This window comes from Streptomyces sp. NPDC101234 (assembly GCF_044767525.1).
GTDB classification, from domain to species: Bacteria; Actinomycetota; Actinomycetes; order Streptomycetales; family Streptomycetaceae; genus Streptomyces; species Streptomyces sasae.
This window is the reverse complement of the sequence record NZ_JBIWOA010000002.1, coordinates 217,595-273,109: the sequence shown is the minus strand read 5'-3', so window position 1 is coordinate 273,109 and position 55,515 is coordinate 217,595. Positions and strand designations below refer to the sequence as shown.

General features: G+C 71.9%; 53 protein-coding genes and 2 pseudogenes. 29 read left to right on the top strand and 26 right to left on the bottom strand.

Annotated elements, in window-relative coordinates:
- Positions 1-411 precede the first annotated feature (411 nt).
- Positions 412-858, top strand: a complete 447-nt coding sequence (locus ACIRR9_RS04540) for a hypothetical protein (protein WP_403747459.1) — start codon at positions 412-414, stop codon at positions 856-858.
- A gap of 198 nt (positions 859-1,056) precedes the next feature.
- Positions 1,057-1,482: an HIT family protein gene (locus ACIRR9_RS04535; RefSeq protein ID WP_403747456.1), complete on the top strand. Its 426-nt coding sequence runs from the start codon at positions 1,057-1,059 to the stop codon at positions 1,480-1,482.
- Here ACIRR9_RS04535 and ACIRR9_RS04530 read toward each other — a convergent pair.
- Together ACIRR9_RS04530 and ACIRR9_RS04525 are read right to left on the bottom strand one after the other, a co-directional pair.
- Positions 1,479-2,252, bottom strand: a complete 774-nt coding sequence (locus tag ACIRR9_RS04530) for an SDR family NAD(P)-dependent oxidoreductase (RefSeq protein ID WP_403747454.1) — start codon at positions 2,250-2,252, stop codon at positions 1,479-1,481. The two genes, ACIRR9_RS04535 and ACIRR9_RS04530, sit on opposite strands and share 4 nt — an antisense overlap.
- 100 nt (positions 2,253-2,352) lie before the next feature.
- Positions 2,353-3,732: a pyridoxal phosphate-dependent decarboxylase family protein gene (locus tag ACIRR9_RS04525; protein ID WP_403747452.1), complete on the bottom strand. Its 1,380-nt coding sequence runs from the start codon at positions 3,730-3,732 to the stop codon at positions 2,353-2,355.
- 161 nt (positions 3,733-3,893) lie between these two features.
- Between ACIRR9_RS04525 and ACIRR9_RS04520 the strand changes: the two genes are divergently transcribed.
- From ACIRR9_RS04520 to ACIRR9_RS04490, 7 genes are all read left to right on the top strand, one after another.
- Positions 3,894-4,382, top strand: a complete 489-nt coding sequence (locus ACIRR9_RS04520; RefSeq protein ID WP_365337688.1) for a MarR family transcriptional regulator — start codon at positions 3,894-3,896, stop codon at positions 4,380-4,382.
- 68 nt (positions 4,383-4,450) lie between these two features.
- Positions 4,451-5,566 carry a sugar ABC transporter substrate-binding protein gene (locus tag ACIRR9_RS04515; RefSeq protein WP_403747450.1) on the top strand — a complete coding sequence of 372 codons (1,116 nt, stop codon included), beginning with the start codon at positions 4,451-4,453 and terminating at the stop codon, positions 5,564-5,566.
- Positions 5,567-5,597: 31 nt separating this feature from the next.
- On the top strand, positions 5,598-6,374 hold the full coding sequence (locus ACIRR9_RS04510; protein WP_365337684.1) for an ATP-binding cassette domain-containing protein: 777 nt from the start codon (positions 5,598-5,600) through the stop codon (positions 6,372-6,374).
- Positions 6,365-7,576, top strand: a complete 1,212-nt coding sequence (locus ACIRR9_RS04505) for a sugar ABC transporter permease (RefSeq protein ID WP_403747448.1) — start codon at positions 6,365-6,367, stop codon at positions 7,574-7,576. Before ACIRR9_RS04510 ends, ACIRR9_RS04505 begins: the two co-directional genes overlap by 10 nt.
- A gap of 155 nt (positions 7,577-7,731) precedes the next feature.
- Positions 7,732-8,379, top strand: coding sequence for an RNA polymerase sigma factor (locus tag ACIRR9_RS04500; protein ID WP_403748161.1), 648 nt, complete (start codon positions 7,732-7,734; stop codon positions 8,377-8,379).
- Complete coding sequence (locus tag ACIRR9_RS04495; protein WP_403747446.1) at positions 8,376-9,476, top strand: CU044_5270 family protein; 1,101 nt, start codon at positions 8,376-8,378, stop codon at positions 9,474-9,476. Before ACIRR9_RS04500 ends, ACIRR9_RS04495 begins: the two co-directional genes overlap by 4 nt.
- A 102-nt stretch (positions 9,477-9,578) precedes the next feature.
- A complete protein-coding gene (locus tag ACIRR9_RS04490; RefSeq protein WP_403747444.1) occupies positions 9,579-11,975 on the top strand; it encodes a SpoIIE family protein phosphatase in 2,397 nt (798 codons plus the stop codon).
- Between the two features lies 1 nt (position 11,976).
- Here ACIRR9_RS04490 and ACIRR9_RS04485 read toward each other — a convergent pair whose 3' ends face one another.
- Both ACIRR9_RS04485 and ACIRR9_RS04480 read right to left on the bottom strand, forming a co-directional pair.
- A complete protein-coding gene (locus ACIRR9_RS04485) occupies positions 11,977-12,375 on the bottom strand; it encodes a hypothetical protein (protein WP_403747441.1) in 399 nt (132 codons plus the stop codon).
- Between the two features lie 4 nt (positions 12,376-12,379).
- Positions 12,380-12,814, bottom strand: a complete 435-nt coding sequence (locus ACIRR9_RS04480) for a hypothetical protein (RefSeq protein WP_403747439.1) — start codon at positions 12,812-12,814, stop codon at positions 12,380-12,382.
- Positions 12,815-13,100: 286 nt separating this feature from the next.
- On the opposite strand from ACIRR9_RS04480, the gene ACIRR9_RS04475 reads away from it, so the two are divergent.
- The 3 genes from ACIRR9_RS04475 to ACIRR9_RS04465 are packed head-to-tail and all read left to right on the top strand — an operon-like array spanning position 13,101 to position 13,860.
- Complete coding sequence (locus ACIRR9_RS04475; protein ID WP_403747437.1) at positions 13,101-13,412, top strand: hypothetical protein; 312 nt, start codon at positions 13,101-13,103, stop codon at positions 13,410-13,412.
- A 31-nt stretch (positions 13,413-13,443) separates the two neighbouring features.
- Positions 13,444-13,623, top strand: a complete 180-nt coding sequence (locus tag ACIRR9_RS04470) for a hypothetical protein (RefSeq protein WP_403747435.1) — start codon at positions 13,444-13,446, stop codon at positions 13,621-13,623.
- 9 nt (positions 13,624-13,632) lie between these two features.
- Positions 13,633-13,860, top strand: coding sequence for a hypothetical protein (locus tag ACIRR9_RS04465; protein WP_403747433.1), 228 nt, complete (start codon positions 13,633-13,635; stop codon positions 13,858-13,860).
- Here the strand turns inward: ACIRR9_RS04465 and ACIRR9_RS04460 are convergent.
- Genes ACIRR9_RS04460 through ACIRR9_RS04450 form a run of 3 tightly spaced genes read right to left on the bottom strand, consistent with a single transcriptional unit; the run spans position 13,845 to position 16,094 of the window.
- Complete coding sequence (locus tag ACIRR9_RS04460) at positions 13,845-15,011, bottom strand: MFS transporter (RefSeq protein WP_403748160.1); 1,167 nt, start codon at positions 15,009-15,011, stop codon at positions 13,845-13,847. The genes ACIRR9_RS04465 and ACIRR9_RS04460 overlap by 16 nt on opposite strands.
- Before the next feature lie 56 nt (positions 15,012-15,067).
- Positions 15,068-15,217: a hypothetical protein gene (locus ACIRR9_RS04455; protein WP_403747430.1), complete on the bottom strand. Its 150-nt coding sequence runs from the start codon at positions 15,215-15,217 to the stop codon at positions 15,068-15,070.
- 40 nt (positions 15,218-15,257) lie between these two features.
- On the bottom strand, positions 15,258-16,094 hold the full coding sequence (locus tag ACIRR9_RS04450) for an undecaprenyl-diphosphate phosphatase (protein ID WP_365337666.1): 837 nt from the start codon (positions 16,092-16,094) through the stop codon (positions 15,258-15,260).
- Between the two features lie 98 nt (positions 16,095-16,192).
- On the opposite strand from ACIRR9_RS04450, the gene ACIRR9_RS04445 reads away from it, so the two are divergent.
- The 6 genes from ACIRR9_RS04445 (at position 16,193) to pip (ending at position 21,679) form a co-directional block, all read left to right on the top strand.
- A complete protein-coding gene (locus tag ACIRR9_RS04445; protein WP_403747428.1) occupies positions 16,193-16,570 on the top strand; it encodes a BlaI/MecI/CopY family transcriptional regulator in 378 nt (125 codons plus the stop codon).
- 22 nt (positions 16,571-16,592) lie between these two features.
- A complete protein-coding gene (locus ACIRR9_RS04440) occupies positions 16,593-17,543 on the top strand; it encodes a M56 family metallopeptidase (RefSeq protein WP_403747426.1) in 951 nt (316 codons plus the stop codon).
- Positions 17,544-17,645: 102 nt separating this feature from the next.
- Positions 17,646-18,899: a permease gene (locus tag ACIRR9_RS04435; RefSeq protein WP_403747424.1), complete on the top strand. Its 1,254-nt coding sequence runs from the start codon at positions 17,646-17,648 to the stop codon at positions 18,897-18,899.
- 167 nt (positions 18,900-19,066) lie between these two features.
- A complete protein-coding gene (locus tag ACIRR9_RS04430; protein WP_403747422.1) occupies positions 19,067-19,507 on the top strand; it encodes a hypothetical protein in 441 nt (146 codons plus the stop codon).
- Between the two features lie 106 nt (positions 19,508-19,613).
- Positions 19,614-20,543, top strand: coding sequence for a hypothetical protein (locus ACIRR9_RS04425; protein ID WP_403747419.1), 930 nt, complete (start codon positions 19,614-19,616; stop codon positions 20,541-20,543).
- Positions 20,544-20,716: 173 nt separating this feature from the next.
- Positions 20,717-21,679 (top strand): prolyl aminopeptidase, encoded by a 963-nt coding sequence (gene pip / locus ACIRR9_RS04420; protein WP_403747417.1) that lies wholly within the window; start codon positions 20,717-20,719, stop codon positions 21,677-21,679.
- 6 nt (positions 21,680-21,685) lie between these two features.
- Here pip and ACIRR9_RS04415 read toward each other — a convergent pair whose 3' ends face one another.
- Positions 21,686-22,570 carry an LLM class flavin-dependent oxidoreductase gene (locus ACIRR9_RS04415; protein WP_403747414.1) on the bottom strand — a complete coding sequence of 295 codons (885 nt, stop codon included), beginning with the start codon at positions 22,568-22,570 and terminating at the stop codon, positions 21,686-21,688.
- A gap of 18 nt (positions 22,571-22,588) precedes the next feature.
- Positions 22,589-22,759 (bottom strand): annotated as a pseudogene (locus tag ACIRR9_RS04410) (aldo/keto reductase); the annotation flags it as partial.
- A gap of 311 nt (positions 22,760-23,070) precedes the next feature.
- Between ACIRR9_RS04410 and ACIRR9_RS04405 the strand changes: the two are divergent.
- Positions 23,071-23,703, top strand: a complete 633-nt coding sequence (locus ACIRR9_RS04405; protein WP_403747413.1) for a TetR/AcrR family transcriptional regulator — start codon at positions 23,071-23,073, stop codon at positions 23,701-23,703.
- A gap of 267 nt (positions 23,704-23,970) precedes the next feature.
- Here ACIRR9_RS04405 and ACIRR9_RS04400 read toward each other — a convergent pair whose 3' ends face one another.
- Complete coding sequence (locus tag ACIRR9_RS04400) at positions 23,971-24,609, bottom strand: TetR/AcrR family transcriptional regulator (protein ID WP_403747411.1); 639 nt, start codon at positions 24,607-24,609, stop codon at positions 23,971-23,973.
- A gap of 63 nt (positions 24,610-24,672) precedes the next feature.
- Here ACIRR9_RS04400 and ACIRR9_RS04395 point away from each other — a divergent pair, with 63 nt between their 5' ends.
- The 3 genes from ACIRR9_RS04395 (at position 24,673) to ACIRR9_RS04385 (ending at position 26,881) form a co-directional block, all read left to right on the top strand.
- The gene (locus ACIRR9_RS04395) at positions 24,673-25,107 is read left to right on the top strand and encodes a 4-oxalocrotonate tautomerase family protein (protein WP_403747410.1); all 435 of its coding nucleotides are present in this window, start codon (positions 24,673-24,675) and stop codon (positions 25,105-25,107) included.
- Positions 25,100-26,140 carry a zinc-binding dehydrogenase gene (locus tag ACIRR9_RS04390; protein ID WP_403747407.1) on the top strand — a complete coding sequence of 347 codons (1,041 nt, stop codon included), beginning with the start codon at positions 25,100-25,102 and terminating at the stop codon, positions 26,138-26,140. Before ACIRR9_RS04395 ends, ACIRR9_RS04390 begins: the two co-directional genes overlap by 8 nt.
- A 123-nt stretch (positions 26,141-26,263) precedes the next feature.
- Entirely contained in the window at positions 26,264-26,881 is a 618-nt protein-coding gene (locus tag ACIRR9_RS04385; RefSeq protein ID WP_403747405.1) for a TOPRIM nucleotidyl transferase/hydrolase domain-containing protein, read from the top strand.
- A 78-nt stretch (positions 26,882-26,959) separates the two neighbouring features.
- On the opposite strand, the gene ACIRR9_RS04380 is transcribed toward ACIRR9_RS04385, so the two are convergent.
- On the bottom strand, positions 26,960-27,817 hold the full coding sequence (locus ACIRR9_RS04380) for an LLM class F420-dependent oxidoreductase (RefSeq protein ID WP_403747402.1): 858 nt from the start codon (positions 27,815-27,817) through the stop codon (positions 26,960-26,962).
- A gap of 229 nt (positions 27,818-28,046) precedes the next feature.
- Between ACIRR9_RS04380 and ACIRR9_RS04375 the strand changes: the two genes are divergently transcribed.
- Positions 28,047-29,219 carry a right-handed parallel beta-helix repeat-containing protein gene (locus ACIRR9_RS04375; protein WP_403747399.1) on the top strand — a complete coding sequence of 391 codons (1,173 nt, stop codon included), beginning with the start codon at positions 28,047-28,049 and terminating at the stop codon, positions 29,217-29,219.
- 78 nt (positions 29,220-29,297) lie between these two features.
- Here ACIRR9_RS04375 and ACIRR9_RS04370 read toward each other — a convergent pair whose 3' ends face one another.
- Together ACIRR9_RS04370 and ACIRR9_RS04365 are read right to left on the bottom strand one after the other, a co-directional pair.
- Positions 29,298-29,519, bottom strand: a complete 222-nt coding sequence (locus ACIRR9_RS04370; RefSeq protein WP_403747396.1) for a hypothetical protein — start codon at positions 29,517-29,519, stop codon at positions 29,298-29,300.
- Positions 29,520-30,076: 557 nt separating this feature from the next.
- The gene (locus ACIRR9_RS04365) at positions 30,077-31,135 is read right to left on the bottom strand and encodes a glycosyl hydrolase family 18 protein (protein WP_403747394.1); all 1,059 of its coding nucleotides are present in this window, start codon (positions 31,133-31,135) and stop codon (positions 30,077-30,079) included.
- Positions 31,136-31,357: 222 nt separating this feature from the next.
- On the opposite strand from ACIRR9_RS04365, the gene ACIRR9_RS04360 reads away from it, so the two are divergent.
- Positions 31,358-32,398 (top strand): NlpC/P60 family protein, encoded by a 1,041-nt coding sequence (locus tag ACIRR9_RS04360; RefSeq protein ID WP_403747391.1) that lies wholly within the window; start codon positions 31,358-31,360, stop codon positions 32,396-32,398.
- Between the two features lie 274 nt (positions 32,399-32,672).
- Here the strand turns inward: ACIRR9_RS04360 and gndA are convergent, their stop codons facing one another.
- A complete protein-coding gene (gene gndA, locus ACIRR9_RS04355; RefSeq protein ID WP_403747389.1) occupies positions 32,673-34,112 on the bottom strand; it encodes an NADP-dependent phosphogluconate dehydrogenase in 1,440 nt (479 codons plus the stop codon).
- 165 nt (positions 34,113-34,277) lie between these two features.
- Between gndA and ACIRR9_RS04350 the strand changes: the two genes are divergently transcribed.
- Both ACIRR9_RS04350 and ACIRR9_RS04345 read left to right on the top strand, forming a co-directional pair.
- Entirely contained in the window at positions 34,278-35,030 is a 753-nt protein-coding gene (locus tag ACIRR9_RS04350) for a M23 family metallopeptidase (RefSeq protein ID WP_403747387.1), read from the top strand.
- Complete coding sequence (locus tag ACIRR9_RS04345; RefSeq protein WP_403747385.1) at positions 34,960-35,910, top strand: glycoside hydrolase family 26 protein; 951 nt, start codon at positions 34,960-34,962, stop codon at positions 35,908-35,910. Before ACIRR9_RS04350 ends, ACIRR9_RS04345 begins: the two co-directional genes overlap by 71 nt.
- A gap of 49 nt (positions 35,911-35,959) precedes the next feature.
- Here the strand turns inward: ACIRR9_RS04345 and ACIRR9_RS04340 are convergent, their stop codons facing one another.
- The 12 genes from ACIRR9_RS04340 to ACIRR9_RS04285 all read right to left on the bottom strand — a co-directional run bounded on the left by ACIRR9_RS04340 (position 35,960) and on the right by ACIRR9_RS04285 (position 49,729).
- Positions 35,960-37,399, bottom strand: a complete 1,440-nt coding sequence (locus ACIRR9_RS04340; RefSeq protein WP_403747384.1) for an NADase-type glycan-binding domain-containing protein — start codon at positions 37,397-37,399, stop codon at positions 35,960-35,962.
- Entirely contained in the window at positions 37,396-37,965 is a 570-nt protein-coding gene (locus ACIRR9_RS04335; RefSeq protein WP_365337626.1) for a phage tail protein, read from the bottom strand. The genes ACIRR9_RS04340 and ACIRR9_RS04335 overlap by 4 nt, the downstream gene beginning before the upstream one ends.
- Positions 37,966-37,993: 28 nt before the next feature.
- Positions 37,994-39,955 (bottom strand): putative baseplate assembly protein, encoded by a 1,962-nt coding sequence (locus ACIRR9_RS04330; RefSeq protein WP_403747382.1) that lies wholly within the window; start codon positions 39,953-39,955, stop codon positions 37,994-37,996.
- A 6-nt stretch (positions 39,956-39,961) separates the two neighbouring features.
- Positions 39,962-40,405 carry a GPW/gp25 family protein gene (locus ACIRR9_RS04325; protein ID WP_365337622.1) on the bottom strand — a complete coding sequence of 148 codons (444 nt, stop codon included), beginning with the start codon at positions 40,403-40,405 and terminating at the stop codon, positions 39,962-39,964.
- A gap of 40 nt (positions 40,406-40,445) precedes the next feature.
- On the bottom strand, positions 40,446-42,359 hold the full coding sequence (locus tag ACIRR9_RS04320; RefSeq protein WP_403747380.1) for a VgrG-related protein: 1,914 nt from the start codon (positions 42,357-42,359) through the stop codon (positions 40,446-40,448).
- Positions 42,359-43,081 (bottom strand): LysM peptidoglycan-binding domain-containing protein, encoded by a 723-nt coding sequence (locus ACIRR9_RS04315; protein WP_123975596.1) that lies wholly within the window; start codon positions 43,079-43,081, stop codon positions 42,359-42,361. The genes ACIRR9_RS04320 and ACIRR9_RS04315 overlap by 1 nt, the downstream gene beginning before the upstream one ends.
- A 54-nt stretch (positions 43,082-43,135) precedes the next feature.
- Positions 43,136-43,558 (bottom strand): phage tail protein, encoded by a 423-nt coding sequence (locus ACIRR9_RS04310; protein ID WP_123975597.1) that lies wholly within the window; start codon positions 43,556-43,558, stop codon positions 43,136-43,138.
- 59 nt (positions 43,559-43,617) lie between these two features.
- The gene (locus tag ACIRR9_RS04305) at positions 43,618-44,373 is read right to left on the bottom strand and encodes a hypothetical protein (protein WP_403747377.1); all 756 of its coding nucleotides are present in this window, start codon (positions 44,371-44,373) and stop codon (positions 43,618-43,620) included.
- 2,643 nt (positions 44,374-47,016) lie between these two features.
- A complete protein-coding gene (locus ACIRR9_RS04300; RefSeq protein WP_185149237.1) occupies positions 47,017-47,172 on the bottom strand; it encodes a DUF6760 family protein in 156 nt (51 codons plus the stop codon).
- Positions 47,169-47,642, bottom strand: coding sequence for a hypothetical protein (locus ACIRR9_RS04295; RefSeq protein WP_403747375.1), 474 nt, complete (start codon positions 47,640-47,642; stop codon positions 47,169-47,171). Before ACIRR9_RS04295 ends, ACIRR9_RS04300 begins: the two co-directional genes overlap by 4 nt.
- A complete protein-coding gene (locus ACIRR9_RS04290; protein WP_365337613.1) occupies positions 47,642-48,085 on the bottom strand; it encodes a phage tail protein in 444 nt (147 codons plus the stop codon). The genes ACIRR9_RS04295 and ACIRR9_RS04290 overlap by 1 nt, the downstream gene beginning before the upstream one ends.
- 63 nt (positions 48,086-48,148) lie before the next feature.
- Positions 48,149-49,729, bottom strand: a complete 1,581-nt coding sequence (locus tag ACIRR9_RS04285) for a phage tail sheath subtilisin-like domain-containing protein (RefSeq protein WP_403747373.1) — start codon at positions 49,727-49,729, stop codon at positions 48,149-48,151.
- A gap of 242 nt (positions 49,730-49,971) precedes the next feature.
- Between ACIRR9_RS04285 and ACIRR9_RS04280 the strand changes: the two genes are divergently transcribed.
- The 3 genes and pseudogenes from ACIRR9_RS04280 to ACIRR9_RS04270 all read left to right on the top strand — a co-directional run.
- Positions 49,972-52,050 (top strand): DUF4157 domain-containing protein, encoded by a 2,079-nt coding sequence (locus ACIRR9_RS04280; RefSeq protein WP_403747371.1) that lies wholly within the window; start codon positions 49,972-49,974, stop codon positions 52,048-52,050.
- A 120-nt stretch (positions 52,051-52,170) separates the two neighbouring features.
- Positions 52,171-55,038, top strand: a complete 2,868-nt coding sequence (locus ACIRR9_RS04275; protein WP_403747370.1) for a DUF4157 domain-containing protein — start codon at positions 52,171-52,173, stop codon at positions 55,036-55,038.
- Between the two features lie 143 nt (positions 55,039-55,181).
- Positions 55,182-55,515: pseudogene (locus ACIRR9_RS04270) on the top strand (peptidoglycan-binding protein); the annotation flags it as partial.

The following is a 55,515-nucleotide window of genomic DNA, read 5'->3' as shown; positions in this document are numbered from 1 at the left end:
TGCGTCCCACCACGGCACACCCATGCGATCCCCCCGCCGCCCGTACACCGGTGCGCATCGAGCCACCGGCTTCGGGCATCCAAACGGGAGGGACCACTTGACCACGCCCTTCGGGCACACTCACTCGCACCCGCACCCGCACTCGCACACACCCGCGCGCGTGCCGTCCTCGCCGTCCTCGGCACCCTGGGGCTGGCGCTGGCCGCCGCCGCGGCACCCGCGAGCGCGGCCGCCCCGACGCCCGTCACGCCCACTCAGCTGTTCAACGGCTACCAGACCTGCTCGACCGACGCGGACCAGCCGGACACCCGGAACCCGGACAACCCGTCCCCCGAGTTCGGCGACACGGTCACGTTCACGCTCCGGCCCGATCCGGGCGTCCAGGCGGTCAGCCCGGTCGTCGGCTACTCGGTGAAGACGCTCGACGACAGCACCGTCGACGTCCCGGCCGGGTCGGACGGCACCGCCCGAGCCGACCTCACGCTGGACGGCATCGCCGGCGACAGCGTCGACGTGACCAGCAAAAGCGCGAACGGCTGGGTGAGCGACGCGGGGTCCTGGAACATCGGCTACGACACCACTCCCACAATCACCTCGGACGTCTACCCGGAGAACGGCTCGGGCGGCGGCGCGGGTGTCCCCGGCACCTTCACGTTCGCGCCGAAGGTGAAGGGCGTGGCGAGCTACACGTACTCCTTCGACGGCGACCCGGAGGTCACGGTCGACGCGGGAGCCGACCACACGGCGAGCGTCGACTGGACCCCGCCCGCCGCCGGCGACTACTGCGCCACGGTCTACGCGACGAGCGCCTCCGGCATCCGACTGCAGCCGTACCACTACTGCTTCACGGTGAACTGACACCACGGACAGTCACGCCCGAGCCCGCCCGGGCCCGTCGGAACCGCCGGCGGGCCCAGGCGCCGGTGCGCTTCTTCCTCGCCGCGGCGTCCGTCGTCCCCGGCGACGGCTGCGCTCGACGACGGCAGCATTCGACGACGGCAGGATTCGACGGAACTCACCTGGTGACCCTCACCCGTTGAAGGGATACTCGCCCTCATGCCCACGCTCTTTTCCCGGATCCTCGCCGGTGAACTGCCCGCCCGGTTCGTCTGGCAGGACCCCGAGGTCGCCGCGTTCCTCAGCATCGCCCCGCTGACCCCCGGCCACACGCTGGTGGTGCCCCGGCGGGAGGTGGACCAGTGGACCGACACGGACGGCGAGTTGCTGGCCCGCTGTGTCACCGTGGCGCAGGCGATCGGCCGCGGGGTGCGGCGAGCCTGGGACGCGCCCCGGGCCGGACTGGTCATCGCCGGTTTCGAGGTGCCTCATATGCACATCCATGTCGCGCCCGCCTGGGGCATGGCCGACTTCGACTTCTCCAGGGCCGAGGTCGAGAAGGACGAGGCCGCGCTGGACGAGGCGGCGACCCGGCTGCGCACCGCACTGCGCGAACTCGGGTTCGCGGAGAACGTGGCGGGCTAGCCGGCCGACGCCAGTCGGCGCAGTACGGCGGCGGAGACCGGCGTGGGCAGGGCCCGCAGCGTGCGCACCAGTGCCGCCGTGGGCCACGGGAAGTACGCCTGCGCCGGCTCCTTCTCCAGGGCGCGTACGACATACCGGGCGGCCCGCTCCTGGCTGATCTGGAAGGGTTTGGGCAGGCCGTCGCCCTCGATGCGCTCGGTGGCGACGAAGCCCGGGTGGATCGAGGTGAACCGGACGTCGTGCGGCGCGAGTTCGATGCGCGCGGTGTCGACGAGGGTGCGCACGGCCGCCTTCGCCGCCGAGTACGGCCCCTGCCGGGGGATGCCCATCAGCCCGGCCAGGGAGTTGGTGTGGGCGATCAGGCCGCCGCCGGGCTGCCCGCGCAGCTGCCCGATCAGCGGGACCAGGTAGTTGACCACCACGTCGTAGTTCAGCGCCATGATCCGCGAGACGTCCGCGACGCTCACCCGGTCCATGGCCATGTCCGGCCCCTGCCCGGCGTTGAGGAGCGCGACGTCGACGGAGCCGTACTCCGCGACGGCGGCCGCCACCACCCCGGCGGCGGCCGCCGGGTCCAGAGCGTCCGCGGGCAGGTCCAGGCAGGCGCTGCCCGCGGCCCGTATCTCCGCGGCCACGGTGGCGAGTTCGGCGGTGCGCCGGGCCGTGATGACGAACCGGTTGCCGCCGTGGCCGAGTTGGCGGGCCACCTCGGCGCCGATGCCCGACGAGGCGCCGACGATCAGAACGGTCCGGTCGGTGATGCGTCCCATGGTGCCCCTCGGTGTCCCCCGGTGTCCCTTCGTCCGGCGCCAGCGTAGGCCGGGCGAGCGGGCCGCCGGGCGAAGAGCGCCCGACGTGTGCCCGGGGCGGTCAGGGACCGGGCGTCCGCCCGGCGACGACCAGTTGCTCCACCCTGCCGTGCAGGTGCTCGACGTGGTCCTCCGACTCCGGCTTCATGAGGACGCTGCGCAGGATCCGGGCGCCGTCCGCGTCCGCCGTGATCTTGGGGTGGCGGGCGGCGAAGGCCTCGCGGTCGGCCCTGAGGGTGCTGAGGAAGACCGGGTCGGGGCCGGTCATGCCGTCCGTCAGGATCCGGGCGGAGGCCGCGTCGATCGCGGAGAGGGCCGCCGGGTCGGTGACCGGGAAGTAGCTGACGATGTCGAGCTGGGGCCGCTGGTAGAGCCCCAGGTACTCGGACGCCTCGATCAGGTCCGCCCAGCGCAGCGCCGCCCGCCGCCCGGCCGCCAGGACCTGGCCGAGGCCCTCGGGGGCGGGCGGGAGAAGCCGGAAGGTGAGCCACAGTGCGGCCGCGGCGGCGCCGGCCCGGGAGCACTCCAGGCTGATCTCGCCGAGGTGGAGCTCGGTGGAGGTGAAGTAGGTGTAGGGCGAGTCGTGCAGGTAGAAGCGGCCCACCTCGGGGTCGCGGAAGAGGACGGCTCCGCAGCCGTACGGCTGGAGTCCGTGCTTGTGCGGGTCGACGACGATCGAGTCGGCCCGGGCGAGGGCCCGCCAGGGCTCGGGCGGCAGCCCCTCGGGGCCGTCGGCGCCGGCGAGGAGCGTGAAGAAGCCGCCGTAGGCCGCGTCGACGTGGACGCGGACGCCGTACCGCTCGGCGAGCGGCAGGATCTCGTGGACGGGGTCGACGGCGCCCAGGCCTGTGGTGCCGGTGGTGAGGACGACGGTGCCCACGTCACCGGTCTCCAGCACCTCCGCCAGCGCGTCGGGATCCATCCGGCCCTGGCCGTCGGTGCGGACGGGGTGGCTCGTCATGCCCAGGACGTGGCACATCCGGCCGTGGGTGTAGTGGGCGTCGGCGCTGTGCGCGATGCCCCGGCCGGGGTGCAGTTCGCGGGCGACGAAGAGGGCTTCGAGGTTGGCGATCGTGCCGCTGGTGGTGAGGTGGCCGAGGTGCTCGTCGTAGCCGAACATGGCGGCGAGCTGCGCGACCGCCTCGCGTTCCATCGCGGCCGTGGCGGGGCCGCCGTCCAGGGCGTGGTTGTTGGGGTTGATCAGCATCGCGGTGAGGTGGCCGACCACCGCGGCGGGGTGCGGGGGCTTGAGCATCTGGCCCGCGTAGTGCGGATGGAAGAAGGGGTAGTTGTCCTTCAGCCGGTCCGTGAGCTCCTCGAAGACCGGTGCGAAGCGGTCGTCGGTCACGTCGAGGGACGGGTGCGGCCGGTAGGGGCCGAAGGTGTCGGCCCACTCCTGTATCGCGTCGGTGGCTCGACCGAGCCAGTGCTGCAGATCCACTGGTCTTCCTCTCGCTCGCGGGTCCGTGGTCCGGGGTCGGTGCTTCCACCGTACGATTTCATTGACTACTCAGCAATTGACTAGTCAGCAATTGAGACAGAGGCAGGTGAGGTGACAGTGAGTGACACAGCAGTAAGTGAGCCGGCAGTAAAGTCGCCCGGATGAACGCCTCACCCCCGCACGACGACGAAGCCGCGCGCGCCGCCAACAGCCCGCTCGTCCGCGACTTCGGGCTGCTGATCAAGTCCGCCACCCGTCTGGAGCAGCGGATCGACAGCGCGCTGCGCCGGGAGTGCGGGATCAGCCACACCATGCTGGAGGTGCTGATACGACTCTGCCGCCGACCCGGCGAGGAGGTCTCCCAGCGGCAGCTGGCCGACGACCTCACGCTCACCAGCAGCGGCACCACCCGGCTGATCGACCGTATGGAGGAGGCCGGGCTGGTCCGCCGCGCCCCGTCGCCCGGGGACCGGCGGGTGGCCCTGGTGGAACCGACCGCCGAGGGGCGTACGGCGTTCCTGGGCGCGGCGGCCGTCCATGCCCGGGTGGTGGAGGAGTTCTTCGTCAGACCGCTGTCGGCCGGCGACTACGCACAGCTGACCGGCGCGCTGTCCGCGATCGACCGGGCGCTTCGCGACGAGACCCGGTGACAGCTTGACTACCCTGATATCGGACAACCAGCGATAAACGCCTGCAATCGCCCCCTAAGGAACCGGTCATGGGTCTCACTGTCGGGCTTCCGGGCGGGAAGCGCGGATCCCTCGCCCGTGCCTGGGTGGCGGCCGTGGCCGGTGCCGGGCTGGCGCTCAGCGCGGCCTGCGGCGGGGGCGGCGGGAGCGGGAGCCGGAGCGACCACCTCAGCGTCGGTGTGCTGCTGCCGGGCGGCGGGGCCTCGCGGTTCGGGCAGTTCGACCGGCCGCTCATCGAGCAGCGGCTGAAGCAGCTGTGCCCGCACTGCCCGGCCCCGATCATCGCCGCCACCCCCGACGCGGACGTCCAGCAACAACAGCTCAACGCCCTGATCACCCGGCGCGTGGACGTCCTGATCCTCTCCGCCATCGACCCCGAGTCGCTGCGCTCGTCCGTCGAGGCCGCGCACCGGGCCGGCATCCCGGTCGTCGCCTACGACCGGCTCGCGCAGGGCCCGGTCTCCGGGTACGTCACCTTCGACGGCGCGACCGTCGGCAGGCTCCAGGGCGAGGCGCTGCTGAAGGCGATGGGCCCGAAGGCGCGGGGCGGCCAGATCGTCATGATGAACGGCGCCGCGAACGACCCGAACACCGGCTGGTTCAAGCGCGGGGCGCTCTCGGTCCTCGACGGCAAGGTACGGATCGGCAAGTCGTACGACACCGCCGGCTGGCGGCCGGAGAACGCCTACACCAACATGGCCGGCGCCATCGCGGCCCTGGGTGCGGGGCGTATCGACGGCGTCCTGGCCGCCAACGACAGCCTCGCCGGTGCCGTGATCTCCGCGTTCGACGCGAGCGCGGTCCGGCCGGTGCCCCCGGTCACGGGCCAGGACGCCGACCTGGTGGCCGTGCAGCGCATCGTCGCGGGCCGGCAGTACATGACCGTCTACAAGTCGTACCGGGCCGAGGCGGACGCGGCCGCCGAGATGGCCGTGGCCCTGGGACGCGGCGAGCCGGCCGGGTCCGTCGCCACCGGCACCGTCGACAGCGTGACGACGAAGAAGATCCCCTCGGTTCTGCTGCCGTCGTACTCGGTGACGGTCGGCACGATCAAGGACACTCTGATAAAGGACGGTATATACACCATCGATCAGATATGCACCCCGAAGCTCCGGTCCGCCTGCGACAGGGCCGGACTCACCTGACACCCCGACGGCGGGGGAAGGAGGTCGCCCCGTGGTTCAGCCCCTGTTGGCGCTGCGCGGTGTCTCCAAGCGTTTCGCCGCCGTCCAGGCGCTGGTGGACGTCGACCTGGAGATCCGGGCCGGGGAGGTGGTCGCCCTGGTCGGCGCCAACGCCGCGGGCAAGTCCACGCTGGTCAAGGTGATCTCGGGCGTCGTCGTCCCCGAAAAGGGTGTCATCGAGTGGGAGGGCCGCCCGGTCCAGATCAAACGCCCCCACGACGCCCGGGACCTCGGCATCGCGACCGTCTACCAGGACCTGTCGATGTGCGGGAACCTCGACGTCGTCGGCAATCTCTTCCTCGGCCGGGAGATCCACCGGTTCGGCATCCTCGACGAGGTCGAGATGGAGCGCCGGGCCCGCGAGCTGCTGCGGACCCTGCCCATCCACATCCCCGACGTACGGGCGCCGCTCGCCACGCTGACCGGCGGCCAGCGGCAGGTCGTCGCGATCACCCGCTCCTTCCTCAGCGCACCCCGGCTGCTGCTCCTCGACGAGCCCACCGCCTCCCTGGGCCTCGAACAGACCAACCAGCTCCTCGACCTGATCGAGGAGATCCGCGACCGGGGCACCGGGGTGCTCCTGATCAGCCACAACATGGGTGACATCAAGGCCGTCGCCGACCGGGTCGCGGTGCTGCGCCTGGGCCGCAACAACGGGGTCTTCAAGGTCGGCACCACCTCCCAGGAGGAGATCATCGCCTCCATCACCGGCGCGGCCGACCACGCCAGACGGCATCCCCCGGCCGGCTCGGAGGAGACATGGCCGTGAGGGGGCGGCGGTACGGCGAACGGTTCAAGAAGTACGCGGGCGCGGCCCGCCACAGACTGCACGAGGGCGGCCTCGGCCCGGCCCCGGTCCTGCTGACCGTCGCCGTGATCTGGGCGGTCTTCCAGGGCCTCAACGCCAACTTCCTCTCGCCGCGCAACCTGTCCGTGCTGAGCGTGGACATCGTCGGCACCGGAATCATCGCCGTCGGTGTCGTCTTCGTGCTGGTCATCGGCGAGCTCGACCTGTCGGTGGGCTCGCTGGCCGGCCTGTCGGGCGCCCTGTTCGCGACGCTGAACGTGAACCACGGGATACCGGAGTGGCTCGCCGTGCTGGTGGCGGTGGCGGCGGGCGCGGCCGCCGGGGCCTTCCACGGGTTCGTGTTCACCAGGACCGGGGTCCCCGCGTTCGTCATCACCCTCGCGGGGCTGCTGGCCTGGAACGGGCTGATGCTCTACCTGCTGGGCCCGGAGGGCACCATCAATTTCAGCGGGGACGGACTGGTCGCCATGCTGACCGCCCGCCACTTCGGCGTCCCCGTCGCCGGCTACGGCGTGGCGGCGCTCGGCACCGCCGCGTACCTGGCCGTCTCCTTCCACGACCGCGCCCGCCGCGCCGCCACCGGCATGCCGTGCCGCCCGGCGGCCGAGATCTGGGTCCGTACGGCTCTGCTCACCGTGGTGACGTTCGCGACCGCCCATGTACTCGGCCGCTTCGAGGGCGTCCCGCTCGCGCTCCTGGTCTTCCTCGCCGTCCTCGTCGTCTCCGACCTGCTCCTGCGCCGCACCACCTACGGCAGGCGGGTCCTCGCCCTGGGCGGCGGCGCGGAGGCCGCGCTGCGGGCCGGGGTCGGGGTGGCGTGGGTCCAGGTCTCGGTGTTCCTGGTGTCGGGCGCGCTGGCCGCGGTCGGCGGTCTGTTCTTCGCCTCCCGGCTCACCTCCGCGACCCAGGTGCCGGGCTCCGGAATGCTGCTGATCAACGCGATCGCCGCCGCCGTCATCGGCGGCACCAGCCTCTTCGGCGGCCGCGGCTCGACCTGGTCGGCCCTGCTGGGGGTGCTGGTCATCCAGTCGATCGCGTCGGGCATGGCCCTGCTCGGCGTCCAGCCCGCCGTCCAGTTCATGATCACCGGCGGGGTGCTGCTGATCGCGGTGGTCTTCGACGCCCTGGCCCGACGGGCAGCCGTCTCCCACGGGCGGGCCTAGGCCTGGCCTAGGCCCTGCCGGCGGCGTGTACCGCAGACTCGGGGGCGGGCCCCTCGGTGAGCGAGGGGGAGGGCGGGGCAGGGGGAGTCGGACGTGACCCAAGTCACTGGAAGCCGGTGTGGGGTGCCGGACAGCTCATTGACGTGAGCACACATATGCGTACCCGGGTGCGGGCCGGGGATCCGAGCGCGTTCGCCGAGCTGTTCGACAGTTACGCCAACGCCGTCTACAACCACGCCTTCCGGCTCACCGCCGACTGGTCGGTCGCCGAGGACGTGATGGCGGCCACCTTCCTGGAGGCGTGGCGGCTGCGCGAACGGGTCGACCCCGAGGGCGGTTCGCTCCGGCCGTGGCTGCTGGGCATCGCCACCAACACCGCCCGCAACCAGTACCGGAGCAACAGGCGCTACCGGGCCGCCGTGAACGCCGCCGCGGCCGCCGAGCTGTCGGTGCCCGACCACGCGGACGAGGTGGCCGACCGCATCGACGGCCGGCACCGCCTCGCCACGGCCCTCACCGCCCTCGCCGGGCTGCGCAGACCGGAGCGCGAGGTCGTCACGCTCTGCCTGGGCGAGGGCCTGGACTACGAGGCCGCGGCGGAGGCGCTCGGCATCCCCGTCGGCACGGTCGCCTCCCGGCTCTCCCGCGCCCGCAGAAAGCTGCGGGACCTCACCGGTGCGCCGCCGGCCGACAGCGCACCGCCGAAAAAAGTTCGCGGTCATCGGGAAGGCACCGGCCTCCCCCGACAGACAAGAGGTGATCACACCAACGTGATCCGGCCCGCACAGGAAGGAAAACGATGACCGCGAACACCTCCCGGAACCACCCGGCCGAGGAGGACGGCAGCGCCGAGCTGCTGTCCGCTACGGCGCGGGACCTGCCGCCGGGCCGCCACCAGTTCCACAAGGAGCGACTGATGGCCCAGATCCACGACCTGCAGCAGGCGGAGCACACGGCGGCGGCCCCCGCGCAGGAGCGTCCCCGCCGCCGGTTCCTCCGGCCGGCGATCACCCTGCCCCTGACGGCGGCGACGCTGGCGGCGGCGGTCGTCGCCGTCACCGCAGTGGCCCTGTCCGGCGACGGCAACGGGGTGCGGGACTCCGGCCCGGCCCTCACCACCACCGTCGGCGCGGCGTCCGCCAAGGGCGTGCCCCAGCTGCTCGACCAGATCTCACTGGCTGCCGCCAGGTCCTCGTCCTCCCGCCCGGACGTCCAGCCCGGCCAGTACATCTACATCAAGTCGGAGACGGCCGACTCCTACGTCAGCAACACCGACTCCGGGACCTCCCTGGCCGGCCACCCGCTGCACACCCGGCAGACCTGGATGTCCCCGGACGGCACCAAGGGCTGGCTGATCGACCCGGCCTCCGACGACAACCCCGCGGGCGAGACCCTGTCCCTCCCCGACGAGCGGGGCAACACCCCGAAGCCGACCCTGAACGGCCCGTCGTACGACTACCTCACCAAGCTCACCACCGACCCCGACAAGCTGCTGACCAAGATCTACGCGGAGACGAAGGGCCAGGGGAACTCCCCCGACCAGGAGGCGTTCACCACCATCGGCGACCTGCTCGTCGAGAGCTACCCGCCGGCGGAGCTGTACCCGGCGCTGTTCAAGGCCGCCGAGAAGATCCCCGGTGTCGTCGTGGTCGACGACGCGACCGACGCCGCGGGCCGGCACGGTGTCGCGGTGGCCCGGCTCGACGAGACCAGCGGGGAGCGCGACGAGTGGATCTTCGACAAGAAGACCCATGTGTTCCTCGGCGTGCGCACGGTCCAGGTCCGCAAGGACAGCGAGGACGGCGGCCTGATCCCGCCCGGCACCATCCTCTTCACCAACGCCGTCATCGAGCGCACCGTCGTGGACGGCATCAGGCAGACCCCCTCGGCGAAGTCCTGAGCGGTGCGCTCCGCGTGCCGCTCCCCGTCCGCCGGTTGAGCGGGGCGGGGCGGGGCGGGATCCTGGGAAGCGGGTGCGGGTAGCCGGACAGGCGGAGGCACCATGCAGGGACGCGTACCGGAGGACCTGGCGGTCGTCGTCGACACCGGCGGGGCGATCCTGGTGTGGAGTGCCGGTGCCCGGCGGCTGCTCGGCTACGAGCCCGCCGAGGTCGTCGGCCGCCCCGTCCGGACCCTGCTCGCCACGGACCTGCCCGCCTCCGCCCGCCGCCACCTGGCCGACGGGCACCGGTGGTCCAGCGAGGTGGCGCTGCGGCACCGCAACGGCGACCGGGTCGTCGTACAGCTGCAGGGGATCCCGCTGGCCGACGCCTGCGGCGGGTCGCTCTGGCTGGTGACCGGGGCCGCACAGGCGCCCCTGTCCGGGCGTGGCCAGCCCGGGGCGGCGGCCCTGTGGGACCTCACCCTCGCCCAGCTGCCCATGCCGGTGGCGATCTACGACCGCGAGGGCCGGTTCGTGGCCGCCAACGAGGTCATGACCCAGATCATGGGCCTGCCCGTGGAGGAGATGCGGGGTCTGACCCTGCCGGAGATCGAGCCCAACCCGCCCTTCGACGAGTACGACCGCCTCCAGCGGCAGGTCCTGCGGACCGGGGAGAGGGTCTTCCACGAGCAGCACGGCAAGGCGCCCGGTGAGACCCGGGAGCACTCCTGGTCGATGTACTTCTCGCCGCTGAGGGACGAGACCGGCGCGGTGCAGGGCCTGTCCGCGGTCGTCTTCGACACCACGGAGCAGTACTGGGCCCGCCGCCACCTGGCCGTCCTCAACGACGCCAGCATGCGCATCGGCACCACCCTGGACGTGGTCCGGACCGCCGAGGAGCTCGCCGAGGTGGCCGTCGGCGGGTTCGCGGACTATGTCACCGTCGACCTCCTGGAGTCCGTCGTCCTGGGAGACGAGCCGCGACCGATACCGCCGGACCAGCCGGTCACCGTGAGCCGTACGGCACAGCGGTCGATCCTGGCGGGCTGCCCGGAGGCGGTGTCCGCCCCCGGCGACCCCGTCCTCTACCCGTTCGGCACACCGCCCCAGCGGGCCCTGGCGGCCGGCCGGGCCGCCCGGCACACCCCGGGCGACCCCGGGATGCGGGAGTGGATCACCGCCACCCAGGCCCGTGCCGACTCCGTCGCCCGGCACATGATCCACGCGGTGATGCTGGTGCCGTTGCGCGCCCGTGGCGTCACCCTCGGCCTGGTGCACTTCCTCAGGCACCACACGCCCGAGTCGTTCAGCGAGGACGACCAGCGGCTCGCGGAGGAGATCGTCGCCAGGGCCGCGGTCAGTGTGGACAACGCCCGCCGCTACACCCGTGAGCGCCGCACCGCCCTGGCCCTCCAGCGCAGTCTCCTGCCGGGCCGTCCACCCGGCCTGGCGGCGACCGAGGTGGCCTACCGCTACCTGCCCACCGGTTCCGGCGGGGAGGTCGGGGGCGACTGGTTCGACGTGATCCCGCTGTCCGGAGCCCGGGTCGCCCTGGTCGTCGGGGACGTCGTCGGCCACGGCATCCACGCCTCGGCGACGATGGGCCGCCTCCGCACGGCGGTACGGACACTGGCGGACGTCGACCTGGCCCCCGACGAGCTGCTCACCCAACTGGACGACCTGGTCATCCGACTCGACCGGGAGGAGGGCCCGGAGGAGCGCGGCCCGGTGCTGGAACCGTCCGGCGAAGTGGGCGCGACCTGCCTCTACGCCATCTACGACCCGGTGACCCGCCGCTGTGCGATGGCCCGCGCCGGCCATCCGCCGCCCGCCCTGGTCACCCCCGACGGCGAGGTCCGCTTCCTCGACCTCCCGGCCGGCCCGCCCCTCGGCCTCGGCGGCCTCCCCTTCGAGTCCGCGGAGGTGGAACTGCCGGAGGGCAGTCTGCTCGCCCTCTACACGGACGGCCTGGTGGAGACGGCGGACCACGACATCGAGGTGGGCCTGGGCCTGCTCCGCCAAGCCCTCGGGGGCCCGCCCACCCCCCTGGAGGAGATGTGCGACCAGGTGCTGCGCACGGTCCTCACCGGCCGGCCGGCCGACGACATCGCCCTTCTGCTCGCGCGCACGTCCGCCCTCGACGCCTCGCAGGTCCGCACCTGGCAGCTCCCCCGGCACCCGGCCGCGGTCGCCGGGGCCCGCAAGATGGCGTGCCACCAGCTGGAGGCCTGGGGCCTGACGGACGCGGTCTTCGCCACGGAACTGATCGTCAGCGAGCTGGTCACGAACGCCGTCCGCTACGGCGACGGCCCCATCTCCCTGCGCCTCATCCGCGACGCCTCCCTCATCTGCGAGGTCTCCGACGGCAGCAGCACGGCCCCCCATCTGCGCCGGGCCCGTGTCTACGACGAGGGCGGCCGGGGCCTGCTCCTGGTGGCCCAGATCTCGGAACGCTGGGGCAGCCGCCAGACACCCACCGGCAAGACCATCTGGGCGGAACAGCCCCTGCCCACCTGACTCAGTGAGCGAGCGGCCGGTCCGGCCGCAGCGTGTCGATCACGGCGGCCACGACAGCGCTGGCGACGAAGCTCCCCACCATCACCAGCGCCACCCCGACCATGAACAGCCCGCTGGCGTCGTCCGACCAGTCGGCGCAGGCGGCGACGGTCAGCCCGGCGGTCGTACCGGCCACAGCGGCCGCGCTGTGCCCGCGGACCACCGTGAAACAGACCGCGACCAGCGCGGTCACGACCAGCCCGGCGATCTGCCACACCGCGTACGGCCCGCTGACCGAGCCGTCCGGCGCCACGTCGTACTGCTGGTCCCACCCCAGCCAGGCGGCCCAGGCCACCACCGACACCCCGGCCGGCACCAACGCCGGCACGACCGCCCGAAGAACGGGTTTCTGAAATCCCATGCCGTCAGGGTCCCGGCGGACGGGTGCGGCCGGACAGAGTGCGGATACTCAGACCGGTCCGAGTACGAGGACCGGAGCACCTCACCGCCCCGCGGGTGGGAGATGCTCCTGTTGCCCGGCGCGCCGGGCCCCAGGGCGCGTACGTGATGTTCGGCCCGGGCGGGGTGCTCATGCCGGCGCCGAGGAAGTAGTCGGGGGCGTAGGACTGCATATAGCCCTTGAACGTCATGCCGTTCCGGTAGGCCGGGTTCCGGGCGAGCGTGTACAGCCGTGTGCTCGCGCTCGTCGGCTGGTCCGTGGTGAAGATGATCAACTGGTCGTAGGCCGCGTCGGTGTAGACCGCCTCCTCGCGCCAGTCGCCCATGATGTCGCCGACGAAGGTGGGGTCGACGCCCTGGGAGGCGTTGACCGCGCCGTACTTCCACCCGGATGGAAGCACCGGGGTGGCGACCCGGCAAGGTCGTGGGACGGTTCGACGGACCGCACGGCCGCAGGCTCGGCTTTTGCCCGGAAACGGTTGCACATGGGCCCCGGCGACCGTCGCCGGGCGGCTGCCGCCGGCCCGCCACCCTCCATGTACCGCCCCGGCCGAACATTTCGGCAAGTGCGCGAATAGGCGGGCATAAACAGGGCAGCGGGAATCGAGGTGTAACGCGGACGCTGCCGCCGTACGCAGAAAGTCCGAGAAGGAGAGACACCCGGTTCGCCGACAGAACGGAATTGCCGTGAGCAACACAGACCCGATTCATATTCACCGCCAGGACAGCGGCCGTCGGGCCGCACTGACGGTCTGCACCATCGTCGACACCGCCGCCGGCCTGCTGGGTCTGTGGATCCTGCTGTATCTGCTCGACGCGAATCGGGTGAACATATTCGTGAAGTTCGTGCATGGCACGGCGGACTGGCTCGCCTGGTGGTCACAGGACATTTTCACGATGGACACAGAAGGATTGCGGGTCATTCTCAATTACGGGCTTCCCGCGGTTCTGTATTTGCTGATCGGTCACGGAATCGCCGCCCGTCTCAACCGGGCCTGACGGTCCGACGGCCTGACACGGAGGAGCGACAGTGGCACCGGACACCACCGAACCCGGCCGACTGCCCATCTACGAGGACCTGGTGCGTGAACGCGGTGACGTCGTCGCGGAGGCCCGGCTGGCGGCGGCCCACACACAGCACCGGGCGGCGGAACTGCTGGGCGGACAGTACGTGTTCGGCGATCCGGTGCGCCGTCCGCCCGCCCGCTGAAGCGGAGGGGTGGGTTCATCCGACTGCGGGATCATCCGTCCCGCGACCGCTCCCGCCAGCCCGTCCCCGGGCGATTCCCCCGCCAGACCCACCGCCAAGTCCGCTGACTTCGCAGGTGAGTTCAAGGACGCCAGCACCTTCCGGGCCTTCGGGCTCGTGCTCGGCGGCCTGCTGGTGCAGCTCGCGGCCGCGGCGTCCTGGCGGAACGAGCGCCGGACGGCTCAGCCGACCGGGTGACCTCCGCTGCTCTCCTGGGCCGGCACCCTGCGGCGGCGCAGCAGCCCGAGGAGCGGGCCGGCGGCGATGAGCACGGCGAGGGCCGCGTAGCCGTGCGTGAGTGTGGTGGCGGTCGCGACGCCCGCGACCAGCAACGGGCCGCCCGCGTCGCCGAGTTCACGGCCGAGCTCGGCGGCGCCCATGGTCTGGCCGAGGCGTTCCGGCGGGGTCGCCGAGGCCAGGGCCGCGAAGCCGAGAGGGGTGATCAGACCGGTGCCGGCGCCGGTCAGGACGGCGGCGGCGAGGATGCCGGCCAGACCGGGCAGCATGGCGCAGGCCAGACCGGCCGCGGTGAACAGCAGTCCGGCGGTGAGGCCGGTGCGGGTCGTCAGGCGTCCGTCGTCCAGCGCGCGTCCGGCACGCGGCTGGACCAGCGCGGCGCTCGCGGCGAGCAACGACACCGCGGCACCGGTGGCGACCGTGCCGAGCCCCGCCGTACGGCCGGAGACGGGCAGGAAGCCGACCCCGACCGACAGCGCCGCGGTGGCGGCGGCCAGCGCGGCCGTCGGGGAGAGGAAGGCCGGGTCGGCCAGCCGCCGGGCGAGGTCGAGGACCGTCTGCCTGGCCTTGGGCAGCGGCGGTACGACGGGCACGGCGACCGCGGCCCACACCGCGACCGCCACACCGAGCACCGCGAGGACCGCGAAGAGCAGCCGCAGTCCCCCGGCCCACACCAGGACCCCGCCGAGCAGCGGGCCGAGGGTGTAGCCGACGGACTTGTAGAAGCCGTAACTCCCGAAGGCCCGGCCGTGCTTGGCGGCCGGATTGAGCCGGGCGACAAGGGCGGAGGCGGACGGGGAGAAGGCGGAGGCGGCCGCGCCCTGGCCGAGACGGGCGGCCCACAGCCAGCCGGGGCGGTCGGCGACGACGTACAGCGCGGAGGCGGCGGCGAAGGCGACCAGGCCGCCGAGCAGGACGGGACGCGCTCCGATCCGGTCGGCGAGGGTGCCGAACACCGGCTTCAGCAGGACCTCGGCGCCGTCGTAGAGGGCGAGCAGCCCGCCCAGCACCAGCAGGGACGTGACCGCGCCCGTGCCGTGGCCGCCGAGGTTGGCGGCGATGCCGTGCGCGCCGAAGGCGGTGGTGAAGCCCGCCGCGTACAGCGGCCACATCTGCCGGGCCGGCGCCGGTCGGGTCGTGGTCACGGGGGTCACGGGCGTCATGGGCGTCATGGGGTGCCCGCCGGAGCCTGGTCCTGGTGCTGGTGCTGGGGCTGGGGCGTGGACACCCGCTCCGGGTAGCCTCGCCGGGACCGCTCCGAGGCTGCCTTGAGCGGGAGCGCGAGCCGGCGGCCCGGCCAGTCGTCGTTCTCCATCACATGGGCGAATGTAGCAATCGTTACATTTCTCTCTGTATCGCTATGCGTTGAGCACGCCTGTCGCCAGCAGGCCGAGCAGTCCCGCCCCGATGACGATCCGGTAGATCACGAAGGCGTTGAAGGAGTGCTTGGCCACGAACTTCAGCAGCCAGGCGATGGAGGCGTAGGCGACCACGAAGGAGACGGCCGTGCCCACGGCCAGCGGTACGGCCCCGACCCCGGCGCCCACCGCGTCCTTCAGTTCGTACAGGCCGGCGCCGGTCAGGGCCGGGATGCCGAGGAAGAAGGAGAGGCGGGTGGCGGCGACGCGGTCCAGGTCGAGGATGAGCGCGGTGGACATGGTGGCGCCGGAGCGGGAGAAGCCCGGGAAGAGCAGGGCCAGGATCTGCGCACTTCCCACCAGCATCGCGTCCTTGAAGGTGGTGTCGTCCTCACCGCGCTTGTGGCGGCCCATCTGGTCGGCGGCCCACATCACACCGGAGCCGACTATCAGCGAACCGGCCACCACCCACAGCGAACCCAGCGGCCCCTCGACGAGCTTCTTGGCGGCGAGGCCGACCACGACGATCGGGATGGTGGCGTAGATGACCCACCAGGCGAACTTGTAGTCGTGGTGGTGGCGCTCCTCCTTGTCGGTCAGGCCACGGCCCCAGGCGGTGACGATCCGCTTGATGTCCTTGAAGAAGTACACGAGCACGGCGGCGATGGCGCCGACCTGGATGACCGCGGTGAAGCCGACGACGGACGGGTCGTCGACCGGGATCTTCATCAGTCCCTCGGTGATCTTCAGATGCCCGGTGGAGGACACCGGCAGGAACTCGGTCACCCCCTCGACGACTCCGAGGACGGCGGCCTGGCCGATGCTGATAGCACTCATGGGCGGTCCAATGGCAGACTCGGGGAGCGGAGTATCTTTTACACGCACGTAAAAGGTCTACGTGACTGTAGACGGTGGTTGGGAGTACGACAAACCCCATGGCAGACGACGTACAGGCACGCGGCCCGAAACGGGCCAACGGCGTCCGCGAGGCCGAGATCCTGGGCATCCTCCAGCACGCCGGCCGGGCGCTCACCCCCGGGGACGTGACAGAACGGCTCACCGACGGGCTGACGTACAACAGCGTGGTGACGATCCTCACCCGGATGCACACCAAAGGGCTGCTCACCCGCACCCCGCGGGGCCGCGCCTACGCCTACGCCCCCGTCACCGACGACGCCGGCTTCGCCGCCCGCCGGATGCGCACCGTCCTGGAGGAGCGGCCCGACCGCGAGGCCGTGCTCGCCCGCTTCGCCGACGGACTCTCCGACACGGACGCCGACCTGCTGCGCCAGCTCCTCGGCCCCCAGCAGTAGAGCGGGAGCGAGGACCCTCCGGATGCGTATCGCCGTCTACATACCGTTCCTGCTCGCGGTGCTGGCCCCGCTCGGTGCCCGGCCGGTCTCCGAACGCTGCGAACCCCGCCTGGCGACCTGGCTGCTCACCGCCTCGTCCCTGGTGCTGGGCACCGCCACCACGATCTCCCTCGGCCTGCTGGCGGCCACCGGACTGATCGGCGTCCCGCAGCTCGCCGCCCTCGGCCACTGGTCGGCGACCTCCGCCCAGCGCGTCGACCCGACCGAGCTGTCCGTCTCCCTCCTCGCGGGGCTGCTGCTCGGCGGCGCGGTCGTCGCCGCCGCCCGCATGCTGTGGCGCCGGGCCCGCACACTGGCCGGCGCCGCCGTCGACGCGGCCTGCATGCCGGCGCGCGACGGCCTGGTGGTGACCGAGGACGACGCCCCCGACGCCTACGCGCTGCCCGGCCTGCCCGGTCGGATCGTCGTCTCCACCGGCATGCTGCACACCCTCGACGAGACCGAGCACGGGATCCTGCTCGCCCATGAACGCGCCCATCTGACCGCCCACCACTACGCGTTCGTCGCCCTGGCCCAACTCGGCGCCGCCGCCAACCCGCTGCTGCGCCCCCTGGCGAGGGGCGTCACCTACACCATCGAGCGCTGGGCCGACGAGAACGCGGCCGCCTCGACCGGCGACCGCCGACGGGTCGCCCGCACCGTCGGCAAGGTCGCCCTCGCCGCCCACCGCACCCCGGGCGCGACACGGACGGGCGCGGCGGCACTCGGCATCCTGGGCTTCCTGGGCCGGCGCGGCCCGCTCGCCAAGGCCGGCCCGGTACCACGCCGGGTCGCCGCCCTGCTCGCCCCGCCGTTGCGCCGCCACCCCACCCTCACCTCCCTCACCGCAGCCGTCCTGGCGGCGGCAACCCTCGCCACCGCCGAGGCCACCCACGACCTCCACGTCCTACTGACGGCCGTGGGCGCCCACTAGGGGTTCCCACGCGCCGTGGGCCACGAGCCGGGGGTCGCACCCGGGTAGGGCCACGATTGCGAAGTCCATGCGTGACACCCGCCCCGGCGGCAGACTTTGCCCATGCATGCCATCGGACACGCGCTGTCCATCGCCGGCTCGATGACCTGGGAGATCACCTGGGCCCTTGTGCTCGGGTTCACGCTGTCGGCCGTGGTGCAGGCGGTGGTGCGCAGGGCGACGGTCGTACGGCTGCTCGGGGACGACCGGCCACGGACCCTCACCCTCGCCGCCGGACTCGGCGCGGCCTCCTCGTCCTGTTCCTACGCGGCCGTCGCCCTCGCGCGCTCCCTGTTCCGCAAGGGCGCGAACTTCACGGCGGCGATGGCGTTCGAGATCGCCTCGACCAACCTCGTCATCGAACTCGGCGTGATCCTCGCCCTGTTGATGGGCTGGCAGTTCACCGCCGCGGAGTTCGTCGGCGGCCCGATCATGATCGTCGTACTCGCCGTGCTGTTCCGGCTCCTGCTGCGCGAGCGGCTGCTGCGGCAGGCGCGGGAGCAGGCCGACCGGGGGCTCGCCGGGTCCATGGAGGGGCACGCGGCGATGGACATGTCCGTGCGCGGCGAGGGCGGTTTCGTACGACGGCTGCTCTCCCGTGACGGCTTCACCTCCGTTTCGCACATCTTCGTCATGGAGTGGGCGGCGATCCTGCGCGACCTGGTGGCCGGGCTGCTGATCGCGGGCGCGATCGCCGCCTGGGTACCGGACGAGTTCTGGCAGTCGTTCTTCCTGGCCGGCCATCCGGCCGCGGCGAAGGCGGTCGGACCGCTCATCGGCCCACTGGTGGCGATCGCGAGCTTCGTCTGCTCCATCGGCAACGTGCCCCTCGCCGTCGTCCTCTGGAAGGGCGGCATCAGTTTCGGCGGCGTGATCGCGTTCATCTTCGCGGACCTGCTGATCCTCCCCATCCTGAACATCTACCGGAAGTACTACGGGGCACGGACCGCCGTCTTCCTGCTCCTCACCTTCTACGCCGCGATGGCCGTCGCCGGCTACGTCGTCGAGTTCACCTTCGGCGGCCTCGGCCTCATCCCCGACCAGGCCGACGCGACGATCCCGGAGGAGGGCATCAGCTGGAACTACACGACCTGGCTCAACATCGCCTTCCTGCTGCTCGCCGCGGCCCTCGTCGTACGCTTCCTGCGCACCGGAGGCCCGGCGATGCTCCGGATGATGGGCGGGACACCTGATTCCTCCGAGCACGGCGAGCACGACAAGCACGGCGAGCGCTCCGGGGACGAGGAGCACTCCGGGCACTCCGAACACGGTGGGCACGGCGGGCACTCCGGGCATGGCGGGCACGCGGAGCACTGAGTCCGTGGTCGGGGCGGTCATCGCCACCGGCCAGGGCCGCCATGGAGCCGGAGGCTGTGAGGTTTCTCCCTGAAAGCTGTGCGGATTCCGGGGGCGGTGGGTACCCCCGCCGGGTATGGTCGTAGCCTACGGATCACGACTTCGGGCAGCCGAACGGAGGACAGGCCATGGCGGGCTTCGAGCGTATGCGCGGCCCGGGCGGCGCCCGGCTGCTCGCGCTGTGCGCGGTCCTGTTCGGCCTGTTCCTGATGCACGGCTCTCCGGCCACGGTCGCCGGCGGGTGCCACGGCGAGGTGGGCTCCACCCCTGTCGTGCGGCATACGGAGCACGGCTCCCCGATGACGGCGACGGTCGAGGTCACGCAGGTTCGCACGGACACCGTGGCGATCCAGTCCATGGACGGTATGGCCGGACACGGCAACCTCTGCCTCGCCACCCACGCCCAGAACAAGATCCCGCTGCCCGCGGCCCCGCTCGCCGCTCTCTTCGTCTTCGCCGCTCTCGCGGCCTGGGCACTTCGCCGCGCCTGGAACCCCGGCGGGACCGGGCGACGCGGACCACCTGGCGGTCGGGGTCTTCTCCTCCAGGTGTGCGTCGCGCGGACGTGACAGGAACCGCACCGGAACACGCCCGTTCGGGCTGTGCGCCGGTCACCGTGTCCTGCTCATCCGCGCACCACCGGTGTGGTGCGCCACCCGGAAAGACCTCACCGGCATGTTCCTCCCTGTCCGTCCCACCGTCCGCCGTCGCGCCCTCATGGCGGCCGGCACCGCGGCCGTCCTCTCCCTGACGCTCGCCGCCTGCGGCTCCTCGAACGACTCCAGCGGCTCCGCCATGCCCGGCATGAACCACGGCTCGATGTCGTCGTCGGCCTCCCCGACGAGCGACGCGATGGCCGGCATGCCCGGCATGGGCGGCACCGAGGCCGGCGGCAACGGCCTGGCCGACGCCGTGGCCGGCTACCGCCTCACCAGCCCCGACAGCACCCTGAAGGCCGGTCGGCCGGCCGCCTACCGGTTCACCGTCGACGGTCCCGACGACAAGCCGGTGACCGGGTTCGCGCTCGACCAGACCAAGCGGATGCACTTCTACGCCGTCCGCTCCGACCTCACCGGCTTCCAGCACATCCACCCCACCATGGCCTCCGACGGCACCTGGACCGCCGACCTGTCCGCCCTGACGGCCGGCTCCTGGCGGATGTTCACCTCGTTCACTCCCGACAGCGGGAGCGGCAAGGGCAAGGACTTCGTGCTGAGCCGGACCGTCACCGTCCCCGGCACGGTCACCCGTACGCCGCTGCCCGCCGCGACGAACAGCACCACGGTCGACGGCTACACCGTCACCGTGAAGGGCGAGCCCATGGCCGGCATGGCGCACCCGCTGACCGTCCGCATCACCAAGGACGGCAAGCCCGTCACCGACCTGCAGCCCTACCTGGACACCTACGCCCATCTGACCGCCTTCCACGAGGGCGACTCCGCCTTCGCCCATCTCCACCCCACCACCAAGGTCGACGGCGACCACGGCGGACCGGACCTGTCCTTTCACGCCGAACTCCCCACCTCGGGCAACTGGCGTCTGTTCCTGCAGTTCCAGACCGGCGGCACCCTTCACACCGCCGCCCTGACCCTGCGCGTCGGCTGACCCGGGGGTCACCCACGCCCAGGTGACTCACTCCCTCCCAGGTGTCCGGGATGTGCCTGTCCCGGACACCTGGGAGGCTCCCTGGCCTTCGGACCAAGCCGGGCTCGAAATAGGCGGGTTGGAAAATTCTCGCCATGCGAGGCTGTTCCCTCCGCCTTCTGGAGGGGGTCACCATGCCCGAGCAGTTTCCGCCCATCGAGCCCTACGCACACGGGCTCCTCGATGTCGGCGACGGGGAACGGATCTACTGGGAGACCAGCGGCAACCCGGAGGGCAAGCCCGCTCTGTGCGTGCACGGCGGCCCCGGCAGCGGCGGGCGTCGCCACAGCCGCAGGATGTTCGACCCCGAGGTCTACCGGATCGTCCTGTTCGACCAGCGCGGCTGCGGTGAGAGCCTGCCGCATACCTCCGACCCGGCCGTCGGCCTCGCCCACAACACCACCGGCCACCTCATCGCCGACATGGAGCGGCTGCGGGAGCATCTCGGCATCGAGCGCTGGCTGCTCTACGGCGGCTCCTGGGGCTCGACACTGATCCTGGCCTACGCCGAACGGCACCCGGAGCGGGTCTCCGAGATCGTCATCGCCGGTGTCACCATGACCCGCCCGGAGGAGACCGACTGGCTCTACCGCGGTGTCGGCCGCCTGCTGCCCGGCCCCTGGGAGGCCTTCCGTGACTTCCTGCCGGCCGCCGACCGGGACGGCAATCTCGTCGCCGCCTACAACAGGCTGCTGAACGGTCCGGACGACGCGGTCCGTGCCGAGGCGGCGCGTGCCTGGGTCACCTGGGAGGACGCCGTCATCGCCCATGAGGCACTGGGCAGTCCCGGCGCCTACAGCGACCGGCCCGACGACTCCCTGATGGCCTTCGTGCGCATCTGCGCGCACTACTTCGCCCACGACGCCTTTCTGGAGGACGGCCAACTGCTCCGGGACGCACACCGGCTGGCCGGGATCCCGGGGGTGCTGATCCACGGCCGGCTCGACCTGGGCAGCCCCCTGAAGACCCCGTGGGAGCTGGCGAAGGCCTGGCCCGACGCGGAACTGAAGGTGATCGACGACTCGGGCCACACCGGCAGTCCCACGATGCAGCAGACGATCCTGACGGCGATCACACGGTTCGGCGAAGGCGGATGACCGCAGCTAGGCCGCCTTGGCTATGAGCTCGTGGGCCACCCATCGCGCCACCTCGTCCGGATAGGGCGCCGGCAGGCCGAGGACGATGTGCCGGAAGCCCGCGTCGAGGGCCTGGGTGATCGCGGACCGGGTGGTCTCCGGGTGGTCGTAGGAGACGGGGAGGTGCATGGAACGGGTGATCTCGGCGGGGTCTCGGCCGATCTGCGCGCAGTAGCGGTCGAGGAGGGCGCTGCGACGGACGCAGTCCTCGATGTCGCCGCCCGCGATGTTCCAGAGGTCGGCGTGTTCGGCGACCACGCGCAATGTCGCCGAGGAGCGGCCGCCGATCAGGATCGGTGGATGCGGGCGCTGGACGGGTTTGGGGTTGGCGAACGCTCCGGTGAGGTGGTGGTGGGTGCCATGGAAGTCGAAGGGCTCGGTGGCCGTCCACAGCCGGCGGATCAGCACGCAGGACTCGGCGAGGCTTTCCACCGCCTGCGCGGGAGTGCTGAAGGGCAGACCGTGGGCCGGGTATTCGCGGTGTGCCTCGGGCGGGTGCGGGCGTGAGCCGACACCGATACCGAAGTCGAGCCGGCCGCCGGAGACGACATCGACGGTCGTGGCGATCTTGGCGAGCATCGCGGGCGGCCGGAAGCGGTTGCTGGTCACCAGGATGCCCAGACGCAGGCGTTGGGTCCGGGCGGCCAGGGCGGAGAGCAGCGTCCAGCCTTCGTGGACGGGCCCGTCGGGATCGCCGCCGATCGGCATGAGGTGGTCGAACAGCCACGCGTGCTCGATCTCGGGGATCGCGTCCGCCTCCCGCCAGACCCGCAGGACCTCGTCGTACGACACGTGCATGGGGGCGGTCATGATCCCGAAGCGGGGTTCGGTGGTCATCGGTTCGGTGGTCATCGTGCTTCTCTCCGAGCGTCAGCGGCGGCGCAGGGCCGGGTCGAGCAGAGCGGGCGGGGTGTCGTACTTCTTGTGCGCGGCCAGGTCGGTTCCGGGGGCGACGATCTCGTCGATCGCGTCGAGGACGTCGGCGAAGAACACGGTGTCGGCGGCGGTGAGCCGGGAGCGCAGGTAATCCAGCGTGCCGGGCCGACGAGGGCGCTGACCTGCACTCCGGTGCGGCCCAAGGTGCGGTACTGCATGGCTTCTCTCCTCAGACGACTCAGACGACACAAGCGGGACACTGTCCCGTTTCGCGTCTTCGACGATACGGAACGATGTCCCGCTTAGCAACGCCCCGATAGGGTGACGGCGCAGGAGGAGCCCACGGCGAACGAGCCCACAGCGAAGGGCCCACAGCGAAGGGCCCGGCATGAGGGCGCAGATCGAGAGGGCTCAGGGCAAGGGGGCTCAGGATGTGAGGGGGCTCAGGATGAGGGGCGCAGGATGAGGGACGCGCGATGAACGACAAGGAACAGACGGCCGCCCGGCCCCGGCGGGCGGACGCCCGGCGCAACGAGGTGACCCTGCTGGAAGCGGCCGCGGCGGCGTTCGTCGCGTCGGGCGTGGAGGCGCCGGTGCGCGACATCGCGGCCCGGGCGGGCGTCGGTACGGCGACGATCTACCGGCACTTCCCGACCCGCGCCGACCTGATCATCGCCGTCTACCGCCACCAGGTGGAGGCCTGCGCCGAGGCCGGCCCCGCCCTGCTGGCCGCCGCCCCGAGCCCGTATGACGCCCTGCGTCAGTGGATCGACCTCTTCGTGGACTTCCTGGTCACCAAACACGGCCTGGCCGCCGCCCTGCACTCCGACCAGGCCGGCTTCGACACCCTCCACGCCTACTTCCTCGACCGCCTCGTCCCCGTCTGCACCGAGCTCCTCGACGCGGCGACCGAGTCCGGTGAGATCCGCTCCGACCTGACGGCTTACGAGCTGATGCGCGGCGTGGGCAACCTGTGCATCGGCGCGGAGAACGATCCTCACTACGACGCACGCCGGCTCGTCGGCCTGCTGATCACCGGGCTCGGACAGGGAGCGGACCGCTTCCGCGGGGACCAGGAGGTGTCCGGGCTTCGCCGCCGACGGCGTTGACCGGGCCCCTGTCGCCGGTGCGTACCGGCTGCGCCTGCCGGTGCCGTTGCGTCAGCTCCGCGCGGAACGCGGGGTCGTGTTCGGCGCGGAGGCCGAGTGCGTCGGACACCGGGGGCGCCTTCAACAGCACCCGGGGCAACACGACCGCCGGGATGTTCCCCGGCCGACCCGTCGCACCGGGGGGCGGTCGTCGGGCTGCGTCGTCGTCGGCCGGATGTTCCGACCGCGCGGCCGGTCGGCCGCAAGTGCCCCGGTGGGTGGGAGCCGTCAGGCCTTCGGGCCGGGCAGCGCGGCGCTGATCAGCGTCTCCAGCTGCCGCGCCACCCGGTCCAGCGGCTCCATGTCCCGGCGGGCCCGGCACATCGCGATCGCGCCCTCGACCGAGGCGACGACGAGGGTGGCCAGTTCGGGGGCCCGGTCGGCGGCCCCATGGCTCCGCAGGGACTCGGCGAGCAGCCCCTCCCAGTTCCCGAACGCCTCTGCCGCGGCCGTGATCGCCGGAGGGAGTTCGTCGCCGGGCGGCGGCTCCTCGACCGACACGGCGAGGACGGGACAGCCGGCCCGGAAGTCGCTCGCCACGACGATCCCCCGCCACAGTCCGAGAAAGGCCCGCAGCCCGGCGACCGGCCCCGCGTCCAGTTCCTTGCGCAGCAGCCGCTCGACGGCCGTACCGGCGTACCGCACCGCCTCCGTCGCCAACTGCTGCTTGCCGTCGGGGAAGTAGTGGTACGTCGAGCCGAGCGGCGCCTTGGCGTGCTTGGCCAGCTCGCGGATGCTCGTGGCGTTCAGCCCGCGCCGGCTGATCAGATCGGCCGCACCGGCCACGATGCGCTCGCGCGACGGCGCGCCACTGGACTCGGCCAAGACCCCGCTCCCTTCCACCCCTCTGGCTATAACGCTCGTCATAGTCTAGCGTGACCGCAGTTTATAACGACCGTCATAACCGCCGCTTCGCCATGGAGGAGACCCATGCCCCTGATCCGCCTCACCGCCCCGTCCGGCTCCCTGACCGAGGCGGGCCGCGGGACCGTGCAACGCGACCTGGCCGCCGTACTGCTGCGCTGGGAAGGTGCGCCCGACACGCCCTTCTTCCGCTCCCAGGCCTGGAGCTACCTCGTCGAACTGCCGGACGGCGCCCAGACCACCGCCGAGGACGACGCCCCCCGCTTCCTCGTGGACGTCACGGTCCCCGCGGGCGCCCTCTCCGAGCGCCGCAGGGCCGGGCTGGTCGAGGACGCCACCCGGACCGTCCTCGAAGCGGCCGGGCTCACCGCGGCCGACGCCCTGCGGGTGTGGGTGCTGGTCCACGAGCAGCCGGACGGCACCTGGGGTGCGGGCGGCTCGGTCGTCCGATACGCCGACCTCGTCGCACTGGCGGCGAAGGGCGGCCGGGCCGATGCGTGAACTGACCTACGTCGCCCGCAACAGCGTCGAATGGCGCGAGGTCCCGGACCCGAAGCTGCGCTCCGACACGGAGGCGGTCGTCGCCCCCGTCGCGGCGACGTCGTGCGACGTGGACACCGCGATCCTGGCTGGTCACGCTACGCGGCGGCAGCCGCACATCCAATTCGGCATCGACCCGCCCTTCGCACTGGGCCACGAATGCGTCGCGCGGGTCGTCGAGACCGGCGACTCCGTCACCACCGTCTCCCCCGGCGACCTGGTGGTCGTCCCCTGGTCGATCAACTGCGGCAGCTGCGACCACTGCCGTTCCGGCCGCACCGCCCACTGCACGGCCGTACCGCACATGGCGATGTACGGCGCGCCGATCGGCGGCACCTGGGGCGGTCTCTTCTCCGACCTGGTCCGGGTCCCGTACGCGGACGCCATGCTGGTACCGCTGCCCGCCGACCTCGACCCGGTGGCGATGGCCTCGGCGAGCGACAACTGGTCGCTGTCCTGGCGCCTGGTGGCCCCGCATCTGAGGAACCGGCCGGGCGCCCGGGTCCTGGTGGTGGCCCGTGGCAGCATCGGCCTCTACGTCGTCGACATCGCCCGCGCCCTCGGCGCCTCCACCGTCCTCTACGTCGACCCGGACCCCGGGCACCGCGAGCTCGCCCGGGGTTTCGGCGCCGCCACGGCGGAGACCCTGGACCCGCCGGTCCACCACGGCTTCGACATCGCGGTGGAGGCCACGGGCCGCGTCGACCAGCTGGCCCTCGCCGTCAGGTCCCTCGCCCCGGAAGGCATCTGCGAATCGGCGGGCAACCACTTCCGCCCCGGTGAACTCCCCCTCCTCGACATGTACCTCACCGGCGTCACCCTGCGCGTCGCCCGTGACAACGTCCGCGACCACATCCCCGACGCCCTCGCCCTGGCCCGCTCCGGGAAGGTCGACCCGGCCCGGGTCGTCTCCCACGTCCTGGACTGGGAGCAACTCCCGTACGCCCTCCCGGAGAAGCACCTCAAACCGGTCTTCGTACGACGCGACGGCTGACGCCGTACGACACGGGGGCTGACGCCGTACGACAACGGAGGGGCCGACGTCGCCCGCCAGGCGCGGCGCGTCGTGGCGGATATTCCCTGGCATCGGCACCAGGCCCGGGCGGAGACTCGTCCCATGGCTGACATGGGGGCGTTCCACGAGGCAGTCGTCACCTGGGCGGCCGGTGGGGACGGGGAGCCCGCGCGGGAGCTGGCGGAGCGGCTGGGCGTGCGGGTCGTCGTACTCGTCGAAGGGCCCAGCGATGTCGCCGCCGTCGGTGCGCTCGCCGAGCGGCGGGGGCGGGACCTGGCGGGCGACGGCGTCTGTGTCCTGTCGATGGGCGGGGCGATGAACATCGGGCGGTTCGCCCGGCTGCTCGGGCCGCCCGGACTGGGGCTGCGTCTCACGGGGCTGTGCGACGAGAGGGAGCGGCGCTACTACGACCGTGGCCTGGAGCGGGCCGGTGCGGCGCAGCACGGGTTCTTCGTGTGCGCCGCCGATCTGGAGGACGAGCTGATCCGCGCGCTCGGCCCGGACCGGGTCGCGGAACTGATCCGGGCCGAGGGCGACGAACGCCCCCTGCGCACCTTCCTGAACCAGCCCGCCCAGCAGGGCCGCACCACACAGCAGCAGCTCCGGCGTTTCTTCGGCACGACGGCGGGACGGAAGATCCATTACGGCCGGGTCCTGGTCGAGGCGCTGGATCCGGATCGCGTACCCGCACCGCTGGACGGCCTGCTCACCGGCCTCTGACCGAGGCGGGGCCGGGCCGGGCCACCTCACCGACAGCCCCCGGCCCCGCACCCCCGGGAAAGACTCCCTAGCCCATCCCTAGCCCGCGATCCCCAACTCCTCCGCCAGCGCCCGGTACCCCGGGAGCGGGTCCGGGTCGTCCCCGGTGCCGCCCAGCAGTTGCAGGGTCACATGATCGGCGCCCGCCTCCAGATGGGCCCGCAGGCCCTCGGCCACCTCCGCCGTCCCGCCGTGCAGGATCAGCGCGTCGAAGAGGCGGTCGCTGCCGCCGTCCGCGAAGTCGGTGTCGTCGAAGCCGAGGCGCCGGAGGTTGGCGACATAGTTGCTCAGGCCCAGGTAGAGGGCGAGCGTGCCGTCGCCCTTCGCGCGGGCCCGGGAGCGGTCGGTCTCCAGGACCACCTTCTGCTCGGGGGCCAGGAGCGTGTCCGCGCCGAGGATCTCGCGGGCCTTGCGGGTGTGTTCCGGGGTGACGAGGTAGGGGTGCGCGGCCGCCGAGCGGTCGGCGGCCAGGCGCAGGACGCGGGGGCCGAGCGCGGCCAGGGCCCGGCGGGCCACCGGCACACCGCCGGCGTCGAGGGCGTCCAGGTAGTCGTTGAGGGCCTGGTACGGCCGGACGAACTCCTGTGTCATCTCGCGATGGCCGGCGCCGATGCCCAGCAGGAAGCGGTCCGCGTGGCGTTCGGCGATGCGCCGGTACGAGCGGACGATGTCCTCGGCCGGGTTGGACCAGATGTTCACGATGCCGGTGGCGAGGACCAGGCTCTCGGTCGCGTCGAGCAGCCGCTCCACCTCGGTCAGCTCCGGGTCGGTCACGTTGCCCAGCCAGAGGGTGCCGTAGCCCAGTCCCTCCAGTGCGACCGCCAGCTCGGGGTCGGTCTTGTCGTGGCGCCACACACCGACGGCACCCAGGTCGATCTTGTCCGTGATCTCAGCCATGACAGGGGCAACGGGCGTCCGGCGGCCCCTATTCCGATCGCCATCGAAATAATCCGGATGGCGCAATCCCGCCCCCACCCGGACCATCACACCCACTAGCGATCACATGCTCGAACAGCCTTTACATACATGACTATTGACGACCCCGCAGCACCCTCCCTAGCTTCGCAGAGAAAGCGCTTTCCACACCCCTCCGCCATGTCGCCATGAACCCGAACGGAGACGATCGATGCACGTGAGACCAGTTATCGCGGCCGTCGGCCTGCTCGCCGGCTCGCTCGTCGCACTGGCCGGCACCCCCGCGCAGGCCGCGTCCACGGTGTTGTACGTGTCGCCGAGCGGCACCGACAGCGCGGCCGGCACCCAGTCGGCGCCGACCACGCTCACCTCGGCGATCAGCCGGATCGCCGCCGGCGGCACGATCTACCTGCGCGGCGGGACGTACGCCTACTCGTCCACGGTGACCGTCCCGGCCGGCTCCAACGGCTCCTCCGCCGCGCTCACCACGCTGTCCGCCTACCCGGGCGAGACACCGGTGCTCGACTTCTCGGCGCAGAGCGAGAGTTCGTCGAACCGGGGCATCCAGCTCTTCGCCAACTACTGGCATCTGTACGGCCTCACGGTCGAGCACGCGGGCGACAACGGCATCTACGTCGGCGGCAGCAACAACGTCGTCGAGCGCGTCGTGACCGCGTACAACCGGGACACCGGGCTGCAGCTCGGCCGGATCTCCTCCAGCACGTCGAGCAGTGCCTGGCCGTCGAACAACCTGATCGTCAGCTCCGAGTCGCACGACAACGAGGACAGCGGCGGCGAGAACGCCGACGGTTTCGCGTCCAAGCTGACCACCGGCACCGGGAACGTCTTCCGGTACGACGTCTCGCACAACAACATCGACGACGGCTGGGACCTCTACACCAAGACCGACACCGGTGCCATCGGGCCGGTCACCATCGAGTACTCGCTCTCCTACGGCAACGGCACCCTGACCGACGGCACCCAGAACGCGAACGGCGACCGCAACGGCTACAAGCTCGGCGGCGACGCCATCGCCGTCAACCACGTCGTCCAGCACGACATCGCCTACGACAACGGGCACCACGGGTTCACCTACAACAGCAACCCGGGCACGATGACGATCTCGAACAACGTGAGCATCGACAACACCGAGCGCAACTTCTCCTTCGACAAGGGCACTTCGGTGTTCCGCACCAACACCTCGTGCCGGTTCGCCGTCGACGGGTCGAACGACAAGACCGTCGGTGACGCGGACAGTTCCAACCAGTTCTGGACGGGCACCAACGGCTCCCGGTGCTCCTCCTACTCCGGTTCCCTCGGCTGGTCCTTCGCGTCGAGCGGCAAGCTGAACGTCACCTTCGGCGGGACGGTCGTCAACCCGTAACTCCCCATCCCCGCAAACGAATCGGCCCGGCCATCCACAGGGTGTGGATGGCCGGGCCGAAGTGCTGGGCTGGGCCGGTCAGTTCCGTACCGTCAAGTACAGCCAGCCGCCCCATGTGCTCGCGTTGCTCGTGTCCTTGGGCCCGGCCACGTACTCCGTCCGCGTCCGGAACCTCTGGCCCACCACGTGGGTGAGGACCAGATGGGTCACGCCGGTGCTGCCCGGGGCCATGGAGAAGCAGGACGACGTGCCGATGGTGTGCCAGGCGCCGCTGTAGTACTCCTGGGTCTGGAACTTCATGCACTGCCCGGACCTGTCGGGCGTGACCGTGCCGACCACCTGCGGCGATGGCGGCGACCGCGTCACCGTCGGCGAGGGCCGCGCAGAGGGGGGCGCCGTCGGCGGAGAGCGCGAGGCCGGTGGCGCCCTGCTCGTCCGTGATGGTGGTGACGGGGTTGCCGGCCAGGTCGGTCACCAGGATGCCGGTCGAGCCGGTGCCCTGGCTGAAGAACAGGTGCTGGTGGGCGGGGTCGACCACCATGTGCGCGTAGTGCGACAGCGGCGACGGGGCCGTGCCGTCGGCCCACGCGGCGGTACCGGTGAGGCCGACGGCGGCGGTGGTCAGCCCGGCGACGACGGATATCGCCGCCATGAGCGAGACCTGCTTGAGGCGCATGGAGCTCCGGGGAACAGGGTGAAGTGCGTGGGTGGGCCGTGCGGACGATAATCGCCGTCGGTGACGTGCTCGTTGTCCGAAAACCTGCTGTTGACCATGGACGGCAAAGGATTGCGCAGGTCGTCGCCGACAGTCCTGGATCCGACAGTCCCGGAGCCGACCGGTCCCGGAGCCGGCAGTCCTAAAGCCGCGGGCCGGTGAACCGGGCGAAGGTGTGGCTGAAGTACCAGGTGTCCTGGGCGATCCCGGAGCAGGAGTCGGAGCCGCCGGTGCCGACGCAGCCGCCGTTGTCACGCTGAAGGGCCCAGAAGGAGAGGGTGTCGATGCCCTGGGCGGCGGCCCAGCTCGCTACGGCGGTGGCGTTCTGGGTGGTGAAGGTCTCTGCGGGGCCGTAGTCGTCGATGCCGGGCATCTCGGTGACGCCGACCATGCCCCACAGCTGCTTCGGGTTCTTGTGCGGGTAGAGATCGTGGAGCCGGCCGTACAGGCCGCTCGCCGCGGTCTTCGTGTCGGCGGCCATGTCGTGGGTGGCGCCGTCGTAGTAGTCGAAGGTCATGAGGTTGACGACGTCCACGCGCGCGTGGTCGGCGACGGCGTTGCGGAGGACGGCCAGGGCGTTGTCCTCCAGGCCCTTGGTCGTCGTCGGCAGGGTGTAGGAGAACTGGAGCGGCCGGCCGGTGTGTTCGGCCCAGCGCTCGGCCTCGGCGATCGCCTTGTTGCGGCGGTCGATGCCCGCCGTGTTCGCGAGGGAGTCCGCCTCGACGTCGAGGTCGATACGGGAGATGCCGTACGTCGTGGCGAGCTTCTCGTACACGCCCGCGATGGCGTGCACGTCGGTGCAGCTGTCGGCGAGTTCGGTGCCGGTGGTGTCGGCGCTGTAGCCGCCGAAGGAGGGGATGGCGTCGCCGCCGCGGGCCTGGAGGGCGGCGATGTCGGCGCCGAAGCTCGACGGGGAGACGGGCTGGGTGGCGTCGCCGTTCCAGTCGGCGGTGCAGGAGCCCGCGGCGGGGGTCTGGAGGAAGGCCAGGGTGAGGTACTTGTTGCCGGACACGGCGGCGAGTGCGGCCGGGCTCTGGCCGGTCCACGCCTCGAAGTAGGGCGCGGCGACATGCGCGGGCAGGGGCTTCGCGGTGTGCGGGGCGGTCTGCGAGGAGGCGTGCGCGGCGCCGGATCCGAGGGCAACGAGCGCGGCGGACAGGGCGGTTGCGGTCAGGGCGTGCAGGGCACGGGTGCGTCTCATGGACGCACATATTTGGACTAGACCAATTAACTGTCAAGGTTCTTAACAATCAACGGCCCGACACCCGCGACCCACTGGGCGCAGAAGGCCTGTTGACGGCCGGTGGCCGAATTTTTTCCATGCAGAGATTTGAACTGACCATAAGAGAGTCATTAAGGTCTGTTACTCGTACCTCTAGTTGACCCAGTGCTCGACTCTTTCGTTCGAAAGGAGGCCGCCTCCGTGGCGTCCCACCGTCGTCCCAAGCAGCCGAGCCGCGCTCGCGTCACCGTGCTCACCACCGCCGCCGCTGCCGCCGTGGTCCTCTCCGCCCAGGCGGCCGACGCCGCGCCCACGGCCAAGCCGAAGAAGGACGAGGTCAAGTCCCGGGTCGACAAGCTCTACGAGGAGGCCGAGCAGGCCACCGAGAAGCTCAACGGGGCCAAGGAGAAGCAGGAGAAGCTCCAGAAGCAGATCTCCGCGCTGCAGGACTCGGTCGCCCGTGGCCAGGACGAGCTCAACGAACTGCGGGACGGCATCGGCAGCATGGCCACCGCCCAGTACCGCAGCGGCGGCATCGACCCGTCCCTCCAGCTCTTCCTCTCCTCCGACCCGGACAGCTACCTGGACAAGGCCTCCGCCCTTGACCAGTTGAGCAGCCAGCAGGTCGAGACGCTGAAGAAGATCCAGGCCAAGCAGCGCGAGCTGGCCCAGGAGCGGGCGGAGGCCTCCGGAAAGCTCCAGGACCTGTCCGCCACCCGCACCGAACTGGCCAAGAAGAAGAAGGAAGTTCAGGCCAAACTCGCCGCGGCGCAGAAGCTGCTCAACAGCCTCACCGCCACCGAGAAGGCCGCGCTGGCCGCCGAGCAGGACCGCGCCAGCCGTTCCTCCAGCGAGCGTGTGGACCTCGGCAACGACACGTCCGCCAACGGCAGGGCCGCCGCCGCGTTCGCCGCCGCCAAGACGAAGCTCGGCACGCCGTACGTGTACGGCGCCACCGGCCCGTCCTCCTACGACTGCTCGGGTCTGACCTCCTGGGCCTACGCGCAGGCCGGCGTCTCCATACCCCGTACGTCCGAGTCCCAGTCGACGATCGGCACGAAGATCTACTCGACCTCGCAGCTCCAGGTCGGCGACCTGGTCTTCTTCTTCAACGACCTGCACCACGTGGGCCTGTACGCGGGCAACGGGCAGATCCTGCACGCCCCGCGCACCGGCACGGTCGTCCGCTACGAGTCGATGAGCACCATCGGCGGCCCGTTCATGTTCGGCGTCCGCGTCTGACCTGCGGTCGGCCCGGCCGAGGGGGCCTCCTCCCAGCGCCCTTGCCTGCAACGCGCCCTTTAGGGGCGCTGGGGGTACCCCCGGCCGAAGGCTGGGGGAGGAACTGCGCGACCAGCCACGGTGGCGCTGCAGACCGCTGACGGCCTGTCGCGGCACCGTCTGTCGTCCCGCCGACCGGGGGGGGCGTCGGAGCGTAGCCCGCTGCGGGCCGGTCGTGGCTGGTCGCGCAGTTCCCCGCGCCCCTGACGGGGCGCTTCAGACGGGGCAGAGTCACTCAGTCCTGTGTTTCGGGGCGGCCCTCTGTCGCCCAGTGGGTGTGGAAGGCGCCGGTGCGGTCGGTGCGGCCGTACGTGTGGGCGCCGAAGTAGTCGCGCTGCCCCTGGAGAAGGGCCGCCGGGAGGCGGTCGGCGCGCAGGGTGTCGTAGTGGGCGAGGGCCGCCGAGAACGCCGGGACCGGGATGCCCCGGCGGGCCGCCGACGCCACCGTCTCCCGCCACGGCACCTGCGCGTCGGCGATCTCCTTCGCGAACTCCTCCTGGGCCAGCAGGCTCACCAGGTCCGGGTCGGCCCGGTAGGCAGCGCGGATCCGGTCCAGGAAGGACGCACGGATGATGCAGCCGCCCCGCCAGATCCGGGCCACCGCGCCGAGGTCGATCTTCCAGCCGTACTCGGCGGCCGCGTCCTGGATCATCGTCCAGCCCTGGTCGTAGGCGATGACCTTGGACGCGTACAGGGCGTGTTCGACGCGGGAGGCGAAGCGGTCGGCCTCGGTCGCGCTGAGCGGGGGTGTGGTGCCGCCGGGCAACCCGGCGTACGCGGCGCGCAGTTCGCGACGGCCGGACGCGGCGCGGGCGAACGTCGCCTGGGCGATCGCGGTGACCGGCGAGGACAGGTCCAGCGCGGTCTGCACGGTCCAGCGCCCGGTGCCCTTCTGCCCGGCCGCGTCGGTGACGATGTCGACGAAGGGGGCGCCGGTGGCGGCGTCGACGTGCGCGAGGACGTCGGCCGTGATCTCGATGAGGTAGGAGCCGAGTCGGCCGCCGTTCCACTCGCGGAAGATGTCCGCGATCTCGGCCGGCGCGTAGCCGCCGACCTGGCGCAGCAGGTCGTACGCCTCGGCGATGAGCTGCATGTCGGCGTACTCGATGCCGTTGTGGACCATCTTCACGAAGTGCCCGGCACCGTCGGCGCCGACGTGTGTGGCGCAGGGTTCACCGCCCACCTTCGCGCTGATGTCCTCGAACATCGGCCCCAGCACGGCGTACGACTCGGCGGAGCCGCCCGGCATGATGGACGGCCCGTTGAGCGCGCCCTCCTCGCCGCCGGAGACACCGACCCCGACGAAGTGCAGCCCCTTCTCGCGCAGGGCGGCCTCGCGGCGGCGGGTGTCGGCGAAGTGGGCGTTGCCGCCGTCGATGACGATGTCACCGGGTTCGAGGAGCGGGACGAACTCGTCGATGACGGCGTCGGTGGCGGCACCGGCCTGCACCATGATCATGATGCGACGGGGGCGTTCCAGGGCGGCGACGAAGTCCGCGGCGGTCTCGGCACCGACGAACGTGCCCTCCTGCCCGTACTCCTCGATCAGCGCACGGGTGCGGGCGGGAGTGCGGTTGTGGACGGCGACCGGGTAACCGTGCCGGGCGAAGTTCCGGGCCAGGTTGCGGCCCATCACGCCCAGGCCGGTCACGCCGATGGCTGCGGATGCGTTCACGGGGGACTCCGATCTGCGGTCGAACGCTGACGTGCCCGGATGTACGGGCGGACGGTGGGCGTCCGTTCAGAGCGTGGGCGACCGCAGGATCCGAACGGGCGAAAGTCACGGCGTCGGGGCGTGTGAGACCGCCCCGGACCCGGCAGATCGTCCGAGGATCCGAAGATGCGAAAGGATGATCTACGACTCCTCACTGCCGCGCTCGTCCTCCTCCTCACCGGCGCGTTCCTCACCACGCCCGCCAAGGCCGACGCCGGCCTCGGAACCTGCGGCTTCGGCACTCCCAGCACCCCGCCGCCCGACAGCGGCACCGACAGCGCCGGCGCAGGCACCGGCGACAACGGCACCAACAGCGACACCCCGGCCTGGACCGCGCCGACCGTCGGCTACCGGCTCTCCGCCGGCTACGCCGCCGAGGGCCCCCACTGGAGGCACCGGCACACCGGCCAGGACTTCGCGGTCGACTCCGGTACGCCCGTGTACGCCGTCGGACCCGGCCGGATCGTGACCGCGTCCTGCGGCGACGCCTTCGGCAACCAGGTCGTCATACAGCACCCGGACGGCTACTACACGCAGTACGCCCATCTGTCCGTCATCAACGTCCGGCCCGGCCAGGAGGTCCTGACGGGCCAGCGCATCGGCGCCGCCGGTGCGACCGGCAACGCGGACGGTCCCCACCTCCACTTCGAGGTCCGCACCACGCCGTTCATGGGGTCCGCGGTGCCGCCGCTGCCGTGGCTGCGCGGGCACGGGGTGGCGATCCTCGGCGATCCGGCGGGCCTCGCACAAAGTTCGAAGATCCCCGCACAGCCTGCACCGGCACCCGGGAGCGACCAGACTGCCACCCATGGCACACCCGAGGTTCGTCCTCCTCATCACGACGGTCGTCCTCCTGTTAGTACCGGTCTCCCGGCCTGAGACCCCGCGACCCGCCGCCCCCGGGCCCTTCGGGGCGTACCTCGGCTTCGGCGCCGACGGGGTGCGGCGGGTGGGCGCGCTCGGCGCCTGGCTCGGTCATGACGAACCCCGGGTGGGACACACCTACCTGCCGGGCGATGTGTGGCAGAACATCGAGGGCGCCCCGGACTTCGTACGGCTGTGGGCACACTGGCGGCGGGCCGTGCCGGACCGGCTCCTCGTCCTCAACGTGCCGATGCTGGAACACACGGAGGACCATGTGCCCGACGCCGAGGTACGGCGCCGGCTCCGGCTGGGGGCGGGCGGGGCGTACGACGGCCACTTCCGGGCGCTGGCCCGGCGGCTGGTCGCGGTCGGTGCGCCGGACACCGTCGTCGTCCTCGGCTGGGAGATGAACGGGGTGACGTACACCCATCGCTGCGGTCCCGACCCGGCCGCCTGGAAGGCCTACTGGGTGCGGATCGTCACGGCGATGCGGTCGGTGCCCGGCGCCCGGTTCCGGTTCGACTTCACGCCCAACCGGGGGCGGGACGCGATCCCCTGGACCGAGTGCTATCCGGGGGACCTGTTCGTGGACGTGATCGGGATGGACTCCTACGACTCCCCGCGCGGGCTGTCCTTCCGGGAGCAGGTCATGGAGCCGTACGGGCTGCGGGCCCAGGTCGACTTCGCCCGGGCCCACGGCAAACCGGTCTCGTATCCCGAGTGGGGGCTCTACGAGAACGGGGACGATCCGGCCTATCTGCGGGGCATGCTGGAGTGGTTCGCGGACAGCCGGCCGCTGTACCAGACCCTCACCGACTACTGCCCGCACGGCGTCTGGGGCTGCCGCAGCAACCCGAGGTCCAGGGCCGTCTACCGGTCCCTGATGAGGAGTTAGCCCCGCCCCTCCCCGCCCTTCCCAGGTCGGATCTGTCGGATCGGCCGGATCAGGAGGAGCCGGCGGTCGACGGGCCGAAGAACTCGATCTCGGCGATGGCCACCTGGGTCTTCGCGGAGGCCTGGTACGACGACTCGATCGTGAAGCGGACGGAGACGACGTCCGACGCGCGGAAGTCCCGGGTCTGGCCGCCGGCCGCCTGGTCGAGGACCAGTTCACGGGTCGCCGTCTTCCCGTCGGACGTCTTGATGGTCGCCTTCAGCCGGTGCGGCAGGGCCGACTTCTTGAGCTGGTCGTAGTGGGTCGACTCGCCGGACGTGATGATCACGTTCAGCAGCCGGGTCGGTTCGTCGAAGCGGGCCTCGATCCACTCGCCCTCGCCGCCCTGCACCACACCCGGGCCCCACCAGGTGTTGCTCAGCTTGTCGAAGACGAGGTCGGGCTTGTGGCCGGCGTAGGAGCGGGACGCGGTGACGCGGTCCGGGGAGACCTGGGCGCGTTTGGCGAAGTGGTCGCGGGTGGCGCTGATCGCCTTCGGCGTGTTGACCGCCAGGACCGTGACACCGGTGAGGACGACGGCGGCGACGATCCAGGTGAGCACGCGGTCGAAGGTGCGGCGCAGGCGGGGGCGGTCGCCCGCCCAGGGGGTTTCGCGGTTGCGGAAGTCGAAGAGGCGGCGCCACCAGGGGCGGGGGGCCGCGGGGGAGGTGTCGCCGTGGCCGGCCATGGGCATGGCGCAGCGGGTGCAGAAGTGGCGGTCGGGGCGGTTGGGGGTGGCGCACCAGGGGCAGGGGGTGCCGCCGTGGGCGCCGAGGTCTGCGCCGGGGGCGCGGACGGACTGGGGGCGCTGGGGGGTGGGGCGGCCGGGGAGGACGGGGGTGACGGACGAGGGTGCGGGGGCCGGTTCCGGGTCCTGTACGGGGATGAGGAGGCGGCGGGCCCGGTCGTGGGCGTCCTCGCCACCGCCTTCGGCGTATGAGTTCCCGCCCGCTCCACCCGTGCGGCCGTCGTGGTCGGGTGCGGGTGACCCCTGCGGAGGCCGGGCGCCGTCGGCGGCTTCCGGGTCGGGAGTGGTGGGGACGGGGGTGGTTTCGGCCGTCGTCGCGGTGACGGACGGTGCGGGCTGGTCGCGCCCACGCGGCGGTAGCCGCACATCGGATTCAGCCCCGCGCCCCTGACGGGGCGCTGTCGTCGCCGTTGCCGACAAGTCCTCCCGTTCCTGGCGGGGCGCTGTCGTCGCCGTTCCTGATGTCGTCGCCGTGCCCAGCAAGTTGCTGCGTTGGGCGCGGGGGAGGCCTGAGGCGCCTTCTCTGGGGGCGAAGGCGTCCCAGGCGGGGGGCGCCGGGGAGCCTTCGGGGGCCGGGGTCTCCTGTCTGGCCGCCTCCTCCCTGTTTCCCGTCCAGCTCAGGACTGCTCCGCACGCGTCGCAGAAGGACTGGCCCGGTTCTGCGACCGTGCCGCACTCCGTGCAGTTCTGGGTGGTCGTCATCGCTGCGGGGTCCTTTCGGCGGACGGAGAAGAAGCGGTCACCTGGACCGTGTAAGGCATATGGGCGGGGCGGGCGGCGGCCACGAGGTGTTCCAGACGGACCTCGTCGGCGGGGGTGGGGGACGGAAGCGTGAGGTGGACATGGAGGCGGGGGCGAGGTGTGCCGGGGAAGCGGCCCAGCGGGCGGGCGCTCCAGTCGGCGCCGCCGCTCTCCGTGATCTCCGGTGCGACGCCGAACGCCAGCCGGACCGCCTCGGAGAGGCCGCGGCGGGTGCCCCGGATGCGGTGCAGGTAGGCGGCCGCGGCCACGGCGGCCCGGAGCAGGGGTTCCGGTTCCGTGCCGTCGGTCTCCGCGCCGACCCAGGTGCCCAGCCACTCCGCGAAGTCCAGGGGGGTCAGGGCCGGGTCGAAGTAGCTGGGGAGGCAGTCGAGGACGTTGGGGATGGGGGCGATCACATCGTCCAGGCCGGCGACGAAGCGCAGGGCGAGATCGTCGTCGGCGAAGACGGCGGGGAGCATCGGGCCGATGGGCGTGGAGGAGCCCAGGCCGTCGATCGAACCTCTCAACGAATGCCTCCGCGGGCGTGGTCGGGGGTCATTCGCCGATCACCCGGACCCGGTGGTCGTAGGAGAAGACGAGCGAGGGGGCGGCGAGGTCGATACGGTCCGTCGGGTCGCCGCGCTTGCCGGTGAGGGGGTCGGCGGGATGCAGGACGACCTCGTCGACGAGTTCGACGCCGGGGACGCGTTGCAGCACCGCGAAGACCTCGCCGGACTGCACCGGGCGCCCGAACGGCCATCCCTTGCCGTCCGCCCCGCCGGTCAGCGGGTCGAGGTGGCGGTAGAGGGCGTCATGGGCCTGGCGGCGGACCCGGTCGACGTCCACCCCGCGGAAGGCATGCAGGGTGGCGACCACGGTGACGCCCTGGTAGAAGGGCGGGCCGACCGCCAACCGGGTTCCGATCAGGCGGCGTTCGTCCAGGTGGCGGGTGATGCGGTCCAGGAGGGCGTCTCCGGGGACGAGTTGCTCGAAGCGGAGCCGGCCGCCGGGGTCGGGCACCGCCTGCGGGACGACCAACACCCGTACCGCGTAAGCCCCGTACTCGCCCTCCTCGCCCTCCAGACAGGTGATCCGGGCCGTCTCGGGGGCGGCCCGGCGGGCCAACTCCTCGTAGTCGCGCAGGGTCACCGCCCGTTCCTGGGCGCGCAGGGTGATGGGGGCGCGGACCTTCGCCTCGGCCACCGTCTCGCCGTCCACTCCCCCGCGCGCCGCCTCGCGGTTGACGACCTCCGAGACGTACGGGATGGAGGAGCGCAGGATCTGTACGGCCCCCCGGGCCACGTTGCCGTCCCGGCCGCCGCCCGTGCGGTAGCGGCGGGCCCGGATGACCGCGCCCTTCGGGGCCACCGTGCCGTACTGGCGCAGCGAGCCGTCGGGTTCGCGGACCGCAGGGCCGAAGGCGATCTCGCCGGTGGTGGCGTCGAGGGTGAGGTGGCGGTCGTACGGGCCGGAGGCCGCGAAGTGCGGGACCACCTGCCAGTCCAGCCAGCCGCCCTCGCCGTCGTGCTCGGCGGTCTGGAGGAGCAGCGGCGGGGTGTCGCCGACGACGGGGGCGTGGGCGAGGCTCAGGCGCTGGCCGGGCAGGCCGGTGGACTCGCCGAGCGCCTCGTCCTCGACGGTCTCCGCGTGCACCGCGCCGGTCGTGCCGCCGATCGTGCAGGCCTCGGCGAACCGGACCGTCGGGGACGTGGTGTAGAAGGGCTGGTCGGAGCGGGGTTCGGTGACCCGGCAGCGCAGCCAGCCCGCCTCCCGGCCGCCGTTGCGGGACAGCACGTGCCCGGCGGGGACGTGCAGGACTACCTCGCCGGGGCGGTTGAGACCGCCGGTGCCGTCCCGGTCGACCTCGCACTCCTGCCAGCCGTCCTCCGTCCACGCCTCCCACACCAGCGGGGGCTGCCGCGGGTCCACGCCGACACCGTCGACCCGGCTGTCCAGATCGAGCGCGACCGCACAGTGCGGGACGGCCGCGGACAGGCCGAGCAGCATGCAGTCACCGGGGTTCGGGGCCTCGGTGAAGCACAACAGGTCCTTGCCCTCGGCGAGTTCGTGGGTGAGGTCCACGACGGCCGAGCCGCGCTCCTGCCGCATCAGGTGCCGCAGCTCGCTCGGCACGATGGCCAGGTCGCGCTCGGTCGCGAAGACCACCGCCTCCTGGGTCTCGGTACGGCGGGTCGCCACCTCCGTGCCGACCGGCACCGCGACCGCGTCCTCCTGGGCCGCCGACAGCCAGAACGTGACGTCCGTACGGGCCGCCGACGGCGGGAACAGCGTGATGCCGACCAGGTCCAGGAAGGCCAGGTGGTTCTTCTCCGGGACCCGGTTGAGCCGGTACACGATCTGGTCGGCCATGTGCGCGACCGTCTCCACCAGCGTGATGCCGGGGTCGGAGACGTTGTGGTCGGTCCACTCCGGGGCGCGCTGCTGGATATAACGCTTGGCGTCGTCGACGAACTGCTGGAAACGCCGGTCGTCGAGGTTCGGGGAGGGCAGGGCCATCGGGGATCAGCGGTCGCTTTCCGAGGAGTCCGAGGAGGCGGGCGGCAGGTCCGGCTCGTCGTGGGAGGGGATGACGTAGAAGGGGAAGACCAGGCTGCGCGGGTTGTTGGTGCCGCGGATCGAGTAGCGGACGTCGATCATCAGCACGCTCGGGTCGGCGCCGGTGGTGACCTCGACGTCCTCGACCTCGATCCGCGGCTCCCAGCGGTCCAGGCTGGCGTACACCTCGTGCTGGATCCGGCCGGCGGTCTGCTCGTTGACCGGCGCGAAGACCAGGTCGTGGATGGAACAGCCGAACTCCGGGCGCATCGGGCGTTCGCCGGGGGCCGTGGACAGGACGAGGCGGATGGCCTCCTCCACCTCCTTCTCGCCGCTGACCAGGGCGATACCGCCGGTGGGGCCGATCCGCAGCGGGAAGGACCAGCCCGAGCCCACGAACTGCTCCGCCATCAGCTCCGCACCCGCCCCTCGGGGAAGACCTCGCGCGCGCTCATGCCGGGATCACCATCACGGTCAGTCCGCCCATCATCAGGTTGCCCAGGACCGGCACCTGGGGGGCCTGGATCCCCACGGTGACCAGGGAGCTGATCGCGACGGCGGCGTTGCCGCGCAGCGACAGGGCCGCGTTCGCCATCAGGTTCACGGCGGCGGCGTTCACGGAGACCGCGCCCGTGGGTGCCTTGATGTCGACGAGTTCCGCGCTCTGGAGGGACAGCGGTCCGCCGCTCCTGATGCTGAGCGCGCCGCCCGCCTTCAGGGAGAGGTTGGCGCCGGCCTCGACCGACACCGACCTGGTGCCCTTGATGGAGACACTGCCCTTGCTGTCCACGGTGATCTCGGTGTTCTGCCGGTCGAGGTAGACGGTCAGCTTGTCGTCGCCGCTGGCCAGCCGGACGCCCTGTTTGCGGCCCCGCTGGTCGAGCAGGTCCATCCGGTTGCCGACGCGGTCGGAGACGGTGTGCCGGGTGGCGCGGCCGCGCAGGCCGTCGTGCAACGGGACGTCCCTGACCTTGGTCGGCTTGTCCTTGCCGTTGTAGAGGCCGCCGATGACGTACGCATGGTCGAGGGCGCCACGGTCGAAGGCGACCAGTACCTCGTCGCCGACGTCCATCGGGAACACCCCGCCGCCGCGGACCCCGCCCATCTGCACGGTCCGCGTCCAGTCGCTGACGTAGGTGTCGTCCAGCCAGGGGAACTTGATCTTCACACGGCCCTGCTGGAGCGGGTCCTGTACGTCGGTGACGAGTGCCGGGGCCACACTGAGCTGCCGGTCGGAACCGGCGTCCGAGGCGCCGCCGCCCGAGGCCACGCCGTACAGCGAACGCCACTGCCGGCCGCTGACCGTCACCCAGGTCTCGTAGTGCTTGTCGTCGCCGAAGACATGCCGTACCGAGGTGACGGTGTACTTGCCGGCGAAGGGTGTGCCGACGTCCTTGAGCGCCACCGGCACCCCCGGCCGCAGCTGCGGATTGCCCCGGACGATCACCTCGACCTCGGCGAACCCGGACGTCACGTCGTCGGAGAGGGCGTCGGCCGCGAACTTCACCTCGGACTGCTTGTCGTAGGGGGTACGGGTCTCGACCAGTTTGGCGGTCGGGAACTTCGCGTAGGCGTCGCCGGGGGTGGCGCCGATGCTGTACGCCTTGTTGCCGTTGGCCTTGGAGGTCGCGGTGAGCGTCTTCTTCGTCGTCACGTCCCAGCCGCGGGACTCGACGGTGGCGACCTGGTCGGCGGCGGTGACGGCGGAACGCAGCCGCAGGATGTCGTGCCCGGCCTCCAGGACGAAGGGGCTCTTGTCGCCGTCCGTGCTCGTCGAGGGCGCCCCGGAGGCGTCCTTCGGCTTCACGAACTGGAACTTGCCCTTCGCGTCGACCGACATCACCATCTCGTTCTCGTCGGCGAGCCGCGCGAGGAACTCCCAGTCGGTGACGTTGCTCTGGCTGATGAACTCGTAGACGGTCTTCGTCGCGTCGATCCGGCCGATCGGCACCCCGTCCTGACCGGCCAGCTTGCGGGCGATGTCGGAGGCCGTCTGGTTGCGGTAGGCGACCACCCGGCGCTGCCGCATCAGCCGGAAACCGCGGTCGTAGCCGCGGACCACGGCGTAGCTGCCGGTGCCGTCGTACTCGGCCTCCATCGCGGTGACCTCGCCGGTCAGCAGCGGGCCCGCGGTGTCCTGGCCGTCGGACATCGGGGTGAGCACCACCTCGCTGCCGAACTTGACCCCCAGGTCGCCGAAGAGCTTGCGGTCCTTGTCCCGGAAGGTCAGGTGGAAGGCGGCGGGCACCCCGACGCCCTGGTCGACGTGGGCCTCGACCAGCGCCGACCCCCACACCGGGTCGGACTTCAGGTCCTTCCCGTCGATGGTCACCTTGATGATGTTCGAATAGGCGTACTTCACCATCAGCGCCGCACCTCCTCGGCGGCAGGCAGCACCAGTTCCGTCCCGGTGGGCAGCCGGTTCGGGTCGTCGATCCCGTTGGCGTCGGCGATCGACCGCCAGGCCGACGCGTCGCCGTACTCCCGCCAGGCCAGCGCCTGGAGCGAGTCCCCGGCGACCACCCGGTGCACCCGCTGTGCGGTGAGGGCGCCGGAGGTCGGGTTCTGCCCGGGGGTCTTGCTCGGGATCTCCTGGAGCTGCAGCCGGCAGGTGGCCCGGATGGGCATCCCGCTCGTCCCGAACAGGGTGTAGGAGGCGTCGACGGAGCCGACGTACGCCGTGAAGCGGGCCGTCGAGAACGACCCCCACTCGAAGACCACCCACGGCGGCGAGGGCCGCTTGTTCGCGATGCTCTGGCTGGTGACCTCGCAGCAGTTCAGCAGCGACTCGACCTTCTTGAGCACCGTGTTGTCGCCCGGGTCGTCGGAGGAGTCCAGGAAGATCTCCACGCTCATCTGCCGCGGGTACGCGCCGAGGAACTCAGGGAGCGGGCCGTCGCGTTCGACGGGCGCGTAGGAGGACTTCCAGTCGGCGCGGCGGCCGATGCTGAGCTGCGCCGGGTTGAAGTCGAAGTGGAAGGACTTGATGAGAGCGCCCGGGGTGCGGCTGCCGCTCGGCGGGGGCTGGTGGATCTCCAGGGTGGCGCGCACGAGGCTCTTGCCGGCGCCCCGACTGCTGCTGGCCATGTCTTCCTCTGCCCTCTCGTCTCTCTCGTCTCGCTCGCGTCTCTTGCGTCTCGCTCAGTCCGTGAATCCGTGGTGGGTGATCTCCAGGACCTCGGTGGCCACGGCGGGGCTCGCCGGGTCGAGGGAGGGACCCCGCCAGCTCACGGGCAGGACGTCGAGCAGACCCCAGCGGGCGACCTCCGAGCCGTCCGCCCGCAACGCCGTGATCTGGGCGGTGGGGCGCTTGATGCCGGTCTGCACGGAGGAGATCCACTTGGCGACCTTGGAGGTGTCCGGGGTGAGCGGACGGGTCAGCCGGATGGTGGAGAAGGTGACGCGGGTGGGCAGTTGCCACACGAAGCCGTTGTTGCCGCCCTCCTGCCGGCGCTCGACCTCCACCTGCGACGACAACCCCTCGCACCCGTTGAAGTAGCCGAGGCTCTCGCCGTCGATGGAGAGGCTGAACCAGATCGTGGTTCCCGGGTCCTGGCGAGCCATCGGGGGCCTTTCTGTGGAGGGGGTGGTGGGCGGGCGGTGGGCGCGAGCGGCCGGTGGGTTCAGGGGCGGAAGTCGCGCAGCTTGCCCACGCGTTCACGGTCCCGGCGGAGTTCGGTGCGGACATGCCGGGTGATCCGGTCGATGATCCGGTGGACCAGGGCGTCCACCTGGTACTCGGTGAGGGCCCGGGGGTCGAAGCCGCCCTCCTCGATCGCCGTGTACCCGGGCGGTTCGTCCTCCTCGCCTGCCGCCGAGGCGGAGGCGGAGTACGACGGCGGCGGGTCGTCCGGCGGCGGGGCCGAGGGCGGCGGCGGGGGTGGTGGCGGCGTCTCGGACTTGGTGAGCGGGGCCTCGGGGTGGGTGAGGGCGGAACCGGTGACCGGGACCTTCTTCACGGAGTGCGGGGCATGGACCGGCGGCGGGGAGGCGGTGACGGCGTCGCGCTGGACGGTGGGGAGGTTGAGGGGGGCTACGGGGAGGGGGATGGTGTGCCGGGCGGTGGAGGTGCTCTTGCTTCGGAGGGGCACCGGCTGGGCGGCCTGGGGAGCTGCGGCGGCTCGCTGTACGGAGACGGCGCGGGCGGAGACCGCCGTCCCGGTGACGACCGACGGAGGCGGCGACGGCCTGTCCGAGCGGGTTGCCGGGCTCGCCTGTCGCTGCACGGATGCCGGCGCACTGGGGAGGGCGAGATCTGGGGCTGCGGTCAGGAAGGGAGGAGTGGCGGGAACGGGGGAGGGCGGGGTGGGTGTGGGTGTCGAGGCGGGGACGGGGACGGGGACGGGCTGGTGGAGGCCGCCGGGCGGTATCGACGGCATCGGTGGCATCGTCCGCGACGCCGGACGCGCCAGGCTGTCCGAACGGGTTGCCGGGCTCGCCTGTCGCTGCACGGACGGCACGGGTGCCTTGCGGCCGGCCGGCGCGGGGGCTCCGCCCGTGAGAGGGGCGCCGAGACCGAGGCGCGGGATGCCGGGGGTGCCTGGGATGCCGGGGGTGCCTGGGGTACTGACGGCACGCTGGACCGGTGCGGGAGCCGGGGGCGCCGTGGCGGGACCGGTCGATGAAGCGCCTACCGGCGCGTGCGCATCCGGCACAGCCGCGGAGGAACGAGCCTCAGCACTCGCCGCCTCCGCCGTCGGCGAGGAGACGGGGGCCCCGAGGCCGGGGCGAGGGGTGCCGGAGGGCGCCGCGGTGCGCTGCACGGAAGGGGGGGCGGAAACAGGCCGATCCCGGTGCGGCGCCGAAGCACGGCTCGCGGCGGCCCGCCGCTGCACGGACGTGTCGTGGCCACCGCTCGCGACCGGGGCGTCCAAGGTGGTGGTGGGTTCGGTGACGGCCGGTGGGGGCTGGTCGCGCCCACGCGGCGGTAGCCGCACATCAGATTCAGCCCCACGCCCCTGACGGGGCGCTGTCGTCGGCGTTCCTGCCGAGTTCCCGTGCCCCTGACGGGGACGTGTTGTCGCCGGTGCCGTATGACCGCCGTCCGAGGCAGCACTTTCCGCCTGCCGCTGCACAACAGGACCGGTGACCGGCGACACCGTGGACGCGGAAGCAGCAGGAGACGTCGGTGACACCGGAGCCGTGCGGACCCCGGCCCCCGGCAGCGGCGGCGCCGCCGATGTCGTACGGCCGCCGCCCGGTGCACTCTCCGCCTGCCGCTGCACAACAGCCGCATCCCCGCCGGAGGCGGAACCGGCAGGCGACGCGGCAGCAGCCGAACCCGAACGACCGTCACCCGAAGCGACATCCCCCGCCCGCCGCTGCACACCCCCCGCCTCCGTAAGGGAGGTTGAAGGCTTGGCCGGCGCGGAACCGGCAGGCGGCGCAGCCAAAGCCGCACCCGTCCGACTGCCGCCCGGAGCAGGATCCTGCGCGCGTCGCTGCACAACCCCCGCATCCTCACCGGTGGTTGAAGGCACGGCCGATCCGGGAGCCGCCGGCGACGCGGCCGCAGCCGAAACCGAACGGCCGCCGGTCGAAGCAGCATCCTCCGCCCGACGCTGCACAACTCCCGCATCTCCACTGGGGGTTGCAGCCTTGATCGGCGCGGAACCGGCAGGCGACGCGGCCGGAGTCAAACCCGTCTGACCGCCACCCGAAGCAGCATCCTTCGCTCGCCGCTGTACAACCCCCGCCTCCACAGCTGAGGTTGAAGGCGCGGCCGGTTCTGCGGCGGCAGGCGGTGTGGGCGGAGTTGATGCCGTGCGGTCGCCGGTCGAAGGAGTGTCCGCCGTCCGCCGCTGCACCACGGGCCCGGCTACATGCGGCGTCGAGGGCGCGACCGGGGCGGAAGCAGCCGGGGAAGCGGGCGAAGCCGGTGCCGTACGACCAGCGGCCGCCGCGCCCTGCTTGCCCGGCCGGGCGGACGGTCCGCTCACGGAAGTGGATCGTTGTACGACGGCGGGTGCCGGGCCCCGTCCGGAAGCAGCGCCTTGTCCGGCGGAGCGTGGAGTCGCCTCGGGCGTGCCCGCACCTCCGGACGGACGCGGCTGGTCTCCGCTCACCGGCGCGGACGTCACACCCTCGGCCGCGCGCCGTACCACCGCGTCCCCGACCGGTTCGCTCCCTGCTCGATCGCCTTCGCCCACCGCCACCGTCCGCGGCGCCGACGGCAACGTACGCCGCTGCACCGCCATGGCCGACGTGCCCGCCGGTGCATGCGTCAGCGCGCTGCGCCGGGGCGGGACAGGAGGTGCCGGTGTGACCCGCGGACCGGTGGCCGGAGCCGTAACGGCCGGAGTCGCCTGCGGCGCCCACGCCACCGGCACCGCACCCGAAGCAGAAGCCGTGGCCGAGGCCGAGGCCGAGGCCGACGCCGGTAGCGTCGACGGCCGCTGGGCGGCAGGCGTCGCGCCCTTGACCGGCGCGGCCGACGGAGTCGGCGGCGTCTGCGCGCCGCCCCCGTTCCGTACCGCTCCCGCCGACCCCGAGCGCTGCGCGACCGCGCCACCACCGCGCCGCCCCGCCAACGCCACCCGCTGCACCGCAGGCGCCCCCACCGGACCGGCCGAACCCGCAGCCCCGGACGAACCGCCCCCGACCGCCCGCAACGGCACCACCGGAACCGCGGCGCTCCGACCGCCCGTTGGCCCTGTCGACCCCGTCGGTCCCGCCAACGGCAGTGACTGCAGCGGGCGTTCGAGGCCCGGCGCCGTTCCCGAGTACGCCCCCGTCATCCCGGTGAGGCCGCCCCCGGTCAGACCCGCGCTCGACTCACCGTCCAGTACCGCGTGCGAGCGCATGCCCATGAACGACGGGTTCTGCCATGTCGGCAGGCGGCCGGCGAACCCCGGGTCCGCGACCGGCCCGCCCGCCCCCAGCGCACGCTGGATCGGCGGCAGCCCCGGCCAGGCGGCCGCCACCACAGGACGCGGCTGCCCGCCGCCGGAAACCTCGGCAGAGGTCTCGGCAGCGGCGTCGGCGGCCTCACGCCCCCGTATTCGATCCCACAGCCCCACAGCTCAGCCCTCCGCCGCCCGGGTCACCAGGGACGCGATCTCGGCCGTGAAGCGGCGGCGGTCCGCGTGCTCCAGGTCCAGGATGTCCTCCAGGCTCCAGTGGAAGTGGTAGGCGACGTACGCGATCTCCTCGTGCAGCCGGTCGGTCGCGTACGTCACGATTCCCCCAGGCGGCTCCCGCCGAGTTCCACCTCGAAGGGCTCCGAGCAGTGCGGGCAGTTGACCGCGGCCCGGGTGTGGCCCTCCGCGTTGATCTGGCGGTAGAAGTCCTGCAGGAACGCCAGATCGGAGGCGAACATGTTCTCCACGATCCCGTCGTGCATGAGCGGCAGCGTGCCGAGGCGGGTGATGACCCGGCCCAGCAGCACCACCGACAGGAACGCGGGGTTCTCCTGGACCCGGACGTCCCGGAGGGGGATCAGCTCGTCCCTCGCCGTGGACAGGCGCATCACACCGTCCCGGTGGACGGTGCCCTGCTCGTCGACGTATCCGCGCGGGAGCTGGAACGGGAACTCCGTGCGCAGCGCCTCGCGGGGCGCCTCCGGTTGCGGGGAGACCGGGGGCGCCGTCACCTCCGGTCCCGGCGGCGGCGCCACCACGCTCCCGGCCCGGCCGGCCGAACGCCTCATTACTCGATGACCAGTTCTTCGAACGTGATGGTCACCGACTCGGTCAGCGCGGACGCCTCGCCCGCCTTGACCGTGCTGGTGTCGATCTTGCTGCACCAGGCGTTGCGCAGGTTGTAGCGCTTCACCGGGGTGTTCTGGAAGTCCATCATGATGATGGACGCGTTCTTGCGGGCCGTGGCCATCTGGCCGTTGATCGACTCGTTGATCCACTGGTTGAACGAGTCGGACTGGGTCATGCCCCGTACGACCGTGCAGGTGCCGTTCTTCTTCACGCCCGGCAGGTTGCGGACGTGGTTCTTCCCGTCCGGCGTGTTCTGCTGGTAGGTGATGACGTCCTGTTCCATCGACAGGCCGCTGACCTCGGCGAGGTACTCGACCATCACGCCGTCGATCTGCAGCCCGAAATTGTGTGATGTGAGGGCGTCACCCGGCTGGAGACTCATGTCTTACTGCCCGTTCTTCTCAAGATGCCTGTGGAACAAGGGGGTTGAGGGCACACAGGCCCACTACTCCTGGAGCTCGCCGCTGCCGCTGGAGAACTGGGCCAGCCGGAAGATCACGAACTCGGCGGGCTTGACCGGTGCGATGCCGATCTCGCAGATCACACGGCCGACGTCGACCGACTCCGGCGGGTTGGTCTCCTCGTCGCACTTGACGTAGTACGCCTCCTCGGGCCGCTGCCCGAACAGCGCGCCGCTGCGCCACTCGTTGACCAGGAACGCGGAGATATTGCGCCGGATGCGAGCCCAGAGGTTGTGGTCGTTGGGCTCGAAGACCACCCACTGGGTGCCGATCAGGATCGACTCCTCCAGGTAGTTGAAGTACCGGCGGATGTTGAGGTAGCGCCAGGCCGGGTCGGAGGAGAGGGTGCGGGCGCCCCAGATACGGATGCCGCGGCCGGGGAACGCGCGGATGCAGTTCACGCCGATCGGGTTGAGCAGGTCCTGCTCGCCGCGGGTGATCTGGAGCTCCAGGTCGACCGCGCCGCGGATCACCTCGTTCGCCGGGGCCTTGTGGACGCCGCGCTCGGCGTCGTTGCGGGCCCAGACGCCGGCCACATGGCCGGACGGCGGGATCAGCCGGGAGGTGCCGGACGCCGGGTCGAAGGTCTTGATCCAGGGGTAGTACAGGGCCGCGTACTTGGAGTCGTAGCCGGCCGTCTCCTGGCGCCAGACCCTGATCTGGCGGGCGTTGAGGCTCGGCGGCGGGTCGATGACCGCGACCCGGTCGCCCATCAGCTCGCAGTGCGCGATCAGGCCGAGCTGGACGGCCTTGACCTGCTCCAGGTCGATCGCGCCGCGCTGGTAGGCGGCCATCAGGTCGGGCACGGCCACCATGGACACCTCGTCGACGGCCTCCAGGCCGCCGAAGCCGGTGCGGTCGGCCGAGTCGCCGAGGTACTCGGCGGGGCCGGGGTGGGAACCGGCGTCCGCGACGGGGGGCGCGGACGCCGGGGCAGGGGCGGGGGCCACGAGGGCCACCGTCTGGTTGTCCGGCCGGGCCAGCTGCGCGGCGGGCGCGGCCTCGGTCACGGTGATGAGCTTGGAGCGCTCCTTGACCTGGGTGACCACGTAGTTGCGGCCGCCCTTCTTCGCGGTCACGTCGAAGGTCTCGACAGGCCTGCCGCCGTCCTTGACGACCAGCTTGAAGCGTTCGGCGGGACCCTCGCCCTCCGCGTCGGCGACCTCGACGGAGAGGTCGCCGGAGGCCAGCGCGCTCACGCTGAAGGTGCCGAGCTGCCTGGCCTCGCCGGCCGGCAGCGCGGCCGGAGCGGCCGAACCGCGCAGAGCGGCGGGCGAGTCGGCGGTCTCGGCGCCCTCCGCCGTACCGCCGACGCGGACGACGTACGCCGCCGTGCCGCCGTTGTTGAAGAAGCCGTAGACGGAGTGCGCGAGGTAGTACCCGTCGGTGAACTCACCGAAGGACGCCACGTACTGCGTCCAGTTGGTCACCAGGGTCGGCTCGTTCAGCGGACCGGTCGGGGCCAGGCCCACGAAGGCCGCCACCGACGTGCCCACGCCCTCGATGGGGCGGGAGCCGCTGGCCACCTCCTCGACGTAGACGCCGGGCGACAGGTAGGACGGCATGCTCTGCTCTCCTCGGGGTACGAGACAGGAACATTCCCACCTTCACGCGCGAAGCGCGCGCGCCGAAACGGCCTCCGGTGCCGTACCGGGGGCAACTCACTTGCCCGCAAGGGCAGTCCCGGCACGCCCGGTGACCCCTCGGCCGCAGGGCCTGCCCCCGGTGCTGCCCCCGCGGCCCTCCCGCCCTCGGGTGGCGACGGGGTAGGAGGGTGAGGTCCCTTGTCGACCGAACGGGAATCCGTATGCGCACTCAGGCAGAGAACCGCTCGACCGCCGGCCGGGACGACACCCGCCCTCGGTCACGGCCCGCCGTCGCCCCGTCGCCGTTGGCCGCCCTCCAGGGGACCGCGGGGAATGCCGCGGTGGCCCGGGCGATCCAGCGGGTCCGGGCGGAGAGCGAGCCAGAGGGGCGGCAGGCCGACGGGGCGGTGCCCGTGCAGCGGCGGTCCTCGGTCCCCGACGCCGTCAGCTCACCCGGGTCGCCGCTGGAACCCCGTATTCAGCAGCGGGCGGAACAGGCCTACGGCATGCCCTTCGGCCATGTACGCGTGCACAACGACGCCGTCGCCCAGCGTTCGGCCGCGGAACTCGGGGCGCTGGCCTACACCAGCGGCCCGCACATCGTGCTCGGCGGGAAGCGGGTCAGCGACGAGACGATGTTCGAGGAGGTCGACCACGTCCGCCAGCAGGCCATGGGTCCGGTGCCCGGCACCCCCAACGGCCATGGTGAGAGGGTCTCCCACCCGGACGACCCGTTCGAGAGGAGCGCCTCCTCCAACGGCCGGAAGCTGGCCCGGGGCGCCATGCCCGACCTCGCCCTGCCCGGGTCCTCGGCACCGCCGGCCGAGGCGGTGCAGCGCAGCGCGGACGAGGACGTACCGGTCCAGCGGGTGGACGCGGACCGGCCCGGCCCCGCGGCCACGGACACCGGCTCGCCCGCGCCCTCGTCCGGGGCTTCCACCCCGCCGTCGGCCGCGATCCCGGCCATCGCCCAGCTGGCCCGGCTCCTCGTCGGCGGCGACGCGGTGATCAAGAACAAACATGTGCGGGCGGCGCTGCACGGGCGTGTCCGCGGCGGCCCGAGCTTCACGGACGCGGAACTCCAGGCGATCAGGGCGGTGGAGACCGAGGACCCCAAGTGGCTGAAGACGGTGGGCATCGGCACCCACGCGGAGGCCGAGGCCTACATCGAGGCGGGTGACTTCCACAGCTGGCTGGAGCAGCCCGAGGGCAAGCGCCTGCTCGTGGCCACCCTGCGGTGGCACCAGGCGGCCGGCGACCGGGCCGAGGGGATGCCGGTGGCCAAGCAGGGCCGGCCGGACTACCAGATGGGCCGGCACATGGCCATGCACGACGCCGGCACGCCATCGGCCGAGCGGGAGGCGCTCAAGGGGGAGCGCGACGAGCAGATCTTCCAGACCTTCGTCAAGACGATGCTGCCGCCCGGCGTCAGCGACGACGTACCGGATGCCAAGAAGCACAACGAGCGCGTGAAGCGCGGCACCGAGCTGCTGACCAAGATCTTCCTGATCCTGAAGGAGGGGCTCAAGGTCTTCAACCCGGAGACCGGCTTCCACGAGGACTTCGAGGACGACGTCGCCCACGCCCTGGCCTACGGCGGACGCGTCAACATCCGCATCCCGCAGCTGGCCGACGGCGAGCACGGCTACGAACTGCCCCAGTGGCTCCACATCACCCAGGAGGACCGCAGGTTCTGGGAGCCCAGGTCGACGCCCGAGAAACCGGTGTACCGGCGCCCGTTCGGCACCCACCACATGGACATCGGCGAGAACACGGAGGACGCGCGCGGCGACTTCGTGGAGAAGGGCGGGCTGAAGGCCACCGGACAGAACTGGCTCGATCCCCACAGCCACCTCTACGGCCTGCCCCTGGCCCTCGGGGGCATGGGCAACAACGACTACCACGGCGACACCATCCTCCCGAACGAGTCCTACGGGCACATGTTCATGGGGTACAAGCCCCCGTCCGACAAGCGCGACGGGGCGCTCCAGGTCGGTATCGAGACCGCCGGACCGGGCGGCCGGACCCCCGACGGCTACAAGCACGGCATCACCAGCAGCGAGAAGAACAACAACCCGGTGAGCCAGGTCGGCGGCCACAAGAACGACAAGATCGGCAACAACGCCCCGCTCAGCGCGAGCCAGCGTCTCGTCGACATGAAGGAGTTCGGCGGCTGGGTGGCGAAGCTGAACGAGCTGGAGCGGAACTGGAAGGCCGCGATCGCCGAGGCGAAGACCCATGAGGAGAAGGCGGCCCTGTACCGGGACCTGATCGGCAAGCGCACCAACATCGGTTCCTGAGGTCCGCACCGTACGCCTGCCCGCAGGGCTGCCCCGGCGGCCCTTCCCGTGGGCGGCCGGGGCGGGCTAGGACGGAGGTCACCGGACGGTTCTGCCCGACCGAGTGAACGGGGCCCTTGGATGCACGCACACGAGGACGACGGCGCGCGGCAGCGGGAGGCGGGTGCGCCGGGCACCGCACGACGCGCGGGCGAAGGCCCCGCTGCCGCGCCCCGGCCGGGCGCCGTGGCCTCGGCGCTGCTCGCGCTGCAACGCGCGGCGGGGAACGCGGCGGTCACCCGGGCCATCGAGGCCGACCGCCACCGGCACGATCCGCACTGCGGCCACGGGGAGCAGCCGACGGTCCAGCGCCGTTCCTCGGTGTTCGACGCCGTGGCCACCCCGGGCGACCGGCTGGACGCGGGCGTCCGGCGCAAGGCGGAGCAGGCCTACGGCATGAACTTCGACCATGTGCGGGTGCATTCCGGCACGGTGGCGCAGCGGTCGGCGCGGGAGTACGGCGCGCACGCCTACACCGTCGGCCACGACATCGTCCTCAGCCGTCGCAGCGTGGACGACGAGACGATGTTCCACGAGCTGGACCATGTGCGCCAGCAGTCGGCGGGTGCCGTCGCCGGCACCCCGGACGGCACCGGCGTCGCGGTCTCCCACCGGGACGACCCCTTCGAGCAGGCCTCCGCGGCCAACGGCCGCCGGGTGGCCCAGGGGCAGGCGCCCGACCTCGGCCGTCCGAAGGGCGGCTCGGCCGGTGCCGCCGTGCAGCGTGCCCCGGCGACCGCGGTCCCGCAGATACAGCGGGCCCCGGCCACGGCGGTCCCGCAGATACAGCGGGCCGGCGGGCCGAAGGGCAAGGGCAGGGCCACCGAGCCGGCCAAACGCAGTTCCGAGACCCAGTGGGAGCGGCACGCCAAGGCGATCGGCGAACTGGTCAAGGCGTGCACCTGTGAGCAGCCGCTGAAGCAGTGGGGCCGGGTCGACGAGGCGGTGATGGTCCACTATCCGCGCAGTTACGCGGGCCACCGGTCCGCGCAGAGTCTGCGCCACGCCGCCCGCCGGCTGTACCGCGCGGTGACCTTCCTGGAGGAGCGGGAGAAGGCGAGGGCCGCGAAGGACGAGAAGGAGCAGAAGGACAAGGACGCCAAGGGCGCGGCGAAGCCGAAGCAGGAGGAGGAGATCGAGGCGATGCTCTTCAACGGGCATCTGGTCTTCGCCGGGAACCTGAACCAGACGGTCGAAAGGCTGCACGCCTATCTGCTCGACCGGGGCGCCCAGGCCGCGACGGAGGAGGACGCCGCGGGCCAGTCCCTGCGCGACGCCCTGTACACCGACTTCGACAACCTGGACTACGACGCCGACGACGAGCGGAACGTGACGTCGTCCCGGCCGGGCAAGCGCCGGGCACCCGCGGGCGGCTCCCAGGGCGCCAAGCGCGCCAGGACCGGCCAGGCGTCCGGTGCCGCCGAGAACACCGAGGACGAGGACGCGATCCTGGGCAACGTGGCCGAGCAGCGGCGCCGGGACCGCTCGGCCCGGGTGAAGATCGGCGAGGGGCTGCGCCCCCGCCCGGTCGCGCAGCCGCTCCCTCCGGTGTCCCTGGACGTCGACGGGAGCCCGGTGAGCGAGTCCGACAAGCGGGACAACGCCACCACCCGGGCCCTGCGGAGGATGACCTACGTCCGCAAGGTGGACATCTCGACCAAGGCCGCGCAACACCCGTCGCACCGCGCCTACCTGGCGCAGCTGCTCGCGAAGGACGACACCGCCTTCGCGGACTACGCGTATCTGCTGCACAACGGCGACAGCGACGAAGTACTGCACGCCGAGCAGCAGTTGCTGATGTTCCTGCACCATGCGGGCGTCACCGGGGACACCCCGCACGACGTGGCCCTCATCCGCGGCCGGAAACGTCCCTGCAAGGCCTGCCTGGCGCTGCTCGACTACTTCCGCGACCGGCTGGGGATCAAGCTCGCCTACAACCCGAACGGCAACCACTTCTTCCAGAACGCCCTCGGCTCCATCGCCCAGAACTTCCCCGACTTCGCCGCCGACACCACCGAGTCCGACACCACCGGGTCCCACACCAACTGGTTCGGCGCCAACATGACCGACGGCCGCCGTATGTACGTCTCCACGGTCGGCGGCGCACGGCCCACCGACGAGAACATCGCGAACGGAGAGGCCACGAAGAGCGCGCAGGGCGGCTGGGAGCAGGAGCTGCGGCTGGAGCGCACGGAGGACGGCAAGGTGCGCTATCCGAGAGGCGTCGGGCTCGTGCCCATGAACGACACCCCGTCCAACAGCGACCCCGAGGAGTCGCAGGCCGAGTCGGACGCCGACCTGGTGTCGGCCACCAGGCAGCTCACCCTGAAGCCCGCCCCCAGGGCCCCCTCCGCTCCCCGGCTCGACCCGGCGGAGCTGGAGCGGCTGCGGGAGGAGCAGTTCGTCGGGAACGTGGTCCCGCTGCTGGAAGCGGCCATGACCCCGGAGTTCCGCAGGGAGCTGGCGAAGCGGACCGCGTCCAAGGGCAGCGGCAAGTTCGACGTCTCCTTCCCCGAAACACTGCTGCCCGTGGTCAAGGATCTGCTGGCCCGGGACGCCGCCACCAAGAAGCGCATCGCCGATCACCTCATGATGACCAGTGCGGCCCTGGACAAACGGCTCAAGAAGATGGGCTCGGCCGGCAAACAGGCGAAGGACATCAAGCTCTACGCGGCGAAGCAGCAGCAGATCGAGCAGGCCATGACCGCCGCCGGGTTGTCCGACGGGTGGCGGGCGGTCTCGGACGGCGCCACCTGGAACCCGGACCTCCCGGAGAATCTCCAGCAGCTGCTGTTCGCCATCATGAACGGAGACGACGTCCGGATCTCCTGGACCTCCCTCGCCAGGTTCCTGAAGATCTCGCCGTCCACGTTCAAACGCCACGTGGACCGGTGGAACGCCCGCTGGGGCGAGTCCGGCGACGACGCCGGCGAGGGCTCGGCCGCCTGAGCCGGCGGCGCGGGCGCCGGATCGGCCCGGAGCCCCGAAGGGCAACCCCGGACGTCCCACCGGCCCCCCGGTCTGCCCCCGTACCGCCGCGGCCTGCCCGGCGTTCCCTCCTCCGTCCCGTGCGCCGCCGTTAGCGTCCTGACGTGAGCCTGTGGACTTCCCTGGAACCCGCCTCCGCGACCGTCGACCCGGGCGCTTCGACACGCGTGCGCCTGCGGCTGCGCAACACCGGAGACGTCGTCGACGAGTACCGCTTCGAACCGGTGGGCCCCATCGCCCCCTGGACGACCGTCGAACCACAGACGCTCCGCCTCTACCCAGGGACCACGGGCACGGTGGAGCTCACCTTCGCCCCACCCCGCACCCCCGACGCCACGGCCGGACCCAACCCCTACGCCGTCCGCATCACCCCCACCGAACACCCCGAGGCCGTCACCGTCCCCGAGGGCAACCTCACCATCACCCCCTTCACCGAGC

Excerpts from the sequence above, each read along its gene's own strand:
- ACIRR9_RS04405 (WP_403747413.1), top strand. The coding sequence starts at position 23,071 with ATGAACGACAAGGAACAGACGGCCGCCCGGCCCCGGCGGGCGGACGCC.
- ACIRR9_RS04485 (WP_403747441.1), bottom strand. The coding sequence starts at position 12,375 with ATGGGATTTCAGAAACCCGTTCTTCGGGCGGTCGTGCCGGCGTTGGTG.
- ACIRR9_RS04440 (WP_403747426.1), top strand. The coding sequence starts at position 16,593 with ATGCGTATCGCCGTCTACATACCGTTCCTGCTCGCGGTGCTGGCCCCG.
- ACIRR9_RS04490 (WP_403747444.1), top strand. The coding sequence starts at position 9,579 with ATGCAGGGACGCGTACCGGAGGACCTGGCGGTCGTCGTCGACACCGGC.
- ACIRR9_RS04385 (WP_403747405.1), top strand. The coding sequence starts at position 26,264 with ATGGCTGACATGGGGGCGTTCCACGAGGCAGTCGTCACCTGGGCGGCC.
- ACIRR9_RS04535 (WP_403747456.1), top strand. The coding sequence starts at position 1,057 with ATGCCCACGCTCTTTTCCCGGATCCTCGCCGGTGAACTGCCCGCCCGG.
- ACIRR9_RS04515 (WP_403747450.1), top strand. The coding sequence starts at position 4,451 with ATGGGTCTCACTGTCGGGCTTCCGGGCGGGAAGCGCGGATCCCTCGCC.
- ACIRR9_RS04310 (WP_123975597.1), bottom strand. The coding sequence starts at position 43,558 with ATGGCTCGCCAGGACCCGGGAACCACGATCTGGTTCAGCCTCTCCATC.
- ACIRR9_RS04530 (WP_403747454.1), bottom strand. The coding sequence starts at position 2,252 with ATGGGACGCATCACCGACCGGACCGTTCTGATCGTCGGCGCCTCGTCG.
- ACIRR9_RS04370 (WP_403747396.1), bottom strand. The coding sequence starts at position 29,519 with ATGAAGTTCCAGACCCAGGAGTACTACAGCGGCGCCTGGCACACCATC.
- ACIRR9_RS04365 (WP_403747394.1), bottom strand. The coding sequence starts at position 31,135 with ATGAGACGCACCCGTGCCCTGCACGCCCTGACCGCAACCGCCCTGTCC.
- ACIRR9_RS04305 (WP_403747377.1), bottom strand. The coding sequence starts at position 44,373 with ATGCCGTCGATACCGCCCGGCGGCCTCCACCAGCCCGTCCCCGTCCCC.
- ACIRR9_RS04500 (WP_403748161.1), top strand. The coding sequence starts at position 7,732 with ATGCGTACCCGGGTGCGGGCCGGGGATCCGAGCGCGTTCGCCGAGCTG.
- ACIRR9_RS04340 (WP_403747384.1), bottom strand. The coding sequence starts at position 37,399 with ATGACGACCACCCAGAACTGCACGGAGTGCGGCACGGTCGCAGAACCG.
- ACIRR9_RS04520 (WP_365337688.1), top strand. The coding sequence starts at position 3,894 with ATGAACGCCTCACCCCCGCACGACGACGAAGCCGCGCGCGCCGCCAAC.
- ACIRR9_RS04445 (WP_403747428.1), top strand. The coding sequence starts at position 16,193 with ATGGCAGACGACGTACAGGCACGCGGCCCGAAACGGGCCAACGGCGTC.
- ACIRR9_RS04290 (WP_365337613.1), bottom strand. The coding sequence starts at position 48,085 with ATGAGTCTCCAGCCGGGTGACGCCCTCACATCACACAATTTCGGGCTG.
- ACIRR9_RS04325 (WP_365337622.1), bottom strand. The coding sequence starts at position 40,405 with ATGGCGGAGCAGTTCGTGGGCTCGGGCTGGTCCTTCCCGCTGCGGATC.
- ACIRR9_RS04400 (WP_403747411.1), bottom strand. The coding sequence starts at position 24,609 with ATGACGAGCGTTATAGCCAGAGGGGTGGAAGGGAGCGGGGTCTTGGCC.
- ACIRR9_RS04275 (WP_403747370.1), top strand. The coding sequence starts at position 52,171 with ATGCACGCACACGAGGACGACGGCGCGCGGCAGCGGGAGGCGGGTGCG.
- pip (WP_403747417.1), top strand. The coding sequence starts at position 20,717 with ATGCCCGAGCAGTTTCCGCCCATCGAGCCCTACGCACACGGGCTCCTC.
- ACIRR9_RS04380 (WP_403747402.1), bottom strand. The coding sequence starts at position 27,817 with ATGGCTGAGATCACGGACAAGATCGACCTGGGTGCCGTCGGTGTGTGG.
- ACIRR9_RS04505 (WP_403747448.1), top strand. The coding sequence starts at position 6,365 with ATGGCCGTGAGGGGGCGGCGGTACGGCGAACGGTTCAAGAAGTACGCG.
- ACIRR9_RS04345 (WP_403747385.1), top strand. The coding sequence starts at position 34,960 with ATGGCACACCCGAGGTTCGTCCTCCTCATCACGACGGTCGTCCTCCTG.
- ACIRR9_RS04320 (WP_403747380.1), bottom strand. The coding sequence starts at position 42,359 with ATGGTGAAGTACGCCTATTCGAACATCATCAAGGTGACCATCGACGGG.
- ACIRR9_RS04330 (WP_403747382.1), bottom strand. The coding sequence starts at position 39,955 with ATGGCCCTGCCCTCCCCGAACCTCGACGACCGGCGTTTCCAGCAGTTC.
- ACIRR9_RS04285 (WP_403747373.1), bottom strand. The coding sequence starts at position 49,729 with ATGCCGTCCTACCTGTCGCCCGGCGTCTACGTCGAGGAGGTGGCCAGC.
- ACIRR9_RS04435 (WP_403747424.1), top strand. The coding sequence starts at position 17,646 with ATGCATGCCATCGGACACGCGCTGTCCATCGCCGGCTCGATGACCTGG.
- ACIRR9_RS04375 (WP_403747399.1), top strand. The coding sequence starts at position 28,047 with ATGCACGTGAGACCAGTTATCGCGGCCGTCGGCCTGCTCGCCGGCTCG.
- ACIRR9_RS04430 (WP_403747422.1), top strand. The coding sequence starts at position 19,067 with ATGGCGGGCTTCGAGCGTATGCGCGGCCCGGGCGGCGCCCGGCTGCTC.
- ACIRR9_RS04495 (WP_403747446.1), top strand. The coding sequence starts at position 8,376 with ATGACCGCGAACACCTCCCGGAACCACCCGGCCGAGGAGGACGGCAGC.
- ACIRR9_RS04295 (WP_403747375.1), bottom strand. The coding sequence starts at position 47,642 with ATGAGGCGTTCGGCCGGCCGGGCCGGGAGCGTGGTGGCGCCGCCGCCG.
- ACIRR9_RS04450 (WP_365337666.1), bottom strand. The coding sequence starts at position 16,094 with ATGAGTGCTATCAGCATCGGCCAGGCCGCCGTCCTCGGAGTCGTCGAG.
- ACIRR9_RS04395 (WP_403747410.1), top strand. The coding sequence starts at position 24,673 with ATGCCCCTGATCCGCCTCACCGCCCCGTCCGGCTCCCTGACCGAGGCG.
- ACIRR9_RS04415 (WP_403747414.1), bottom strand. The coding sequence starts at position 22,570 with ATGACCACCGAACCGATGACCACCGAACCCCGCTTCGGGATCATGACC.
- ACIRR9_RS04280 (WP_403747371.1), top strand. The coding sequence starts at position 49,972 with ATGCGCACTCAGGCAGAGAACCGCTCGACCGCCGGCCGGGACGACACC.
- ACIRR9_RS04425 (WP_403747419.1), top strand. The coding sequence starts at position 19,614 with ATGTTCCTCCCTGTCCGTCCCACCGTCCGCCGTCGCGCCCTCATGGCG.
- ACIRR9_RS04460 (WP_403748160.1), bottom strand. The coding sequence starts at position 15,011 with ATGTGGCCGCTGTACGCGGCGGGCTTCACCACCGCCTTCGGCGCGCAC.
- ACIRR9_RS04350 (WP_403747387.1), top strand. The coding sequence starts at position 34,278 with ATGCGAAAGGATGATCTACGACTCCTCACTGCCGCGCTCGTCCTCCTC.
- ACIRR9_RS04315 (WP_123975596.1), bottom strand. The coding sequence starts at position 43,081 with ATGGCCAGCAGCAGTCGGGGCGCCGGCAAGAGCCTCGTGCGCGCCACC.
- ACIRR9_RS04390 (WP_403747407.1), top strand. The coding sequence starts at position 25,100 with ATGCGTGAACTGACCTACGTCGCCCGCAACAGCGTCGAATGGCGCGAG.